The 56,378-nt window shown below is 61.7% G+C and carries 55 protein-coding genes; 24 read left to right on the top strand and 31 right to left on the bottom strand.

The annotated features are described in order from the left end of the window. Positions 1-150: 150 nt before the first annotated feature. Entirely contained in the window at positions 151-1,038 is an 888-nt protein-coding gene (gene galU, locus B5E41_RS21905) for a UTP--glucose-1-phosphate uridylyltransferase GalU (RefSeq protein ID WP_088396021.1), read from the top strand. Positions 1,039-1,095: 57 nt separating this feature from the next. Here the strand turns inward: galU and B5E41_RS21900 are convergent, their stop codons facing one another. Further along, positions 1,096-2,634, bottom strand: coding sequence for an outer membrane beta-barrel protein (locus tag B5E41_RS21900; RefSeq protein ID WP_088396020.1), 1,539 nt, complete (start codon positions 2,632-2,634; stop codon positions 1,096-1,098). Between the two features lie 140 nt (positions 2,635-2,774). Here B5E41_RS21900 and B5E41_RS21895 point away from each other — a divergent pair, with 140 nt between their 5' ends. Beyond that, on the top strand, positions 2,775-3,770 hold the full coding sequence (locus tag B5E41_RS21895) for a KpsF/GutQ family sugar-phosphate isomerase (protein ID WP_088396019.1): 996 nt from the start codon (positions 2,775-2,777) through the stop codon (positions 3,768-3,770). On the opposite strand, the gene B5E41_RS21890 is transcribed toward B5E41_RS21895, so the two are convergent. The 10 genes from B5E41_RS21890 to B5E41_RS21845 form a co-directional block, all read right to left on the bottom strand. Beyond that, positions 3,771-4,226 (bottom strand): NfeD family protein, encoded by a 456-nt coding sequence (locus tag B5E41_RS21890; protein ID WP_064804913.1) that lies wholly within the window; start codon positions 4,224-4,226, stop codon positions 3,771-3,773. Between the two features lie 3 nt (positions 4,227-4,229). Further along, a complete protein-coding gene (locus B5E41_RS21885; protein ID WP_011426775.1) occupies positions 4,230-5,261 on the bottom strand; it encodes an SPFH domain-containing protein in 1,032 nt (343 codons plus the stop codon). 143 nt (positions 5,262-5,404) lie between these two features. Then, a complete protein-coding gene (gene hemH, locus B5E41_RS21880; RefSeq protein WP_088396018.1) occupies positions 5,405-6,439 on the bottom strand; it encodes a ferrochelatase in 1,035 nt (344 codons plus the stop codon). A 122-nt stretch (positions 6,440-6,561) separates the two neighbouring features. After that, entirely contained in the window at positions 6,562-8,568 is a 2,007-nt protein-coding gene (locus tag B5E41_RS21875) for a bifunctional metallophosphatase/5'-nucleotidase (protein ID WP_088396017.1), read from the bottom strand. Positions 8,569-8,769: 201 nt separating this feature from the next. After that, a complete protein-coding gene (omp10, locus tag B5E41_RS32335; protein ID WP_088396016.1) occupies positions 8,770-9,144 on the bottom strand; it encodes an outer membrane lipoprotein Omp10 in 375 nt (124 codons plus the stop codon). 174 nt (positions 9,145-9,318) lie between these two features. Beyond that, complete coding sequence (locus B5E41_RS21865; RefSeq protein WP_088396015.1) at positions 9,319-10,770, bottom strand: homospermidine synthase; 1,452 nt, start codon at positions 10,768-10,770, stop codon at positions 9,319-9,321. A gap of 188 nt (positions 10,771-10,958) precedes the next feature. Next, positions 10,959-11,243 carry a YciI family protein gene (locus B5E41_RS21860; protein ID WP_020922247.1) on the bottom strand — a complete coding sequence of 95 codons (285 nt, stop codon included), beginning with the start codon at positions 11,241-11,243 and terminating at the stop codon, positions 10,959-10,961. Positions 11,244-11,245: 2 nt separating this feature from the next. Next, positions 11,246-11,875, bottom strand: a complete 630-nt coding sequence (locus B5E41_RS21855) for an aminotransferase class IV family protein (protein WP_088396033.1) — start codon at positions 11,873-11,875, stop codon at positions 11,246-11,248. Continuing rightward, positions 11,872-13,059: an aminodeoxychorismate synthase component I gene (locus B5E41_RS21850; protein WP_088396014.1), complete on the bottom strand. Its 1,188-nt coding sequence runs from the start codon at positions 13,057-13,059 to the stop codon at positions 11,872-11,874. Before B5E41_RS21850 ends, B5E41_RS21855 begins: the two co-directional genes overlap by 4 nt. 215 nt (positions 13,060-13,274) lie before the next feature. Beyond that, entirely contained in the window at positions 13,275-15,131 is a 1,857-nt protein-coding gene (locus B5E41_RS21845; RefSeq protein ID WP_088396013.1) for a M3 family oligoendopeptidase, read from the bottom strand. A 208-nt stretch (positions 15,132-15,339) separates the two neighbouring features. Between B5E41_RS21845 and B5E41_RS21840 the strand changes: the two genes are divergently transcribed. Then, positions 15,340-16,887, top strand: a complete 1,548-nt coding sequence (locus B5E41_RS21840) for a sigma-54-dependent transcriptional regulator (RefSeq protein ID WP_088396012.1) — start codon at positions 15,340-15,342, stop codon at positions 16,885-16,887. Positions 16,888-17,065: 178 nt separating this feature from the next. Next, the gene (locus B5E41_RS21835; protein WP_088396011.1) at positions 17,066-18,907 is read left to right on the top strand and encodes a peptidoglycan L,D-endopeptidase MepK; all 1,842 of its coding nucleotides are present in this window, start codon (positions 17,066-17,068) and stop codon (positions 18,905-18,907) included. 160 nt (positions 18,908-19,067) lie between these two features. Here B5E41_RS21835 and B5E41_RS21830 read toward each other — a convergent pair whose 3' ends face one another. From B5E41_RS21830 to B5E41_RS21820, 3 genes are all read right to left on the bottom strand, one after another. Further along, positions 19,068-19,331, bottom strand: a complete 264-nt coding sequence (locus tag B5E41_RS21830; protein WP_008533181.1) for a DUF2312 domain-containing protein — start codon at positions 19,329-19,331, stop codon at positions 19,068-19,070. Between the two features lie 91 nt (positions 19,332-19,422). Beyond that, entirely contained in the window at positions 19,423-19,728 is a 306-nt protein-coding gene (locus B5E41_RS21825; RefSeq protein ID WP_088396010.1) for a DUF1244 domain-containing protein, read from the bottom strand. A gap of 27 nt (positions 19,729-19,755) precedes the next feature. Then, complete coding sequence (locus B5E41_RS21820) at positions 19,756-20,544, bottom strand: N-formylglutamate amidohydrolase (protein ID WP_088396009.1); 789 nt, start codon at positions 20,542-20,544, stop codon at positions 19,756-19,758. A 200-nt stretch (positions 20,545-20,744) separates the two neighbouring features. On the opposite strand from B5E41_RS21820, the gene B5E41_RS21815 reads away from it, so the two are divergent. The 3 genes from B5E41_RS21815 to B5E41_RS21805 all read left to right on the top strand — a co-directional run bounded on the left by B5E41_RS21815 (position 20,745) and on the right by B5E41_RS21805 (position 23,429). Then, positions 20,745-21,230: a DUF1036 domain-containing protein gene (locus B5E41_RS21815; RefSeq protein ID WP_011426762.1), complete on the top strand. Its 486-nt coding sequence runs from the start codon at positions 20,745-20,747 to the stop codon at positions 21,228-21,230. After that, a complete protein-coding gene (gene pyk, locus B5E41_RS21810) occupies positions 21,230-22,669 on the top strand; it encodes a pyruvate kinase (protein ID WP_088396008.1) in 1,440 nt (479 codons plus the stop codon). The genes B5E41_RS21815 and pyk overlap by 1 nt, the downstream gene beginning before the upstream one ends. Positions 22,670-22,796: 127 nt before the next feature. Beyond that, the gene (locus B5E41_RS21805) at positions 22,797-23,429 is read left to right on the top strand and encodes a LysE family translocator (RefSeq protein WP_088396007.1); all 633 of its coding nucleotides are present in this window, start codon (positions 22,797-22,799) and stop codon (positions 23,427-23,429) included. 1 nt (position 23,430) lies between these two features. On the opposite strand, the gene B5E41_RS21800 is transcribed toward B5E41_RS21805, so the two are convergent. After that, positions 23,431-23,985 carry a DUF4865 family protein gene (locus B5E41_RS21800; RefSeq protein ID WP_088396006.1) on the bottom strand — a complete coding sequence of 185 codons (555 nt, stop codon included), beginning with the start codon at positions 23,983-23,985 and terminating at the stop codon, positions 23,431-23,433. Next, positions 23,982-24,401, bottom strand: coding sequence for a tautomerase family protein (locus B5E41_RS21795; RefSeq protein ID WP_088396005.1), 420 nt, complete (start codon positions 24,399-24,401; stop codon positions 23,982-23,984). Before B5E41_RS21795 ends, B5E41_RS21800 begins: the two co-directional genes overlap by 4 nt. A 117-nt stretch (positions 24,402-24,518) precedes the next feature. On the opposite strand from B5E41_RS21795, the gene B5E41_RS21790 reads away from it, so the two are divergent. Further along, on the top strand, positions 24,519-25,415 hold the full coding sequence (locus B5E41_RS21790; protein ID WP_088396032.1) for a LysR substrate-binding domain-containing protein: 897 nt from the start codon (positions 24,519-24,521) through the stop codon (positions 25,413-25,415). Positions 25,416-25,470: 55 nt separating this feature from the next. Here the strand turns inward: B5E41_RS21790 and B5E41_RS21785 are convergent, their stop codons facing one another. The 8 genes from B5E41_RS21785 to B5E41_RS21750 form a co-directional block, all read right to left on the bottom strand. Continuing rightward, positions 25,471-26,445 carry a threonine ammonia-lyase gene (locus B5E41_RS21785; RefSeq protein ID WP_085860433.1) on the bottom strand — a complete coding sequence of 325 codons (975 nt, stop codon included), beginning with the start codon at positions 26,443-26,445 and terminating at the stop codon, positions 25,471-25,473. A gap of 122 nt (positions 26,446-26,567) precedes the next feature. Beyond that, complete coding sequence (gene ggt, locus B5E41_RS21780) at positions 26,568-28,304, bottom strand: gamma-glutamyltransferase (RefSeq protein WP_088396004.1); 1,737 nt, start codon at positions 28,302-28,304, stop codon at positions 26,568-26,570. A 124-nt stretch (positions 28,305-28,428) separates the two neighbouring features. Continuing rightward, positions 28,429-29,484: an alpha/beta fold hydrolase gene (locus B5E41_RS21775; RefSeq protein WP_088396003.1), complete on the bottom strand. Its 1,056-nt coding sequence runs from the start codon at positions 29,482-29,484 to the stop codon at positions 28,429-28,431. 111 nt (positions 29,485-29,595) lie between these two features. Further along, the gene (locus tag B5E41_RS21770; protein WP_088396002.1) at positions 29,596-30,210 is read right to left on the bottom strand and encodes a tetratricopeptide repeat protein; all 615 of its coding nucleotides are present in this window, start codon (positions 30,208-30,210) and stop codon (positions 29,596-29,598) included. A gap of 105 nt (positions 30,211-30,315) precedes the next feature. Then, the gene (gene ykgO / locus B5E41_RS21765; protein WP_003582204.1) at positions 30,316-30,441 is read right to left on the bottom strand and encodes a type B 50S ribosomal protein L36; all 126 of its coding nucleotides are present in this window, start codon (positions 30,439-30,441) and stop codon (positions 30,316-30,318) included. Positions 30,442-30,606: 165 nt separating this feature from the next. Continuing rightward, entirely contained in the window at positions 30,607-31,683 is a 1,077-nt protein-coding gene (locus B5E41_RS21760) for a 5-(carboxyamino)imidazole ribonucleotide synthase (protein WP_088396001.1), read from the bottom strand. Next, positions 31,680-32,174, bottom strand: a complete 495-nt coding sequence (purE, locus tag B5E41_RS21755) for a 5-(carboxyamino)imidazole ribonucleotide mutase (protein ID WP_064811306.1) — start codon at positions 32,172-32,174, stop codon at positions 31,680-31,682. Before purE ends, B5E41_RS21760 begins: the two co-directional genes overlap by 4 nt. Before the next feature lie 16 nt (positions 32,175-32,190). After that, positions 32,191-32,394 carry a YdcH family protein gene (locus B5E41_RS21750; RefSeq protein ID WP_010028538.1) on the bottom strand — a complete coding sequence of 68 codons (204 nt, stop codon included), beginning with the start codon at positions 32,392-32,394 and terminating at the stop codon, positions 32,191-32,193. Between the two features lie 228 nt (positions 32,395-32,622). Here B5E41_RS21750 and B5E41_RS21745 point away from each other — a divergent pair, with 228 nt between their 5' ends. After that, complete coding sequence (locus B5E41_RS21745; protein WP_064804872.1) at positions 32,623-32,796, top strand: YdcH family protein; 174 nt, start codon at positions 32,623-32,625, stop codon at positions 32,794-32,796. 196 nt (positions 32,797-32,992) lie between these two features. On the opposite strand, the gene B5E41_RS21740 is transcribed toward B5E41_RS21745, so the two are convergent. Both B5E41_RS21740 and B5E41_RS21735 read right to left on the bottom strand, forming a co-directional pair. Then, positions 32,993-33,253 (bottom strand): ArsR/SmtB family transcription factor, encoded by a 261-nt coding sequence (locus B5E41_RS21740; protein WP_003552646.1) that lies wholly within the window; start codon positions 33,251-33,253, stop codon positions 32,993-32,995. Between the two features lie 67 nt (positions 33,254-33,320). After that, positions 33,321-34,085, bottom strand: a complete 765-nt coding sequence (locus tag B5E41_RS21735) for a sulfite exporter TauE/SafE family protein (protein WP_088396000.1) — start codon at positions 34,083-34,085, stop codon at positions 33,321-33,323. A 107-nt stretch (positions 34,086-34,192) separates the two neighbouring features. On the opposite strand from B5E41_RS21735, the gene B5E41_RS21730 reads away from it, so the two are divergent. Together B5E41_RS21730 and B5E41_RS21725 are read left to right on the top strand one after the other, a co-directional pair. After that, positions 34,193-34,846 (top strand): thiamine phosphate synthase, encoded by a 654-nt coding sequence (locus tag B5E41_RS21730; protein WP_088395999.1) that lies wholly within the window; start codon positions 34,193-34,195, stop codon positions 34,844-34,846. A 10-nt stretch (positions 34,847-34,856) separates the two neighbouring features. Next, the gene (locus B5E41_RS21725; protein ID WP_085860427.1) at positions 34,857-35,939 is read left to right on the top strand and encodes a tetratricopeptide repeat protein; all 1,083 of its coding nucleotides are present in this window, start codon (positions 34,857-34,859) and stop codon (positions 35,937-35,939) included. A 126-nt stretch (positions 35,940-36,065) separates the two neighbouring features. Here the strand turns inward: B5E41_RS21725 and B5E41_RS21720 are convergent, their stop codons facing one another. After that, entirely contained in the window at positions 36,066-37,808 is a 1,743-nt protein-coding gene (locus B5E41_RS21720) for a chemotaxis protein (protein ID WP_088395998.1), read from the bottom strand. Between the two features lie 338 nt (positions 37,809-38,146). Here B5E41_RS21720 and B5E41_RS21715 point away from each other — a divergent pair, with 338 nt between their 5' ends. The 13 genes from B5E41_RS21715 (at position 38,147) to B5E41_RS21655 (ending at position 53,061) form a co-directional block, all read left to right on the top strand. Continuing rightward, the gene (locus B5E41_RS21715; RefSeq protein WP_088395997.1) at positions 38,147-38,476 is read left to right on the top strand and encodes an STAS domain-containing protein; all 330 of its coding nucleotides are present in this window, start codon (positions 38,147-38,149) and stop codon (positions 38,474-38,476) included. After that, positions 38,473-38,841 (top strand): response regulator, encoded by a 369-nt coding sequence (locus tag B5E41_RS21710; protein WP_011426744.1) that lies wholly within the window; start codon positions 38,473-38,475, stop codon positions 38,839-38,841. The genes B5E41_RS21715 and B5E41_RS21710 overlap by 4 nt, the downstream gene beginning before the upstream one ends. Beyond that, positions 38,838-40,889 (top strand): chemotaxis protein CheA, encoded by a 2,052-nt coding sequence (locus tag B5E41_RS21705; protein ID WP_088395996.1) that lies wholly within the window; start codon positions 38,838-38,840, stop codon positions 40,887-40,889. The genes B5E41_RS21710 and B5E41_RS21705 overlap by 4 nt, the downstream gene beginning before the upstream one ends. After that, positions 40,886-41,395, top strand: a complete 510-nt coding sequence (locus B5E41_RS21700; RefSeq protein ID WP_020922227.1) for a chemotaxis protein CheW — start codon at positions 40,886-40,888, stop codon at positions 41,393-41,395. The genes B5E41_RS21705 and B5E41_RS21700 overlap by 4 nt, the downstream gene beginning before the upstream one ends. Positions 41,396-41,426: 31 nt before the next feature. Further along, on the top strand, positions 41,427-43,130 hold the full coding sequence (locus B5E41_RS21695) for a methyl-accepting chemotaxis protein (RefSeq protein ID WP_088396031.1): 1,704 nt from the start codon (positions 41,427-41,429) through the stop codon (positions 43,128-43,130). 266 nt (positions 43,131-43,396) lie between these two features. Beyond that, a complete protein-coding gene (locus B5E41_RS21690; protein WP_088395995.1) occupies positions 43,397-45,319 on the top strand; it encodes a methyl-accepting chemotaxis protein in 1,923 nt (640 codons plus the stop codon). A 214-nt stretch (positions 45,320-45,533) separates the two neighbouring features. Then, entirely contained in the window at positions 45,534-47,339 is a 1,806-nt protein-coding gene (locus tag B5E41_RS21685; protein WP_088395994.1) for a methyl-accepting chemotaxis protein, read from the top strand. Continuing rightward, a complete protein-coding gene (locus B5E41_RS21680) occupies positions 47,336-47,818 on the top strand; it encodes a chemotaxis protein CheW (RefSeq protein WP_176439457.1) in 483 nt (160 codons plus the stop codon). The genes B5E41_RS21685 and B5E41_RS21680 overlap by 4 nt, the downstream gene beginning before the upstream one ends. Positions 47,819-47,847: 29 nt before the next feature. Continuing rightward, on the top strand, positions 47,848-48,705 hold the full coding sequence (locus B5E41_RS21675; RefSeq protein WP_088395993.1) for a CheR family methyltransferase: 858 nt from the start codon (positions 47,848-47,850) through the stop codon (positions 48,703-48,705). Between the two features lie 8 nt (positions 48,706-48,713). After that, the gene (locus B5E41_RS21670) at positions 48,714-49,811 is read left to right on the top strand and encodes a protein-glutamate methylesterase/protein-glutamine glutaminase (RefSeq protein WP_088395992.1); all 1,098 of its coding nucleotides are present in this window, start codon (positions 48,714-48,716) and stop codon (positions 49,809-49,811) included. A gap of 198 nt (positions 49,812-50,009) precedes the next feature. Next, positions 50,010-50,810 carry an inositol monophosphatase family protein gene (locus B5E41_RS21665; RefSeq protein WP_088395991.1) on the top strand — a complete coding sequence of 267 codons (801 nt, stop codon included), beginning with the start codon at positions 50,010-50,012 and terminating at the stop codon, positions 50,808-50,810. Positions 50,811-50,922: 112 nt separating this feature from the next. Beyond that, the gene (locus tag B5E41_RS21660; RefSeq protein ID WP_088395990.1) at positions 50,923-52,026 is read left to right on the top strand and encodes a flagellar motor protein MotA; all 1,104 of its coding nucleotides are present in this window, start codon (positions 50,923-50,925) and stop codon (positions 52,024-52,026) included. 3 nt (positions 52,027-52,029) lie between these two features. Beyond that, entirely contained in the window at positions 52,030-53,061 is a 1,032-nt protein-coding gene (locus B5E41_RS21655) for a peptidoglycan -binding protein (protein ID WP_088395989.1), read from the top strand. Between the two features lie 95 nt (positions 53,062-53,156). Here the strand turns inward: B5E41_RS21655 and B5E41_RS21650 are convergent, their stop codons facing one another. From B5E41_RS21650 to B5E41_RS21635, 4 genes are all read right to left on the bottom strand, one after another. After that, entirely contained in the window at positions 53,157-54,419 is a 1,263-nt protein-coding gene (locus B5E41_RS21650; RefSeq protein ID WP_088395988.1) for an RNA polymerase sigma factor, read from the bottom strand. Between the two features lie 7 nt (positions 54,420-54,426). Continuing rightward, on the bottom strand, positions 54,427-54,765 hold the full coding sequence (locus B5E41_RS21645; RefSeq protein WP_088395987.1) for a YciI family protein: 339 nt from the start codon (positions 54,763-54,765) through the stop codon (positions 54,427-54,429). A 268-nt stretch (positions 54,766-55,033) separates the two neighbouring features. Then, a complete protein-coding gene (locus B5E41_RS21640; RefSeq protein ID WP_088395986.1) occupies positions 55,034-55,222 on the bottom strand; it encodes a YegP family protein in 189 nt (62 codons plus the stop codon). A gap of 158 nt (positions 55,223-55,380) precedes the next feature. Then, positions 55,381-56,373, bottom strand: a complete 993-nt coding sequence (locus B5E41_RS21635; RefSeq protein WP_088395985.1) for a Bug family tripartite tricarboxylate transporter substrate binding protein — start codon at positions 56,371-56,373, stop codon at positions 55,381-55,383. Between the last annotated feature and the right edge of the window lie 5 nt (positions 56,374-56,378).

Genomic DNA, 56,378 nt, shown 5'->3' with positions numbered 1-56,378 from the left:
GCCCAGACCCGAGACTACAGGAACGGAGTCAACAAATTCTTTACCATGGCGGCCCGCGGCGGTCACCATTGCAAAACAGTCGCAATTCTATACTAGTCAGACGTGAACGGCTTTATTTAAAAGGCGATTTAGTCAAAGCAGGAGGCCTGTGTGGCGCATCACAATAAAGTTCGTAAGGCAGTTTTTCCGGTGGCAGGGTTGGGAACGCGTTTCCTGCCGGCAACGAAGGCTGTTCCGAAGGAAATGTTGACCGTTGTCGACAAGCCTATCATTCAATATGTCGTCGATGAGGCGCTGGAAGCCGGAATCGAGCATCTGGTCTTCGTCACCGGACGCAACAAGCACATTATCGAAGACTATTTCGACATTCATTTCGAGCTGGAACAGACGCTGCGCGAGCGCGCCAAGGAGGCGGAAATCACGCTTCTTGCCGAGCAACTGCCGAAGGCGGGCACGGTAAGCTTCACCCGCCAGCAGGAACCGCTCGGCCTCGGTCACGCCGTCTGGTGCGCCCGCGAAATCGTCGGCGACGAACCTTTTGCGCTGCTGCTGCCGGATATGATCATGAAGGGCGACAAGGGCTGCATGAAGGGGATGATCGACCTCTACGGCCAGAGCGGCGGCAATATCATCGCCGTCGAGGAATGTGCCCCCGATCAGGCTCATAAATACGGCATCGTCGGCGTCGGCGAAGCGATCGGGGAAGGCTTCCGCATCACCGGCATGGTGGAAAAGCCTGCCAAGGGAACAGCACCCTCGAATTTCTTCATCAACGGCCGCTACATCCTGCAGCCTGAGATCTTCAGGATCCTCGAAACCCAGGAGCGCGGCGCCGGCAACGAAATCCAGCTTACCGACGGCATGCTGAAGCTGCTGAAGGAACAGGATTTCGCCGGCTACCACTTCCGTGGCACGACCTACGACTGCGGCGCCAAGGATGGCTTCATCCTGGCCAATGTCGCCTACGCCCTCGAACGCGCCGATATCCGTCCGTCGGTCGAAGGCGGCTTCAAGGAACTGCTTGCCGGCCTGAATTAAGGTTTGCGAGCAGCTATGAACGATCGAGCGCCGCGCCTCCCACCGGAGGCGCGGCGTTTATCTTTTCAGCTTCAGGCCGACGCCGGCGCGCCATTGCTGCGAGTCGTCGCCGCCCTTGCGCGTCGTCAGCTCGTAGCCGAGCGTGCTGGTGAGATCGAGATAGCGGTTGATGTTCCAGGTCAGGCCGGTCGCCGCAGTATAGACGAGCTCGTCGTTGATGGTGCTGTCGGTCGGATAATCGCGCCATATGACGCCGCCGATCATGGTTCCGACCAGATTGTCGCGCAGCTGGTGGGTGACCGTCGTCGTCAGCGCATGCGAGACGTAGCCGCTCTCGCCGGCGGTGGTCGAGGGCTGGATGCTCGTCTGCAGGTCGAGATTGACGTCGGTGCCGCGGATCGGCGACCAAAGCAGGCTCGCATCGAGCGTGGCCGTATCGATCGAGGCGAGCCGGCTGTCCTCGAAATCCGCCCTTTCGTAGCCGACGCCGACTTCACCCTTCAGCTTTTCGCCGAGGTCGACCTCGACGCCGGCCTTGGCGCCATAGCTATGGCCTGAGCGCTCGTAACCGGCGGAATCGCGCGTCTCGTCATAGATCGTACGGCCGATCGTGGCCTCAATGAAGGGGATGAGCGCGGGCGACAGTTCGTAGCCGACGCGACCGCGCAACGTACCGGTCGTCTGATTGCGATCGCTCAACGCCACGGTCGTGCCGTTCGCAAGCGTGGCGTCGGAATAGATCGAACGGTTCAGTGCCAGCGCCGTCGTGCCGCGCAGGATGCCGAAATCGCGCTGGACGGAGGCGCCGGCGGTGAACTCCTGCACATCGGACTGCTGTGCAGCATCGGCGATGGCGTCGGGATCGTCCGTATCCTCGCGGTAGAAATTGTAGCCGGCCGTGAGGTGCGCCACCGTGTCGTCGGCAAGGTCCAGCCGGAGATCGCCGTTCACCTTGAAAGACGGCTGCTCCTCGCCTTCGCCGCTGATATTCCTCTGCCAGGCGCCTTCCGACGTGACGGTCAGCTGGTGTCGTCCCCAGTCGGAGGTGAGCGTCGCGGCTGCGTCCGTTTCGAGGAAAGCGCGCCGCTGCCTGGTATTGCCGTCCTTGGTGGTCTCGGTGTTGATGCTTTGGGTCACGCTCGGACGGAGCACGAAGGTGCCGATCGGAATGCCGGGTGTTTCTGCCGTCGAGGCACTTTCGCCAGCCCTGCGGACCGGCGGCGTCTCGTCGATCCGCGCTTCACGAGTGTTCAGTCGGCGCATGTCCTCATCAAGGATGGAGCCGGTAATGTCGTCGCCGGATTGCGCGTCCGGTATGGCGGGCCTCTGGGCATCGTCCGCGTTTGCGGCCGCACTGTTTGCCGCCGGCGTGGCCGAACCGTCGCTCTCGTCATCGAGGCCGGCTTCGGATGCCGCGCCGGTCGTCGCGCGATTGTTCTCGGAGGACACCGCGCGGCTGGTCGCCGACTGCAACGTGGCGGACTGTGCGGGTGCCGCAGTCTGGCCGAACAGCAGTGTGCCGAACGCAGTAAAGCAGACGACACGCCTCATCGCGCGGAGCGGCGTCACACTGCTCGTCTGTTTTGGCTGGCCCATTCACTCGCCTGACATGCTTTCGGTTCTTACTCAAAGGTAAAGCCTTGTGGTTAATCATTCGTTGCTCTCGGCGGGCGCTGTTCACAATTCGGAAATGGTGCGGGGTGGACTTGGAAAGTGAAAAGGTCTAACGCATCTCCATGAACAGAAGAGCGATCAAACTCGTTGAAAACAGCGTGCTCGAATCGGCAAAACGCACGATAGAGACCGAGAAACGCGGTCTTGAAGCGCTCGAACAGGCCTTTGACAACGGACTGGCCGGTCCTTTCACCCGCGCCGTCGAGATCATCGGCGACATCTCCGGGCGGGTCATCGTTACCGGCGTCGGCAAGAGCGGCCATATCGGTACCAAGCTCGCAGCGACATTCGCCTCGACCGGCACCCCCGCCTTTTTCGTACATGCGGCCGAAGCCAATCATGGCGATCTCGGCATGATCGCGCGCGATGACGTCGTCTTGGCGATTTCCAAGGGCGGCGAGAGCGCCGAGCTCAAGAGCATCATCTCCTACACGCGGCGCTTCTCCATTCCGCTGATCGCAATCACCTGCAGCGAACGTTCTTCGCTTGCTACGGCCTCCGATATCGTCCTTCTGGTGCCGAACGAGCAGGAGGCCTGCCCCAACGGCTTGGCGCCGACGACCTCGACGCTGATGCAGCTTGCGCTCGGCGATGCCCTGGCGGTGGCGCTTCTGGAGGCGCGGGGCTTTACCGCCACCGATTTCCACGTCTTCCATCCCGGCGGCAAGTTGGGTGCGAGCCTGATGCATGTCGCCGATATCATGCATATCGGCGAGAAGCTGCCGCTCGTTGCCAAGGGCACGCCGATGCCGGAGGCGATCACGGTGCTGTCGCGCAAGCATTTTGGCTGCGTCGGTGTGCTCGACGAGGACGGACGGCTCTGCGGCATCGTCACCGAAGGCGACATGGCTCGGAACCTGAGCCGCAATCTTGCCGAGCTTGCCGTCGACGACATCATGACGAAGACGCCGAAGACGGTGAAACCGACGATGCTGGCGACGGCGGCCCTGGCGCTGCTCAACCAGCACCACATTGGCGCCCTGATCGTCATCGACGAGGACAGCCGGCCTATCGGGCTGGTGCACTTCCATGACCTGCTGCGGATCGGCGTCGCCTGATCAGACCGGTTCGACCCGCAGGTCGCGGCCGTGACACGAGATTACCTTCACCTGTGTTCCAACGGGCAAATCAGGCCCCATTACCTGCCATAGCGTATCGTCGAGGCGGATGCGGCCGCGGCCCTCGCGGATCGGCTCCTGCAGCGTGGCGGTGCGTCCGACAAGACTTGCGCCGCGCTGATTGAGGAAGGGCTCGTCGGTCTCGGCGTTGCGCAGCGTCAGTCGGCGGCCGGCAAAGGTCGTGGCCACGGCCAGAAGCGCAAAAAGGATCGCCTGGATTTCCCAGATCCAGAAGGCGCTGTCCCAGAAGAGCAGCGACAATGCGCCGACTATCAAGGCCGCGAGGCCGATCCAGACCAGGAAGAAACCGGGCACGATCATTTCGGCGGCGAGCAGCACGAGGCCTGCAACCCACCAGTTCCATGGGCCGAGTTCCGCGATGATCTTCGCCAGCATGGCTTATCGCTCCTGATCCGGATTGAAAGGATTGGGGGCCGGCGGATTGATCGGCGGCGTAGAGCGGATCGGCGCGGGACGCGGACGCGGCGGGGAAGGCGGCGGCGGATTGCCGGCGTCACCGAACACTTCGCGGGCGATGGCGCCGATGCCGCCCAGCGAGCCCAGGATGGAAGAGGCTTCCATCGGCATCAGCACGATCTTGGAATTGGGCGCCGAGCCGACCGCGGCGAGCGCTTCGGTGTATTTCTGGGCGACGAAATAGTTGATCGCCTGAACGTCACCGGCAGCAATCGCTTCGGAGACCATCTTCGTCGCCTTGGCTTCGGCCTCGGCCAGTCGCTCGCGGGCTTCGGCGTTGCGGAAGGCGGCCTCGCGCTGGCCTTCTGCCTGCAAAATGGCGGATTGCTTGGCGCCCTCGGCCCTGAGGATCTGCGCGTTGCGCGCGCCTTCGGCTTCCAGCACCTGGGCGCGCTTCTCGCGCTCGGCCTTCATCTGGCGGGCCATCGCATCGACGAGGTCGCGCGGCGGCTGGATGTCCTTGATTTCGACGCGGGTGACCTTGATGCCCCAAGGCTGCACCGCCTCGTCGACGACGCGCAGCAGCCGGTCATTGATCGCGTCGCGATTGGAAAGCAGTTCGTCGAGATCCATGGAACCCATAACCGAGCGGATGTTGGTCATGGTGAGATTGAGAATGGCATTTTCGAGGTGAGAAACCTGGTAGGCGGCCTGGGCGGCATTCAGAACCTGAAAGAATGCGACGGCATCGGCTGAAACCGAGGCATTGTCTTTGGTAATCACTTCCTGGGTCGGCACATTCAGCACCTGCTCCATCACGTTCATCCGCGCCCCGACGCGCTCGATGAAGGGAGTGATGAGGTTAAGGCCCGGCTCCAGCGTGCGGGTATAGCGGCCAAAGCGCTCAATGGTGTAGCGATAGCCCTGCGGCACCGTCTTGATCCCGGCAAAGAGCACCAGAATGACGAAGATGACCAGCACGATCACGACGATGTCGAAGCCGCCGAACAGCATGAAAAATTCCTCCCATCGGCGCATGCGCACGCGCCTCACAACTGATGTGGTGAATTAGCATGTTCTTTGCGAGGAAGAAATGACACGCGCATGCACCACCTCCAGGTGAAAAGGAGGTTCTCGGCAAGGTCTTTGGCTTCTTCTCAGACCCAACCCTGCAATTCGCGGCGGACCACCTTTTCCAGCACCTTCATGCCGTCATCGCTGTCGTTGAGGCAGGGGATATGGGTGAACTTGTCGCCGCCGTTCTCGTGGAAGGAATGCGCGGCTTGTTCGGCGATTTCTTCCAGCGTTTCTAGGCAGTCGGAGACGAAGCCGGGATTGATGACGGCGATACGCTTGACGCCGTCCTGAGCGAGCTTTTCCACTGTCTTGTCGGTATAGGGTTGCAGCCATTCTTCCGGCCCGAAGCGGGACTGGAAGGTGACCATGAAGTTTTCCTGGGTCAGTCCGAGCCGTTCGCGCAGGAGCCGGCCGGTCTTTTGGCATTGACAGTAATAGGGGTCGCCCTGCTTGAAATAGGACATCGGGATGCCGTGGAAGGAGGCGAGCAGCATGTCCGGCTTCCAGTCGAGCGACGAAAGATGCCTTTCGACGGACTGGGCGAGCGCCTCGATATAGGTCTCGTCGTCATGATAGTCCGGCACGGTGCGCAGCGCCGGCTGCCAGCGCATCGAGAGCAGCTTCTGGAAGGCCTTGTCGTTCACGGTCGCGGTCGTCGCTGCCGCATATTGCGGATAGAGCGGAAAGAGCACGATACGGTCACAGCCCTCCTGCTTCAGCGTCTCGATGCGTGAAGCGATCGACGGCGTGCCATAACGCATCGCCCAGTCGACCTTGACGTTGGCAAGATCGTGCAGGCGCTTGGCCATCAGTTCAGCCTGGTTGCGCGTGTAGGTGCGGAGATAACTTTCGTTCTTCTCCTTGTTCCAGATCAGTTCGTAGGCCTTGCCGACCTTCTGCGGACGGGTGTTGAGCACGATGCCAAAGAGGATCGGATACCATTTCCAGGGCGACCATTCGATGACGCGGCGATCGGTCAGGAACTCCTTGAGATAGCGGCGCATCGAGGTGTAGTCGGTGCCGTCGGGCGTGCCGAGATTGACCAGCAGTACGCCGATCTTGCCTGATTTGATGGCTGGATGATCCGCCCGGCGGAGTGAAATATCTGCTGTCATTCTGGCCCCAACGGTCGTTGTCTCGTCGGCTTATACGCAGCCTCGAGAACATAGTTCACCCTATAGAAAGAAAAGCCGGCCCGGGAAACCCGAGCCGGCCGATGGTGTCGAGACAAATCGTCTTACTTTGCAGGAACCTGGATCTCCTTGCCAACCGTCAGGTGGCGCGGGTTCGGCTTGCCGTTGGCCTCAGAAAGCTTCCGCCACAGTGTGCCGTCACCATAGAAGGTCACAGCCAGATCCCAGAAAGTGTCGCCGGCCGCGATGACATGGGTGGAAGGTGTTGTTGCGGCGGGTGCGGAGGCCGCGGGCGCCGGTTCTGTCGCGGGCGCGGGAGCTGCCGGTGTTGCCGGAGCTGGCGCGGCAGGGGCAGGCTCGGTGGCTGGTGCGGGTGCGGCCGGGGCAGGCTCGGCAGCCGGAGCGGGTGCAGCCGGGGCCGCCGGGGCAGGAGCTGGCTCAGTGGCCGGTGCAGGTGCCGCCGGCGCGGGAGCCGCCGGTTCGGCAGCGGGCGCCTGTGCCACGGTCGCGCCGATTTCGGTGACGCGGCCATCGGTATAGGGCTTATAAGGCGAATGCGCGGCGACGTAGTCGGCGGTCACGTCGGCAAGGTCCGGGCCGTAATCGTAAGCGTTCTTGCCTTCCTTGAAGATCGAATAGCCATCGCCGCCTGATCGCATGAAGTTGTTGGTGGCGATCTTGTAGGTCTTGGCCGGATCGACAGGCGCGAAATTGTCGCCCTCCTTCACCTGAACATCGCTGACGCGGCTGCCGGCAGGCTTCGACTGGTCGAACGAGAACTTCAGGCCGGCGACCTGCGGGAAGCGGCCGGCGCCCTGATCGATCTGGCTGACGCCGTTTTCGAGCGCCTTGACGACGTCCGCGCCGGTTGCTTCAAAAGTGGCGAGGGTGTTCTGGAAAGGCAGGACGGTGATGACTTCGCCCTGGGTGATATCGCCGCCGTCGATAGACGCGCGCAGGCCGCCGCCGTTCTGAATGGCGATGCTGACACCCTGGTTCCTCGTGCGGTCAAGCATGGCGTCGGCCACCAGATTGCCCATCGAGCACTCCTTGACGCGGCAGACCTTGCGGTCGCCCTCGATAGGACTTTCGGAGGAGCCGATCACCTTCTTGCGCAGTTCCTCGATCGGTTTTGCCAGTTCGGCGACGCGAGCGACGACGGCCGGATCGGGCGTGAAGGACGAGTCGATCAGGATCGGGTCGCCCTTGGCATCCTTGACGACGCCATTATCGTCGAAATTGACGACGATGTCGCCGAGGTACTTGCTGTAAGAGGCGGCCTGGACGACCGGCACCTTATAGCCGCCGGGGTTGTCGACCATCGTCGGATACGGGCCTTCAGCCTTCGGATCGGTATTGGAGAGCAGACTATGGGAGTGGCCGCCGACGACGACGTCGACATCCGGAATCTTGGCGATGAAAGCGAGATCACGGGGATAGCCGACATGAGTCAGCGCAATGATCTTGTTGACGCCCTGGCCCTTCAGTCCCTGGACGGCTGATGTGATCGTCTGAACGTCATCTTCGATTGTGACATTCGGGCCGGGGGAGGAGAGCTCTGGCGTATCGTTGGTGACGGCGCCGACGATGCCGATCTTCTGGCCGCCGACATCGAGCACCAGCGAAGGCTTGATGCGGTCGCCGAGCTTGGAGACGGTGCTCGCCTTGACGTTCGCCGTCACGACGGGGAATTGCACCTTGTCGAGGAAAGTCGCAAGCCCATCCTCGCTGTCGTCGAATTCATGGTTGCCGACGGTCATGGCGTCGAACTTCATCAGGTTCAAAAATTCTGCTTCAGCCGCGCCCTTATAGGTAGTGTAGAACAGCGAGCCCTGGAAATTGTCGCCGGCATTCAGGAGCAGGACATTCTTGCCCGATAGCGCCTGGCGGCGCTGGTCGATCGCGGTCTTCAGGCGGGCGGCGCCGCCGAAGCATTCCTTCTTGCCTTCCTCCTCGGCCGAGCAGGTGGAATCGAATTTGTTGATCGATTCGATGCGTGAATGGAAATCGTTGATATGAAGAATATTGAGTTCGTAATCGGCAAAGGCGGCGCCCGCGCTCAGCGCCAGCATGGACGCGGTCAAAAGACCGAAGCTGAAAGACTTCGTCATCCCTGTTCTCCTGATTGAGGCGAGAGATCCCCCTGATCCTCGCCGATCCCTATAGTGGTGTCAGGCGGTTTCCCGCGTGCCGATGTTTCAACAAACGACGCATAGCCGCAAGAGGGAAGCTGGGTTTGCAGCGGCGCTTTCCAAGAGGCCCAAAACAAAAAAGCTCCCGAGTGGGAGCTTTCGCAGGGCCATATTGAAGCATTACAAACGACGTGTAAGCGTGAACTGCGAATTCGTTGCAGTCGTACAATTCAGCTGACTCGTGCCGCTCAAGGCGCAATTAACAAGGGAAGTCGTCCGCTTAACATTCGAGTAAAGGTTTATCTGGATGATTCCGTCGGGGGTGGTTGTATATGTTCCCGACGCCATTTGCGTGTTCGTTCCGTCGCTGGTGCGGGTTACGAATTGTCCATTCGTGAAGGCGGAGGTCAAGCCATTGGCGTCCGTCCATTCGCCTTCAACAGAATTTGTTGCAGGCGGCGCGACTGCGATCGGTCGCTGTTGCGGTCCTGATGAAACGCAGGCGGCAAGAGTGGCCGCTGCACCGACAAGAACGAGACCAGATCTGATTTTCATAAGGCTTCTCCCGGCGAATCGGCGTGGCGGTCACCCGCCAAGTTCGCGCAAAACATGGCGTGCGTCCGCCATGATGGCAAGGCTTGGAGCAGCGGCGGGCGGCATTTATACAGCCAGCGTTACAAAAATGCCCGCCTTGCGGCGGGCATTGTCAAAATCCTGTGAGGACGATTTTCAGCGAACGAGGACGTTCCTGAACTGCCAGGGATCCTTGGTGTCGATATCCTCGGGGAAGAGGCCAGGACGTCCGTCGAGCGGCGTCCAGTCGGTGTAGTGGCCTTCGACCGGGCCGAGATAGGGCATCTGCACTTCGAGGCAGCGCTTGTAATCGATCTCGTCGGCCTCGACGATGCCGGCCTTCGGATTTTCCAGCGCCCAGACCATGCCGGCGAGAACGGCGGAGGTCACCTGCAAGCCGGTGGCGTTCTGGTAGGGCGCGATGCGGCGGGTTTCTTCCAGCGACAGGCGCGAACCATACCAGTAGGCATTCTTCTCATGACCGTAGAGCAGGACGCCGAGTTCGTCGATGCCGTCCTCGAGCTCGTCCTCGTCAAGTACGTGGTGGACCGGCTGCGGGGTGCCGCCGTTGCCGAACATCTCATGCAGCGAGAGCACGGCGTCGTTGGCCGGATGGTAGGCATAGTGGCAGGTCGGACGGAAGGTGACTTCGCCGTCCTTGTCGCGGACCGTGAAATAATCGGCGATCGAGATCGACTCGTTGTGGGTGACGAGGAAGCCGTATTGCGGGCCGGGGGTCGGGCACCAGGTGCGCACGCGGGTGTTGGCGCCCGGCTGCTCCAGGTAGATCGCCGCCTTGTTGCCCTTCTTGTGCTTCTTGGCGTTCTTCGGCATCCACTGCTCGTGCGTGCCCCAGCCGAGTTCGGCTGGCTGCATGCCTTCGGAGATGAAGCCTTCGACGGACCAGGTGTTCCAGAAGACGTTGAGCGGCTTCGGATGCTTGGTGCGCTGGGTGTCGCGCTCGGCGATGTGGACGCCCTTGACGCCGACCTTCTTCATCAGCTTGGCCCAGCCTTCGCGATCGTGCTGGTCCGGTTCGTCGAATTTAACGCCGGTATCATGGGCGAGGTTGACGAGCGCCTGCTTGACGAACCAGGAGACCATGCCCGGGTTGGCGCCGCAGGTGGAGACGGCGGTGGCGCCGCCGGGGTTTTTCGCCTTTTCCTTGCGCACCGTCTCGCGCAGCGCATAGTTGGTGCGGTCGGCATTGCTCATGCCCTTGTCGAAATAGAAGCCGAGCCAGGGCTCGACGACCGTATCGATATAGAGAACGTCGAGCTTGCGGCAGAGCTTGATGATGTCGAGCGAGGAGGTGTCGACCGAGAGGTTGACGCAGAAACCCTGGCCTTCGCCTTTCGTCAGCAGGGGCTTCAGCAGCTCCTTGTAATTGTCCTTGGTGACATATTCCTGAATGTGGCGAACGCCGTGTTTCTTCAGGATCTCCATGTCGGAGGGTTCTTCACGCGGGTCGATGACGACCATCCGGCTCTTGTCGAATTTGAAGTGGCGCTCGATCAGCGGCAGGGTGCCGCGGCCGATGGAGCCAAAGCCGATCATCACGATCGGACCGGTAATTTCGGCATATACCGGGTGGTTCTTGTCCGTCATTCTTTTCTCCTGTGGAAGGGGACGAAGGCGATCAGCCTGAAGAATTCTTTTGAAATTGCCGCAGAAATTGCGAGGTGACCGGCTCTAACCACAAAACGGCGTCACAATAAAGAGTGTTGACCGGGAAAGGTCAAATATCGGGCGGGTGAGGCCGGCAGGCGACGGATCATCCCCCGCCTCTGCCAAAATCAGCGTTTCAGGATTTCCAGCCCTTCGACCGTCGTCGTCACCGCAAGCTCGGTGATGTCGTATTCGGCGACGCCATGGATGGTGAAGGGATCGGCGGCGACATAGGCCTCGATTTCGGCGCGGTCGCCGATGGCGATGATCGCGCCGCCGGTGCGCGGCACCTTGCGGCCGGAGGCGAGGAACCAGCCCTTGGCATAGCCCTCCTTCACCCAGGCCATATGCGGCTCCATGTGCCTGTCGGCTTCGTCATTGGATTTGCGATAGGTGAGGGAGAGAATGAACATGATCAATTCCTGAGGAGGTTTGCACGGATCAGTCCGCGCAGCGAGTTGCCGACATAAAGCGTGCCGGCATCGAGATCGGCAAGGGTCATATGGCCGACGCGAGCCTTGCGCCCACAGATGAGTTCGGTGCGCAGCACGCCGGCGAGCAGGCCACATGAAATCGGAGGGGTGCGCAGAATGCCGCTTCCGTCGTCGAGAAAGATGGAGGTGATGGTGCCCTCGCAAACTTCGTCGCGCTCGTTCAAGAGGATGACCTCGTCGGCTTCCGCCTGAGCATATTCGGCGCGGGCGGTCTCGTAGACGGTGCGCCGTGTGGTCTTGACGCGCAGCAGCCTGTCGGCGGAGTGGAGGCGGGTCTTGGCGATACGGACGTTCCAAACGGTCTCTGGCGCCAGTCGGATCAAGGGCGCTTTTGTCACCTCGATCTCGCCTTGCGGGTCGAAGGTCAGGCGGACGCGCAGCGCGCCGCCGGCGCCGGCTACGGTTGCTTCGAGCTTTGTTTGCGCATCGGTCGGTTGCGGAAAACCGAGCCGACGGGCGGAGCGGGAAAGCCGGGCCAGATGCAGGCGCAGACGGATGAAGCCTTCGCCGGGCTGCCAGCGCAACGTCTCGATCAGCGAGAAATCGGTCATCGCGCGATCCATTGGTCGCCCACGGCAAAGCGGGCCTTGAGCAGGCATTCCTCATATTCGGCTTCGGCGGTGGAATCGAAGACGATGCCGCCGCCGACATTGAAGACCGCTTTGCCGCCGTCGAAAAGCGTGACGGTGCGGATGGCGACGGAAAAACGCATGGCGCCGGTGGGCGAGACCATTCCGATCGCGCCGCAATAGGCGTCACGCGGGGTATCTTCGAGCACGTGGAGAATCTCCATCGCTCGGATCTTCGGCGCGCCGGTGATCGACCCACAGGGGAAGAGGGCGGCAAAGATGTCGCGGATCGATAGGCCGGATCGAAGTCTGGCCTGCACATGGCTCACCATCTGGTGGACGGTCGGATAGGTCTCGACGTCGAAGAGCTTCGGGACATCGAGCGTGCCGACCTCGGCGATGCGGGAGATGTCGTTGCGCAGGAGGTCGACGATCATGCGGTTTTCCGCCTGCGTCTTGATATCTGCCCGCATGGCCGCAATGATTTCGGCATCCTCGGCGGCGGTAGCGCCGCGCTTCGCCGTGCCCTTCATTGGATGGGTTTCGATCCAGCCTTGCTCATCTGTGCGGAAGAAGAGTTCGGGTGAACGCGACAGGATGACCGGACCGCCGAGATCGACCAGTGCGCCGTATTTGACCGGCTGGCGTTCGATCAGCGACCAGAAGGCGGCACGGGGATCGCCGCTCCAGCGGGCTTCGACCGGCATGGTAAGGTTCGCCTGATAGGCGTCGCCGAGCCGCAGGTGCTGGTGAAGGCGGTCGAAACGCTCTTTATATATAGGGAAATCCCAGGCCGCCTTCGGGGTGGTGAGGAATTCCTCGTTTTCGAGACGCTGTTTCGGCTGGGCAAGTGGATGCGTGTCCGGCTGCGGTGCGTCGAAGACGCCGAAACAGAGGAGCGGCGTTTCCCGACCTTCTGCGGCAAAGGACGCGATTTTTTCCTCGAAGAGATATCCGGCCTCGTAGGCCATGTAACCGGCAAGCCATTTTCCGTCGGCCCTGGCCTCTTCCATGCGGGCGAGGCCGGCGAAGAATTCGCTGCGCGTCCGGGCAATGACGATCTCAGCCGGCTCGGCGAAAAGCATCACCTGGCCGGTCGCGTCGTCGCGGAAGAGGATATAGGGTTGATCGGCCACGCAACGCTTTCGGTTTGTTCTGCTCCTCATCACACAAGATGCGATTGGGACGGCGAGGTATTTTCTCTTCTCCCCCCGGGGGAGAAGATGCCCGAAGGGCAGATGAGGGGGAGGAGCGAAGCGACGTCCTGAGCATATGCGAAGGACAGGTTCTGCTATGTCGCCGCCTCATCCGCCTGCCGGCACCTTCTCCCCTGTGGGGAGAAGGGACTCGTTGCCGCCTCTCCGCTCCTGGAGACGAGAATTCACGCTTTATCTAACGCTTCCAGCTCATCGATCAGGCCCTCGATCATCGACAGGCCTTGGCTCCAGAACGACGGATTGGTGGCGTCGAGGCCGAAAGGCTTCAAGAGTTCGGAGTGATGCTTGGTGCCGCCGGCCTTCAGCAGTTCGAAATACTTCTCCTGGAAGCCCTTCCCGGCCTTCTGATAGACGGCATAGAGCGAGTTGACCAGGCAATCGCCGAAGGCATAGGCGTAGACATAGAATGGCGAATGGATGAAGTGGGGGATATAGGCCCAATAGGTCTCGTAGCCCTCTGAAATATTGATCGCCGGCCCGAGGCTTTCCGACTGGACGGAGAGCCAGAGCTCGCCAATATCATCGGCGGTGAGTTCGCCTGCCTTGCGGGCTGTGTGCAACTGGCGCTCGAATTCGTAGAAGGCGATCTGGCGCACGACCGTGTTGATCATGTCCTCGACCTTCTGGGCAAGCATCGCCTTGCGCTCGCGCCTTTCGGTGGTCTTTTCCAGGAGCGCGCGGAAGGTCAGCATCTCGCCGAAGACGGAAGCGGTCTCGGCAAGTGTCAGCGGTGTCTGGCACATCAGCGCGCCCTGCGCGCCTGCAAGAACCTGGTGCACGCCGTGGCCGAGTTCGTGGGCAAGCGTCATGACGTCGCGCGGCTTGCCCATATAATTGACGAGCACGTAGGGGTGAGCCGAGGGAACCGTCGGATGAGCGAAGGCGCCGGGCGCCTTGCCTGGGCGAACCGGGGCATCGATCCATTGCTCGTCGAAAAAGCGCCTGGCGATATCGGCCATCTCGGCGGCGAAATTGCCGTAAGCCGAGAGCACAGTGTCCTTCGCGTCTGACCAGGAGATCACGGCGCTCGACGTTTCCGGAAGGGGCGCGTTGCGGTCCCAAAAATTCATCTGCTCCATGCCGAGCCATTTCGCCTTCATTTTATAATAGCGGTGCGAAAGGCGGGGATAGGCTTCCCGGACGGCGGCAGCCAAGGCGTCGACGACTTCTCGCTCGACGCGGTTTGCCAGATGCCTGGAGTCGGCGATATCCTCGAAGCCGCGCCAGCGGTCGGAGATATCCTTGTCCTTGGCAAGCGTATTGGTGATCAGCGTGAAGATGCGGATGTTCGCCTTGAAGGTTTCGGCGAGCGCCATGGCCGCCTTGCGGCGCACTTCCGGATCCTTCTCCTGCAGCATGTTCAGCGCCACTTCGAGCGGCACTTTCTCGCCATCGATCTCATAGCGAAGCTCAGCCATGGTTTCGTCGAACAGGCGATTGAAGGCGGAGGCCGATGTCATCGACTTTTCAAGGAAGAGCTGCTCCAGCCTGTCATCGAGCTGATAGGGCTTATCTTTGCGCAGGTCGATCAGCCAGGGGCGATAATGGGCGGCATCGGGGTCCTTGGCCATGCAAGCGTCGATGACGGCGTCATCGATCCGGTTCAGCTCGAGCGCGAAGAACAGGAGATGGCCGGAGAATTCGGTGATCTTGGCCTGGACGTCGCCGTAGAGCTTGCCGTTTGCCGGATTGGTGGTGTCGGAGAAATAAGTGAGGCCGGCAAAGGAGCCGAGGCGGCCCATGATATCGTCAAGCGCCTCATATTCCTTCAGCGCCGCGCCGATGCCTTCAGTGCCGGTCTTCACTGCTGCTTCGGCGAGTTTGCCCTTCCACTTTTCTTCGAAAGCGATCGCGGCCTTGCCTGCCTTTTCCATGTCGGCGACGAAGGCGGTCGACGTGGCGGAGGGATAAAGATCCTGCAGCTTCCAGACCGGCAGGTCGCCGAGCGCCGGATCGGCCGCCGCCCCGGCTGGCGCTGCTGGCGAGAAAAAAAAGCCGGCGTGCAGGGGCTCGATTTTCATGGGCGCAATTCCTCTCCACTTTTATATCAGGTCTGTTTGAATAAGCGCGAGAAGGCCCCGCATCAAGGGGCTTTCGGCGCATAAAAGGCCCCGCTTCGGCACGAAATCGGCCCATCGTAATCGTTAAAATGCAATTATTTCTCAAAACTGGATGTTCAAGCCTTTCTGCCAGAGTGCGCTTCATGGTTTCGCATGAAGTGGAGCGACAATGACCGGTTACAATGAGCTCAAAGGAGCAGGGCAAATCCTCGTGGTCGAAGACGACCCGGTGCAGCGCCGTCTGCTCAAGAACGCAATCGAGCGTCACGGCCATGTCGTGCACCAGGCGGAAAACGGCCGGATCGGCCTGGAAATGGTCAAGCGCGACAGCGGCCTTTTCAACGTCATCGTGCTCGACCTGATGATGCCGGAGATGACCGGCCTCGAATTCCTCGATGCACTGCACGAATTCGGCACGCAGATCCCGGTCATCGTTCAGACGGGTCAAGGCGGCATCGAGACCGTCGTGCAGGCAATGCGCGCCGGCGCCTTCGATTTCGTCGTCAAGCCGGTTTCGCCCGAACGTATCGCTACCTCGATCTCCAACGCCATGAAGCTAGATCAGCGCGAGGTGAAGGCGCGGGCCGGACGTCGGTCGCGCTCGGGCTCCGTCGGTTTCGACGACATCGTTTCGGCCAGCCCGGCGATGATCCGCGTCATCGACCTCGCCCAGCGGGCGGCGCAATCCAACATCCCTGTCGTGCTCGAAGGCGAATCCGGCGTCGGCAAGGAGTTGGTGGCGCGCGCCATCCAATCCGGCGGCGAGCGCTCCAACAAGCCGTTCGTCACCGTCAATTGTGGGGCGATCCCGCATAACCTGGTCGAAAGCATTCTCTTCGGCCATGAGAAGGGCGCCTTCACCGGCGCGACCGAACGTCACATTGGCAAATTCATGGAAGCCGACGGCGGCACCATCTTCCTCGACGAGATCGGCGACCTGCCGCTCGAGGTGCAGGTGAAACTCCTCCGCGCCGTGCAGCAGGGCGAGATCGAGACGGTCGGCGCGCGCACGGCGCACAAGGTCAATGTCCGGCTGATCTCGGCGACCAACAAGGATTTGATAGAAGAGGTCAAGAACGGCCATTTCCGCGAGGACCTCTATTATCGCCTTAACGTCTTCCCGATTACCATTCCGGCGCTGCGCAAGCGCAAGGAAGACATCCCGCATCTGGTGCGCGTCTTTACCGACCGCTTCTCCAGCGAGCAGAAGAACGGCCGCCGCATGACCGTGAATTCAGGTACGCTGGCGCTGCTGACCGCCTATGACTGGCCGGGCAACATCCGCCAACTCGAAAACGCGATCTTCCGTGCGGTCGTTCTCGCCGAAGGGCCGGAGCTGACGGAGGCGGATTTCCCGCAGATCGCCGCCCAGCTTCCGGAATATGAAGTGGTGGATCACCTCGCGCTCGTTGCCGACAATACCGGCCTCGACCCGGACGAGGCATATAGCGAAGAATATCGGGTTCCGACGCACGGGGAGGTTCACCACCACCGCCTGTCGGAGACTTCCGAAAATGCCATTGCCAGCGTCAATCCCTCCGGAGACGTGCGCAAACTTGCCGACGTTGAGGAGGAGCTCATCCGATTCGCACTCAAATTCTATCGCGGGCAGATGAGTCAAGTGGCGCGCAAGCTTGGCATTGGCCGGTCCACACTTTATCGCAAGCTCAAAGATTACGGCATAGATCCCGATAATCCCCAGAAAGATGCGGCTTAGGCCCTATTTATTAAGACTCGGGCAACCACGATTTGTTACTGATCATAAACCACTTGTTAGTGGCTCGTTCACTATGTAAAGAAAAGGTTGATCATGTGTGGCATTTTTGCCATCGTGTGACCGCATTTGACAGTCATCTGAGACAGTACGGGACATTGTCTGTCTGACGGGGATCGAGTTGCCGAATCAGAATGGGATTTCCAAGCCTTCGCGCTTGAGCTGGCGTTCTTTGTGCGCCGACATCTGCGGAAAGGCAATAAGGACGGCGGCGGCCGCCCTTCTTGCGCTTGCGGTTTCCTCGCCGGTATTCGTCAGTACGCCTTCTCAAGCAGCGGGCGAAACCCGCAGTCTCAAGCTCTATTTCATCCATACTGGCGAAAAAGCCGTCATCACCTACAAGCGTAACGGCAAGTTCGACCCGAAGGGTCTGGAGCAGCTGAACCGCTTTCTGCGCGACTGGCGCAAGAACCAGCCGACCAAGATGGATCCGCGCCTGTTCGACCTGATCTGGGAAGTCTATCGCCAGAGCGGTTCGCGGGATTACATCAACGTTGTCTGTGGTTTCCGTTCGCCGGCGACCAACGAGATGCTGCGCGGCCGCTCGCGTAATTCCGGCGTCGCCGAAAAGAGCCAGCACATGCTCGGCAAGGCGATGGACTTCTTCATTCCCGACGTCAAGCTTGCGACGCTCAGGGCCATCGGCATGAAGATGCAGATCGGCGGCGTCGGCTTCTATCCGAAATCCGGTTCGCCCTTCGTGCACATGGATGTCGGCGGCGTTCGCGCCTGGCCGCGCATGAGCCGCGACGAGCTCGTCCGGCTGTTCCCGAACGGCAACACCATTCACATTCCGGCCGACGGCAAGCCGCTGCCCGGCTACCAGCAGGCGATGGCCGATTACAAGCGCCGCGTCAGCGGCACGCAGATCGAGATCGCCAGCGCGTCCGAATCGGCGCCGAAGCACAAGACGCTGTTTGCAGCGCTGTTTGGCGGCGGGGCGGACGAACAGGAGGACGATTCCGACGATTCGGCTCCCGTTGCTGTCGCCAAGGCCACGACGCCGAAGGCGGAGCCTGCTCCTGCCGAGCCGCAGCAGACCGACGTCGCAGCCCTGAATGCGCCGGTGCCGCAGGTTCGCCCGGCCTTCAGCAACCAGCCGGCCGGCAGCGAAATGGCCAGCGCGCTGGTGGCGCCGTCTTCGGGTAATGCCGCGCAGCAGGCTCTTGCCGCGGCGCTTCCGGCCGATCAGGCCCAGCCGCAGCAATTCGCCGATCTCAGCGCCTACAGCATTCCAGTTCCCTCGCTTCTCGGCCAGCGCCGCGCACCTGGCGACGCCGAGGTCGCGTCGGTCGATCCGAATATGCAGAACGGTATGCCGGTTCCTACTCCGGTCGAGCGCCCTGCCGTTGCCGAAAATCTGCTTGCTGCGGCAGATGCCGATCCGGAAGCGGAGGCGGACGAGGCCGATCAGGATGGCGGCCTGTCTCCTGCCATCGCCGACGCGCTCGAGCAGCAGAACAAGGATACGGAAAACCAAGTCGCCTCGCATGAGTCTCAAATGAGCGTAGAGCAGGCAATCGCCGCCGCGATGCCGCAAAAGGCGGCCGCCGAAAAGCCGTCATTGCAGCTCGCTGCCTTGGCGCCAGCGTCGAAGTCGGCAAGCTTCGGTGACGCCTTCGACGCCCCGGCTGCCGAGAGCCCCGCGCCGCAGCCCCTTCCGGTCAAGGGCGGGCGCCCGACGCAGAAGGAAGCCGCCGCGGCCGATGCCAGCCGCACGACGGTGCGTACCGAGCCGAAGCTGACGCAGAAGATGATCTCGCAGTGGGCGCTGACAAATGCCCGTCTCGAAATGGCGTCCAAGCAGGTCAAGGCGCCGCGCTTCGTCAGCCAGACGATGCGCGCCCAACCGACCGCTGTCTATGCCGAGGGCTTCAACGTCAAGACCGCCTCGGTCGATCCGGCCCGCTTCAGCGGCACGGCCGTCAACTTCATGGAAGTGCGCAAGTTCAACACGAATTGAGCCTGCCGATCTCGTCGGACCGAAAAACCGCCGGAGTGATCCGGCGGTTTTTCTTCTGACTGTTTGAGCGGTTGGACAGTTGGTTAGCCAGCAGGATCCGGCGTAAAAGAAAAGCCGCCGGAAGATCCGACGGCTTTTCCAAAGCAGCGATGTTGCCGAATCAGCCTTCCGGCGGCGCCTCGATCATGCCGAGTGCGTGCAGATAGGTGTCGAGGATTGCTTCCTCCTCCATGCGCTCCTGCTCGTCCTTCTTGCGCAGCGCCACGACCTTCTTCAGGATCTTGGTATCGAAGCCCATTCCCTTGGCTTCACCATAGACGTCCTTGATGTCGTCGGCGATGGTCTTCTTTTCTTCTTCCAGCCGTTCAATGCGCTCGATGAAAGCGCGAAGCTGATCGCGGGCGACGCCATGAGCATCAGACATCGTGTTCTCCTGATTTTTCGGTGATCAATTCGGGATGCACGTGACTGCCGCGAAGCGGCGTCACGGTCAAGCCTGTTAAAGGCCAAGCGGACTATTTGTGTGGCTTGTTCAGCTCAAATGCCGCCTTTTGCACAGGCGAGGCCTCCTTCTGGTGGAGGTTCTTCCAGTCCTCATAGGGCATGCCGTAGATCATCTCGCGCGATTCGTCCCGGCCGACCGGAACGCCCTCCGCCTCGGCGGCCTCGCGGTACCAGTTCGACAGGCAGTTGCGGCAGAAGCCGGCCAGGTTCATCAGATCGATGTTCTGGACGTCACTGCGGTCACGAAGATGCGCGACCAGACGCCGGAAGGCGGCGGCTTCGAATTCGGTCTGTTGTTTCTTGCTGAGCGCCGTCATCTCGCTCTCCTTTTCATTCGGTGTGCCTCAATAGGGGCCGGTGCGCGACGGATGGACGTCGTATTCGTGCAGGGCAGGGTCGGCATTCATCGCTGTGAAAATCGGCGCCAGGCGCTCGGCCCATGCCGATATGCCGGCTTCATCCGCGATCAAATCCTGACGCACTTCGAGCAGGGCATGCGGAATGCCTGTCACCATGCAATGGCGGTACATGGTATCGCCCTTCAAAGCGCCGTCATAGGGCTCGTTGTCGCCGACGACAAGATCGGGATCGGCGCGCAGCATGTCGAGCAGCGGCCCGACGGCACGCCGGTCGCTGTCCCAGAGGACCGCGGCGTGCCAGGGACGGGGAATGCTCTTCCACGCCGGCGTGAAGGAGTGCAGCGACAGCACCAGCGGTGCCTTGCCGGTGCTATTTGCCACCGTGTCGATCGTGCCTGCGACGGCATCATGGTAGGGACGATGAAAGGCTTCGATCCGGTAATTCCATTCCTGCGGCGTGATCGGGTGATTGCCTGATATCACGGCGCCGTCCGAGATCTTCATGATCAGCGTCGGGTCATCCTCCCCGCGGTTCGGGTCGATCAGCAGGCGCGAGAAACCGCCGAGCACTGCCGGTATGCCGAGCCTCGCCGAAAGCTGTCGCGTCAGGCCCTCGATGCCGATATCGTAGGCGATGTGGCGGGCAAAGGCAGACTCGGGCAGGCCGAGCCTTTCATACCGGGCGGGAAGGCGGTTCATCGCGTGATCGGCGAGGATCACCATGCCTTTGTCATGTTTTCCAGGTAGGATTTCGAAGGATTGAAAGTCGTCCATGAAGGAATTTGCCGTTGGCCGTTGCGCAGTCGCGCCCAGTGATTGCATGCGCCCGCGACCGGTTCAAGCGGGACAGACGACGAGAGCGGATATGAGCCTCCGCGGGCAGTTATGAAAGGGAATATAATCGATTAGCATTGCGTTGACTTTCGGATGAGGGCGGCGCAAGAAGACACGGACATGAATAACCGTGGAGCTATTTGGGAGCCGTGTTGATTCAAGCCGCGCCAAGTTTCCTCACGCGGTCCGGACCGCTGGTCCGACTCGCCCTGTTTGCTCTTGCAGCCGCCATGCCGTTCTTCATCGCAGATGCCGCACGCGCCGATTTTCGCGTCTGCAACGGAACGCAAAATCTGGTTGGGGTAGCGATCGGATACAGAGCCAAGGACGGCTGGATCACGGAGGGCTGGTGGCAGGTGCCGGCAACGACTTGCGCCACGCTGATCGAGGGCGAATTGCAGTCGCGTTATTATTACCTCTACGCAGAGGACGCCGCCCGGGGAGGACGGTGGACGGGGGACGTGCAGATGTGCGTGGCGGAAAACGAATTCAAGATCTCGGGCGTGCAGGATTGTTATGCCCGGGGTTACCAGAAGATGGGATTCAAGGAATATGACACGGGCCGCCAGGGCAGCTGGATGGTTCAACTCTCCGACACCCCAGGGACGCAAGAAAGTCAGAATTGATGAAGCGTAATCGCAAAGTTAAAATCCTCGCCACCCTCGGGCCCGCCTCCGCCGAGGAATCGATGATCGAGAAGCTGCACCAAGCCGGTGCCGACGTCTTCCGCATCAATATGAGCCACGCGAGCCACGACCTGATGCGAACGCTCATCCAGCGCATCCGCTCGGTCGAAGCGCGCTCCGGCCGGCCGATCGGCATCCTCGCCGACCTGCAGGGACCGAAACTGCGCGTCGGCAAGTTCGTCGACAGCAAGGTTGACCTGAAACCGGGCCAGACTTTCACGCTCGACAACAATGAAGCGCTCGGCGACCAGAACCGCGTCTATCTGCCGCATCCGGAGATCCTGGAGTCGGTGCAGCCCGGCCACCGCCTGTTGATCGACGACGGCAAGCTCGCCCTTCGCGCAGAAAAATGCGACGGCAAGAGCATCGTCACGACGGTTATATCGGGCACCCGCATCTCCGACCGCAAGGGCGTCAGCCTTCCCGACACGCTGCTCGGCGTCGGTGCGCTGACGGATAAGGACCGCGCCGACCTCGACGCGGTGCTCGCCACCGACGATGTCGACTGGGTGGCGCTGTCCTTCGTCCAGCGTCCCGACGACCTTGCCGAAGTGCGCAAGATCGCCCGCGGCCGCGTCGGCCTGATGTCGAAGATCGAGAAACCGCAGGCTCTCGAGCGCATCGAGGAAATCATCGAGCTTTCCGATGCCTTGATGGTTGCCCGCGGCGATCTCGGCGTCGAAATGCCGCTCGAATCGGTTCCCGGCATCCAGAAGCAGCTGATCCGCGCCTGCCGCCGTTCGGGCAAGCCGGTTGTCGTCGCCACACAGATGCTGGAATCGATGATCTCCGCGCCGGTTCCGACACGCGCCGAAGTTTCCGACGTCGCGACCGCCGTCTTCGAAGGTGCCGATGCCGTCATGCTCTCGGCCGAATCGGCCTCGGGCGACTATCCGGTCGAAGCCGTCTCGACCATGGCGTCGATTGCCACCGCCATCGAGCGCGAGCCGCATTATCCCGGCATCATCTATGCCCAGCGCGCCCAGCCGGAAGCGACCGGCGCCGATGCGATCTCGCTTGCCGCCCGTCAGATCGCCGAGACGCTGAAGCTGTCGGCGATCGTCTGCTACACCTCCTCCGGCACGACGGGTCTTCGCGCCTCGCGCGAGCGCCCGCAGGTGCCGATCCTGGCGTTGTCGCCGATCATCAAGACGGCGCGCCGGCTTGCCGTCGTCTGGGGCCTGCATTGCGTCGTCACCCATGATGCGACCGATCTCGACGACATGGTCAACCGCGCTTGCCGCATCGTTGCCGACGAAGGGTTCGGCAAGCCGGGCGATCGCATCATCATCTCGGCCGGCGTGCCGCTCGGCACGCCCGGCGCCACCAACATGCTCCGCATCGCCTATATCGGTTCGGACGGCCAGAGCGGCATCTGATCCGATCGCATCCGTGATGAAGCCCGCTGCCTGAGAAAGGCGGCGGGCTTTTTTCGTTCATGTGACGAGGCATTGCCAAGGGATGCGGCGCATGCAAGTCTCGAGCCCCGGGTTTGGAGGGATCACCATGGATGTCGTCACTCTTTTGGCCTTTGCGGCCGTTTCCTTCGTCGGTATCGCGACGCCGGGGCCGACGGTGCTGCTGGCGTTGGCAAACGGTTCTCGGCATGGGCTGCGCCGCGCGACCGCCGGCATGGTCGGCGCGGTTCTTTCGGATTTTCTCCTGATCGGCGCTGTGGCTGTCGGACTCGGCGCGCTGCTTGCGGCATCGGAATTCTGGTTCTCGATGCTGAAATGGGCGGGTGCTGCCTATCTCACCTTTCTCGGCATCATGCTCTTGCGGTCGAAGGGCACGATCGATGCGGCACTGAAATCCGATGAGGCGGCCATGAGATCGCCCTTTTCGATCGGGCTGAAGAGTTTCATGGTCGCGGCGACGAACCCGAAGGGCTATCTCTTCTTCTCCGCCTTTCTGCCGCAGTTCATTGATCCCGCCCAGCCGCAGACGGCGCAGTATATGCTGCTCGCGCTTGTCTTCGCTGTGATCGATTTCATCATCATGTTCGGCTATGCTTTCTTCGGCTCGCAGGCGGTCCGTTTCCTTAAAACGTCGGGCGCCTTATGGCTGGAACGGGCTTGCGGCGGTGCGTTGCTCGCCCTTGCCGGGTCGCTTGCCTTCTACCGCCGGGCAACGGCCTGATTCAAGGCCGAGGCAGGGATAGATGGCCGACTCGATAGGCCTGCGTGTGCCTGCCGATCTCGGGCAAATCTTTCCATAGCCTGAAGCGGACGCGCGTCCATGTCGTCGGTTCGAAGCCGGAGACGGAGGCGAGCGCACCCCTTGCCAGATCGGCTTCGGTTTCAGCGCTTTCGGCCCGGCGGAGGTCGGCAAGCGACGCATAGGCTTGCGTCTGAAGGATGTCGCGAGTGGCAAACCGGGACGCCGCAATGTCGGGCGAGACTTCCGCCTGCCACACAATCCAGGTACTCACCTTAGGCCAGCCGAAGGCGCCGGTCAGCGCCTCGAAGCCCGGGCCGCAGAGGAAGTCGCTCGCGCCTTCCGGTCTCTGCCAGAGATAAAAGGGCGCATAAAGATTGTCGCGGCTGCCGACCTCGTTCCTGCGGGCGCTGAGATAGGCCTTGAAGCCGAGATTGGGAAGGCCGTCGAGCAGTGGCCCTTTTTCGCAGATGCGGCGCTCGATGATCGACATGTCGTAATCGGCTGGCAGGGTGAAGCCGTATTGCATAGCGATCATGGCCGTTTCTCCACCGCACGCAGTCGCCAGTCAGGATCAGTCATCTGGGCAATGCCGGCGCCGAAGGACCAGTCCTCAGGCGCGCTGGTGCTGATGACGATCATCACGTCTTCTGGCCGCAGGCCCGGCGACTGGGCCAGCAGCTCGGCAAGCCGCCGATACAGCGCTGCCTTCATCTCCGCCGTTCGCGGCCGGCCTATGGTGATCGAGATATAGACGAAACCGTCCGAGCGCGGGCCGGCGAGATAGCTGCGGTCGAAGATCAGCTCATTCTCGTCATGCTGATGGATAGCCTGGAAGCGGTCGTTCTCGGGCACATCGAAGGTCTCGACCAGTGCGCGCTGGACGTTGTCGGCAAGGACAGCGAGATATTCCTGTGACTTGCCTTTGCGAAGAGAGATGCGGACGAAGGGCATTGGGATCTCCATGGTTCGGGCCGTCCGGCGGCCTTGACAACAGCATCATCGCAGCACAGGATGATCCTGAAAATCAGAATTTTATGGATTAATTGTCCTAAAAATCGGAACTGTATGATGCGGCGGACGATCTTCGATCTCGATGTGCTTCGGACCTTTTCGACCGGCATGGAGCTCGGCAATTTCGCCAAGGCGGCGGAAAAGCTCGGGCGTTCGACGTCAGCGGTCAGCGCGCAGCTGAAGAAACTGGAGGAACAGGCGGGCACGGCAATCTTCCGCAAGGCTGGCCGCGGGCTGGCGCTGACCGATGCCGGCGAAACGATGCTCGGTTATGCCAGACGGTTGCTGGAGCTCAATGACGAGGCGGCGGCGGCTGTGCACAGCGTGGAGCTGGAAGGCTGGGTGCGGCTCGGTCTGCAGGAGGATTTCGGCGAGACCTTGTTGCCCGAGGTGCTCGGCCGTTTCGCGCGCGCCCACCCGAAAGTCCGCATCGAGGCGCGGGTGGTGCGCAATGCCGAACTGCTCGAGCGGGTCACCTCAGGCAAGCTCGATCTGGCGCTTGCCTGGAGCGACGGGACGCTGTCGGCGCATTGCGAGCGCATCGGCGAGGTGCCGATGTGCTGGATCGGGCCTGCCGAGGGACAGCCCGGCTGGCATGTGGCAAGCGGCGAGCCGATGCCGCTTGCCTCGCTGGAGGCGCCGTGCCTGTTGCGCAGTGCGGCGACCAGGGCGCTCGACGCGGCGGGAATCTCCTGGCGGCTCGCCTTCGTCAGTCCCAGTCTCGGCGGCCTCTGGGCAGCGACGGCGGCCGGCCTCGGTTTGACCATCCGCACGCCGCTCGGCCTGCCGGCGAAGGTCCGGGCGCTCGCGCCAGAGGCAATCGGCCTGCCTGAGCTGCCGAAGCTCGGTCTGGTGCTGCACAGAGCCGAAGGCGAGCTGGAACCGGCTGCGGCGCGGCTTGGCGCGCTGGTTCTACAGTCCGTGCATGGCGTGCTGCACGGGACGGCAGGCTGATATCTCGATTATCCCGCGAGCGCAGGGCCCGATCACCATGAAGCCGCTCTGATACTCAGCCGAAGCGTTCCAACGCCATGGCGAAGATGTCGGTATCGACATTGCCGCCGGAGGTGACGGCGACGACGGTATCGCTTTCCAGCGCCTCGCCATGGAAAAGAGCGGCGGCCAGCGCCACGGCGCCGCCCGGCTCGACGACGATCTTCAGCCTGACGAAGGCGAGCGCCATAGCGCGTAGCGCCTCGTCGTCGGTGACGACGATGCCGGCGCCGGCGAGGCGCTTCAAGATCGGAAAGGTGATGTTGCCGGGCTGCGGCGTGATGATCGCATCGCAGATCGAACCCGACATCGAGGCGTTGCGCTCGATCCTGCCGGAGGCGAGCGAGCGGGTGGTATCGTCGAAGTCCCTGGGCTCGCAGGGACGGACGCGAAAGCCGGGGGCGCTGGCTTCGAGCGCGAGCGCGATGCCGGACGTCAGTCCGCCGCCGCCGCAGGGAACGAGCACCTCGGCTTCCGTTACACCTTCTTCTTCCGCCTGTTCGGAGATTTCGAGGCCAGTCGTGCCTTGGCCGGCAATGACGAGCGGTTCGTCGAAAGGCTTGATCAGCGTCAGGCCGCGCTCGGCGGAGAGCCGGGCGCCGATTTCGTCGCGATCCTCATTGGCGCGGTCATAGAGCACGACTTCGGCGCCGAAGGCGCGGGTGTTGGCGATCTTCAGCTTCGGCGCATCGCTCGGCATGATGATGACGGCGGGCACGCCGTGCAGCTTGGCGGCAAGGGCGACGCCCTGCGCATGATTGCCCGAGGAGAAGGCGATGACGCCGCGCGTGCGTACGGCCGGGTCGAGGCCGGAGACGGCAGACCAGCCGCCGCGAAACTTGAAGGAACCCGAATGCTGCAGGCATTCCGCCTTCACGAACAGGCGCCGGCCGGCGATCTCGTTCAGGAATGGGGAGGAGAGAAGCGGCGTTCGGCGCGCGCGACCGCGCAGTCGAGCGCGGGCGGCAACAATCATTTCAATGCTGACCATTCGAGAATCGTCCTGCTTGCGGCGTCGCTCCTGCATAGGACGGGGCAAACGGTTTGTGAACGGTGACTTTGTCACCGTGACATGAATGACCATTGCGCCTATGCCCGGCGGCCCGCCGACCGTCAATAGCCGCCCGCCGAGCCTTCCGTCGCGCGGGCGTCCATGGCGCCGTTGTAGCGAGCGCCGCCGCCCTTTTCGATGGTGGCAAGGCTTTTGCCGCCGACGAGGATGCCGGCGGCCTGACCCCAGAGCGGCGCATCATTGCCGCCGTCGAAGCTATAGCCCATCGCCGCAAGCATCTTTTCCGTATCCGGCGAAAGCGCATAGGGCTCGAGATAGACCTTGTCTGGCTGCCATTGGTGATGAAACCGCGGCGCGTTGACGGCCTGGCTGATATCCATGCCGAAGTCGACGACATTCAAAATCGTCTCCAGCGTGATGGTGATGATGCGCGAGCCGCCGGGGCTGCCGATCACCATGAAGGGCTTGCCGTCGCGGGTGATGATCGTCGGGCTCATCGAGGAGAGCGGCGTCTTCTTCGGAGCGATGGCGTTGGCTTCGCCCTGAACGAGGCCATAAAGGTTCGGCACACCCGGTTTGGAAGTGAAATCGTCCATCTCGTTGTTGAGCAGAATGCCGGTGCCGGGTGCCACGACCGCCGCGCCGAAGGAGCCGTTCAACGTATAAGTGACGGCAACCGCATTGCCCTCGTCGTCAATGATCGAATAATGGGTCGTCTCGTTGCTTTCCTTGCCGCCGAGCGGTTTCAGGTTGGCCGAAGTCCCTGCCTTGTAGGGATCGATCTTTGCTGCGATTTCCTTGGCGTAGCTCTTGTCGAGCATTTTTTCGACCGGGTTCTCGACGAAATCGGGATCGCCGAGCGCGGCGTTGCGGTCGACATAGGCGTAGCGCATCGCCTCGACCATCACGTGCACGGTTTCAGCCGAGGCGTAGCCGAGATAGGAGAGGGGATAACCTTCGAGGACGTTGAGGATCTCGCAGATGATCACGCCGCCGGAGGAGGGTGGTGGCGAGGAGATGATGTCGTAGCCGCGGTAGTTGCACTCGATCGGCTTCAGCTCGCGCACTGCATATTGCTCGAAATCCTCCTTGGCGAGGATGCCGCCCTTGGCCTGGCTCGCGTTTACGATCGCTTCGGCGGGGGCGGCCTTATAAAATGCGTCGGGTCCTTTTTCCGAGATGGCCGCAAGGACCGCAGCGAGATCCGGCTGCGCAAGCTTTTCGCCAGAGCCATAGGGCTTGCCGTCCGGTTTCAGGAAAATCTTCGCCGCCGTCTCGTCCTTGGCCAGGCGCTTGGCGTTGCCGGCAAGGATCGCCGCGTCACCCTGTTCCAGCGTGAAGCCCTCCTTGGCGAAACGCAGCGCAGGCCCGATCAGGTCCTGGCGTGACCGGGTGCCGTATTTCTCGCGCGCCGTCTCGAAACCCATGACGGAGCCGGGGACGCCGACGGCGAGATAGCCGTCAAGGCTGGCCCGCGGCACGATATCGCCCTTTGCATCGAGATACATGGTCTTCGTCGCAGCGATCGGCGCGCGCTCGCGGAAATCGAGGAAGGTCTTGGTGCCGTCTTTCAGGCGGATGGTCATGAAGCCGCCGCCGCCGAGATTGCCGGCCGAGGGATAGACGACCGCCAGTGCATAACCGACGGCGACCGCCGCATCGACGGCGTTGCCGCCGCTCTTCAGCACCTCGACGCCGACATCGGTCGCCAAATGCTGGGCGGTGACGACCATCCCGTGTTCGGCTTCGACTGGCGCGGGCGATGCCGCGAAAGTCGCAGTCAGGCTCAGCGACAATGCCGATATGATGGAGATCGTCCCGATATGCAGGCGGCCCATGATTTCCCCTCCTATGGACAACGACGGAAAGACATATGGGGCTGCTGCGGCCCACGGCAATGCGAGGAACAGGCTTTGTGCGAGGAAGCCGGCCGAATGTCCAACAGGGGCACCGCCGCAGAGATCAACCGCCGTGGAGAGCGCCAGGCACGAGCGACGGCTGGATTTGGATCGCCTGATCGCGGAGAGAGGCGGCGAGCCGCTCTTCGGCGCGGCGGGCGGCCCCTTGGAGGTCGCGCGGCTCGCCCGCGATCTTTTCCATGGCGGCGATAGCAACGTCAGTGGCGAGATAATCCGGCTTATGGCCGACGCCGCGGACAGTCACGAGTTCGGAGCCTGCTATATCGCGGGCGAGGCCGCGCGAATGCAGGTGTTCCCAGACGATTTCGTCGCGGTCGCCTGTGATGATGACGGTCGGCGCGGTGATCTGCGAGTAGAGCGGCGACTGCTCCTTCACATAGGCGAGCAGTCTTTTGAAATCGGCGGCATTGTTGTGAAAGGTGCGCGGCCGCAGCACCAGCGATGGGCCGGTTTTTTCGATGTAGTCGGCAGGGCGTGGATTGGGACGGAAGACATTCAGCGTCCCGCGCTCCAGCCGGCTCAATCCAAGCGGAACGACGATGGCGTGGTTGAAGAGCCAACCGATGACCGGCACGGTTGCCACATGATAATACCAGTCGATGCCGCCGGGCCACGGATGGGTGGCGGGTGCGAGGAAGAGCAGACCGGCGGTCTTATCCGGATGGCGCAGTCCGAAGGCGGCCGTGATCGCACCGCCGAAGGAATGGCCGACGATGATCGCCTTCTTGATGCCGCGCTTTTCCATCAGTCGAGCGATTGCGTCGGCCTGACCGGAGGGGACGGCGTTCTCAGGGCCGCCGCGTTCGGAATAACCGTGACCGGGACGATCGACGAACAGCATTTCCGCCCGGCCTTCGAGCGGCGCGCGAAAGGCGACGAGCTGATCGAGCAGATTGCCGCTGGCGCCGTGAATGAAGACGAGCGCCGGCAGATCCGCATGCTCGGGACGCTCGACATGGACGGCATTCATGCGGTAACCGCCGACATCCGTCAATTCGCCGATATTCGGATAGATCTGTTCTAATTGCCGCGCCTTGTAAGAGGAATAACCGATGGCGGCGGCGAGCGGGGCAAGAAGAGCGGAAACTTCGGCAAGCATGATCTTAACGGCGACAATCGACGGATTTTGCGGGGGACGGTCGCGTCAAATTCCCTCGACAGTTCTAAAAATTGCGCGCTCTGGCCGCAGGCCAAGCTCGATGAGCCGGCTTCAGGTTCGATTGCCGGCCAGTTTTTCCGCAAGCATGTTGACCTGCTCCTGCGCGGTGCGATCGGCGGGATAGATATCAAGGAACCGTTCCCAGGCCTTCAGCGTCAATTGGTCATTGCCGGAATTGCTGAGGATCGCGGCCATGCCGGAGAGCGCGCCGAAATGGCGCGGCTCGATATCCAGCACATGCTCGATGTCGGACATCGACTTGCGGTAATTGCCCATGACGAAATTAAGCGTGGCGCGGCGATTCCAGCTCTCGGCATAATCGGGTTTGAGGGCAATCGCCTCGTCGAGGAAATCGAGAGCGGCGGGATTGCGCTTTTCCTCGATCGCCTTGTCGGCCCATTGCATCAGCAGGTTCACGGTCGCACTGCCGGAATCATTCCATTCCAGACGAATTTCATTGGCGATGCTGCTGGCCTTGTCAGGATCACGCTCGCGCTTCAGCTGACTGAAGAGTTGATCGAGACGCTGCTTCGGCGAACTACTGGCATCCCTCCGCTCGACAATGACGTTCTTTTCGGCCGCGGCGGCCGGAAACGGGGGGGTGGAAAGGATGAAGGCGAGCGGCAGCACCGCTGACGTCAAAGCAAAAAAGCGCATGGCGGACATATTAGTCCGCCAGCGCCGAAGATCAAACAAATTAGACGTGATCACCGCAGCGACCACCGGATGTCCGTCGGCGCAATCTGCGCGGCGCACGATCCGGATGCGCAATCAGCCCTGACGAGCCTTGTAGCGCGGGTTCAGCTTGTTGATGATGTAGATGCGGCCCTTGCGACGAACCAGACGGTTGTCACGGTGACGAGCCTTGAGCGACTTGAGCGAATTCTTGATCTTCATTTTTCTGATCCGCGATCTCTATGGGGGAATTCACATTCGCCCGTAACTTTAACAATCAAAAGCGCGCCGTCGGGGCGCGCTCTTTAGGTGGGGGTGCAGATACCCCGTCACCTCCAGCGTGTCAACCACGTGACGGTGTTTTTCCCAAGCCGCACGGCCGTTTTCTCACCGCGAAACCGGCAATTTCGGCGCCAATGTCGTGACGTGACCCATTTTGCGGCCGGGGCGCCACTCGTTCTTGCCATAGAGGTGAACCAGCGTGTCGGGACGCTGCAGCCAGTCGCGAACGGCAAGGATATCGTCACCGACCAGATTCTGCATGACGCAGTCGGAGTGCCGCTCGCCATTGCCGAGCGGCAGGCCGGCGACAGCGCGGATATGCTGCTCGAACTGGCTGACGACGCAGGCGGCTTCCGTCCAGTGACCGGAATTGTGGACGCGCGGCGCCATCTCGTTGGCGATCAAGCCGCCGTCGGCGAGCACGAAGAATTCGATGCCGATCACGCCGACATAGTTCAATGCGGCGAGAATCTTTTCGGCCGATCGACGCGCGGCCTCCGCTGTCGTCGCCGAGATTGCGGCCGGAACGGTCGAGGTGTGGAGGATGCCGTTGCGGTGGACATTCTCGGCGGGATCGAAGCAGACGACCGTTCCATCCGCGGCACGCGCGGCGATGATCGAGACCTCGCGCTCGAAGGCGACGAAGCTTTCGAGAATGAGCGGCACGGCTCCGAGCGCGGCATAGGCGCCGTCAGGATTGTCGGCGGGCGAGCGGAAAACCTTCTGCCCCTTGCCGTCGTAACCGAGACGGCGGGTCTTCAGCACGCCCTGGCCGCCGAAATCTTTCAACGCGGTTTCGAGATCGGCCTGGCTGTCGACCGCATGAAAGCGAGCGGTTGATATGCCGCAGCTGTTGAGGAAGCGTTTTTCGACGAGCCGATCCTGGGCGGCCTCGAGCGCCTTGGCAGGCGGATAGACGGCGATGCTTGCCGAGAGCGCTTCGGCGGCCGCGACGGGCACGTTTTCGAATTCGTAGGTGACGACATCGCAGGCGTCTGCCAGTTCGGCCAGCGCCGCCGGTTCGTCATAGGCGGCGACGATCTGCCGGTTCGCCAGTTGGGCGGCGGGGCAGTCGAGCTGCGGCTCGAGGATGACAGTGCGGAAATTCAATCTGGCGGCGGCGATGGCCAGCATGCGGCCGAGCTGGCCGCCGCCGACAATACCGATCGTTCCTATGGTCATTGGTCGTCCATTGGATATTCGGCGACGGCAGCACTCTGGCGCTCGCGCCATTCGTCGAGCCTGTCGGCAATCTCTTCGTCGGAAAGGGCCAGCACGGCGGCGGCGAGAAGAGCGGCGTTGACCGCACCCGCCTTGCCTATGGCGAGGGTCCCAACCGGAATGCCGGCCGGCATCTGCACGATGGAAAGAAGGCTGTCCTGGCCGGACATGGTCTTCGACTGGACCGGCACGCCGAAGACCGGCAGCGGCGTCATCGATGCGGTCATGCCCGGCAGGTGTGCTGCGCCGCCGGCGCCGGCGATGATGACCTTGAAGCCTTCCGCACGCGCGCCCTTGGCGAAATTCATCATGCGCTCGGGCGTACGGTGCGCTGAGATGATGCGCGCATCATAAGCGATTTCCAGCGCTTCCAGCGTGTCAGCCGCGTTCTTCATGGTCTCCCAATCGGATTGGCTGCCCATGATGATGGCGACGAGTGGTCTATCTGTCATCCTGCGACCGTTCCTTTCAGGCAATGATATCGGGAACGATCTGGTCTTCCAGCTTGGAGAGCTTGTCCTTGATGACGAGCTTCTTCTTCTTCATGCGCTGGATTCGCAGAGCGTCGCATCCGGTCTCGATCATGGCGTTGATCGCAGCGTCGAAATCCTCGTGCTCCTGGCGCAGACGCGCCACCATGAGCCTGATTTCCGCCTGTTCCTGATCGGCCATATGCATTCCCCGTTATCGTCCTCGGACCTTGTCCGATCTGCCGATGATTTCCGCAAGCTCCTATCACCAAATACGGGTAACGGCTAGTTAGTCTTGATCATGAATTTGCCATCTCTTCTTCATCTTTTCGCCTTCGACAAGCCGTCAAAAATATGTCACAGTCCGCCCCGTTGACACCTTGATCCCCGACGACGATGGTCGGGGAGGGTAAGAGGAAGGAAGGGTCAAATGACAGTTGAAGCTCATCTTGAATCACTCCACAAAAAGCATGTCGCTCTTGAGGAGGAGTTGCATGCACTCAGAACAGCTCCCTCTATCTCCGATACAGAAATTGCCGAATGCAAGCGCCGCAAGCTGCGCATCAAGGACGAGATTCAGCGTCTCAAGTCATCCGTCCATTAATCTTCCCAAGGGTCGCCGGTCGATCATCTTGCGCAAGAGGTAAATCCATCCATTCCGCCTAAAATTTGCAAGAACCGGTGATTACACCAGAATTGCGCCAGCCCGATGCTTTGTGACGTCGCGGCTGGCGCGTTTGCGTCTGCTTGCAGCAAATGACGTTATAATGATTGCGTCCGGGGCGTTATGGGAGGTGCGGTCAGGCCCAGAACTGATCTAGCCACAGATTGAGCTTGTCGAAGCCGCGGTTGTTGACCGCATAGATGCGTTTCGTACCTTCCGAGGTCACGGAGACAAGATTGCTGTCGAGCAGTGCCTTCAGGTGCTGGGAGACAGCGGGACGACTGATCGGCAGGCCCTCGGCAAGCTCGTTGACGGTGCGCGGCGCGCGCCGCAATTCCTCCAGCAGAAAGCGCCGGTTCGGGTCGGCAATCGCAGAGAAAGGGTCCGTGTTCGACATGGCGGGAACGCTACGTCAAACCGGCCGTTGCAGCAAGGAAATTGTGCATTGCAGCGTGCCGCCGCGCTTACCAGCCGAGGCCCTCGCGCATGATCAGAAGGGCCGCGATCAGCGCCATCGTATACATGAAGGGATAAAAGATCTGCGGCTTCATGCGGCGCACGCACCAGGCGCCGGCAAGAATGGCGAGCGGAGCGAAAGGCAAGAGCGTGGCGGAGGTTGCAAGGTTCTGTGTGTCGAGCTGGCCGAGGGCAAAGTAGGGAATGAGCTTGATGGCGTTGAGGATTGCGAAGAAGCGCACGCTGGTGCCGGTATATTCGCGCGGCTCCAGTTTGAGCGGTAGGGCATAGATCTGAAACGGCGCGCCGCCGGCATGGGCAACGAAGCTGCCATACCCGGAAAACGTCCCCCAGAGACCGGCGGCGACCGGCCGCTGCCCGCGCGGCGGGATCGTCTTGCCGGCGCCGGGGCCGAAATTGTTCCAGAAATAGCGCAGGCAGAAGAGGATCGTCACCGCGCCGATGACGACGCGCAGGACGTTGCCGGGAACGAGCGCCGAGGTCGCCCAGCCGAGGACAATACCGAGAATTGCGCCCGGCAGCATGATCTTCAGTGTCGCCCAATCGCCATGCCTGCGCCAGATGGCGAGCGAGATCATGTCCATGAAGACCAGGATCGGCAGCAGGATCGCCGCCGCTTCGAGCGGCGAGACGACCAGGGCAAGAAAGGGCAGGCCGATCAGCGACAAAGCGTCGCCCATGCCGCCTTTTGCGAGGCCGACGAGCAGAACCGCGGGCACGGCGGCGTAGTAGAATGACAAGTCCTGCGGCATGCTTTCGACGTCCTCCTCTTGCAAGCCTCCTCTAACGGAACTACTCACACAAAACGAGTGCGGATCCGTCCTTTCGAGAAGGAATTCGCAGGAAACGGAAAGACCTCATGACCGAAGCCGAAAACCGCTGCCGCCTGGTGCTCATCGTCCCTGATATCGCCGACGCCGATGAACAGGCAAGGATCGTCGCCGATGCGCTGAAGGGCGGCGATGTCGCCTCCGTCATCGTGCCGCAATACGGGCTCGATGATGGCGCCTTCCAGAAACATGCCGAAAAGCTGGTGCCGGTGATCCAGGATGCGGGGGCCGCCGCGCTGATTGCAGGCGACAGCCGCGTGGCGGGACGGGCGAAGGCCGATGGCCTGCATCTTACCGGCAACGCGCAGGCACTGTCGGAGGCGATCGACAAACACGCTCCGAAGCTGATCGTCGGCGGCGGCAATGCCAGCGACCGGCACAATGCGCTGGAGATCGGCGAAGCCAGGCCGGATTATATCTTCTTCGGCAAGCTCGATGGGGATATCAAGCCGGAGGCGCATCCCAAGAACCTTGCGCTCGGCGAATGGTGGGCCTCGATGATCGAAATCCCCTGCATCGTCATGGGCGGCACCGATCCGGCGTCGGCTCTTGCCGTCGCCGAGACCGGAGCAGAGTTCGTGGCGCTGCGGCTGGCGGTCTTCGGGGAGCGCGGCCGAGCGCCGTCCATCGTTGCCGAGATCAATGCTCTGCTTGACGAAAAAGCGCCACGGTTTGAGGATTGAAATCCCGCTCATGCCGATCCTGCCCGCCCGCCCTTTGAAATATCTGCTTGCCAGCATAGTCGCCCTCACTGCGGGCGGGTCTGATATCGCCGTGGCGCAGGCACCGGACAGCGTCATCAGCCAGCCGGGTACTGCGCCGGCGTCAAGCTTTCGCACCGACCGGCTCACCAACGGGGATGTGAAACCCTCGGACGGTGTCGGCGTTTTCGATCGCATGGGCGCGAAGCTGCCCGACCTCCCGCCCGAGAAGGATTACAAAGGGCCGATCGACGAGGCGTATGGCGCCTATCAGCGCGGATATTATCTGACGGCGATGGACAAGGCGCTGCCGCGCGCCCAGCTCGGCGATCCGGCGGCGCAGACGCTGATCGGCGAGATCCTCTCGCAAGGCCTCGGCGTCAAGAAGGATGTGAAAGGCGCTGCCTTCTGGTACGGCAAGGCGGCCGAAGGCGGCGATCCTGCGGCGATGTTCAAATATGCGCTGATGCTGATGGAAGGCCAGGGTGTGCCGCGCGACAAGGTCAAAGCCGACGACTATATGCGCAAGGCGGCCGAGGCCGGCAATCCTTCGGCCGAATTCAACTGGGCGCAGATTGTGGTCGCCGACAATCCCGGCGAAAAGGGGCTGAAGCTCGCGCTGCCGTTCTACGAGAAATCGGCCGAGCAGGGCATTGCGGATTCGCAATATGCCGTGGCGCAGATCTATGCGACGCTGAAGGACCTGCCGGAGGAAAAGAAGCAACTCGCCCGCGAGTGGATGGCGCGCGCCGCGCGCGCCGGCTTCGACACGGCCGAGCTCGATCTCGGCATCTGGCTCGTCAACGGCGTCGGTGGCCCCAAGGATTACGTCAAGGGTTTCGAATGGCTGAAACTTGCCGCCAATGGCGGCAATGTCGTTGCGCAGAACAAACTCGCCCATCTCTACATCAACGCCATCGGCACGCCGCCGAATCCGATCGAGGCGGCGAAGTGGTATGTGCTGTCGCGCCGTGCCGGGCTTGCCGATCCGGCGCTCGAGGATTTCTATCTCGGCATCGAGGACGATCAGCAGAAGGCGGCGATCGATGCCGCCAACAAATTCCGGCGGCGATAGCCGCCGCGCGTTTCATTTTCTAAAGCATGTCGCGATCTTTCAGATTCGCGTATCGTGCTTTCGGGCCTTGTTTTTCTGCATGTCTTTATCGCAAAACAACCGCTGCACAGCTTTGCGAGACATGCTCTAGAACAGCGCGTCGGCGAAAAGATCCTCGTCGTTTTCGGCTTTGGTGGTCTCGGCGGGCGCTGGAATGCTTTCCTCGCCCGCCGGGATGATGTCGCGATGAATGTTACGCTCCTGGACCATCGTGTAGAGCTTGAAGATCTTACGGTCGAGCGGTGCGATGGCCTCCGCGAAATCGGAGATATCGGCGACATCGGTGCCGGCGACGTCTTCGAGCACATTGGCGCAGCGGGCAAGGACATCGCCGAGTTCGTGCTGAAAGTCGAGCTTGCCGATCAGCAGGCCGATCTTGGCGGCGACTTCGCGGCCGTTCTCGGCGAGCACCTTCAGCTCCTTTTCCATGACATTGGCCGCGGAGCGGATGTTGTCGACGGCCGAGGTCAGGCTCTCGCCCAGTCCGCCGGCCGCGGCGTCTGTGGCGGGAGCCACGCGTCCGGCGGCGGCTTCGAGCGCCGGCAGGCCGTTGACGATGGCGTCGGCGGATTCATCGAGCTTGCCGGCGAAGATGCGGAGCTCGGCGGTGACGACGTTGATCGACTTGCCTGCCTCGCCAAGCCGGCTGCAGCGCAGGTTGGTATTCAAAGCCATGTAATGAATGTCGGTCTTGACCGCTCGGATGTTGGCGATGGCTTCGGAAAGCTTGGCGGCCGTGCGGATCGTCGAATGGCTCACCTGATCGGCCTGCCGACTTGCTGCGTCGACCTGTTTGACGATCTCGTGAGCGGCGGAAACGCTGGATTCCAGCGCGCGCATGAAATTGCCGCCGGCTTCGCCGCTTTCCATACCCATTTGATCGCGCAGCTTGAGGATTTCCTGCATGTCGTAGTCGAAACTCGCGATCGTCTTGACGACGTTCTCAGACTCCCGCTGGAAATTGACGCACATGTCGCTCATCTGCGCCGCGGTCAGATGGTGAACGACATTCTGAAGACGCTGGCGCGCACCGGCGTCGAGCCTGGCGCCATCTTCGCCAGCGAGGAAGTCTTCAAGCAGCGAAAAGGTTGCTTGTACATGTTCGATGCGCTGACGGGTGATATCGCCGATCTGCAGGGCCGATAGAGTCGAGCTGACCTTGCTCTGGACGCCGCGTGCGATCGCGCCGACCTCACGGGCGATGACCCCGAGGTTCTTGCGATGTTCGGCGATTTTGGCAGCATCGTCGCGCAGGGCTCGGGCGACGGCGGGAACGGTATCGGCGTAGCCTTTGGAAACGCTGACCCCGAAGGATGCGGCGAGTTTGACCTCTTTCTCGAGGCTGTCGAGATGGGCGGCGAAGCGATTGACCTCGTCAGTGCCCGAATAGATTCGTTCCAAAATCTCCTGCGCAAAGCCCGCGAATTCGGCAAGGCCGGCGCCGGTGATCTTTACGGTCACGGCAAAGGTTCTGAGATAACGCATGGTCTCCTGCATGTCGGCGACGTGCTTGCGCAGTTCCCTGCCGGTTTGCGCCAGCAAGATGAGCGCCTGCTGGCGGTTTTCTTCGCTGACCGGCAATGCAGTCAGGCTTTCCACCGTGGCACGGAGATCGGCGCTGGTGTCGCTCGCCTCCTTGTCGTCGAGTGCCTTGGCGACACTTTCGAGCGAATTCAGCAGGCGGTTCAGGACATCCATCACCGACAGCAGCACCGAGCCGCCCTCGAGGAAGCGCTCCTCGACTTGGCTGCGGGCAGATTCCAGGGTCTGGGTGATCCCCCGCCCCGATCTGTCGGCTGCTGCGTCGGATGATACCAGAGCGTGTGCCACATCTATACCTTTTCTTAAAACGCAGGCCATTTGACTCTATTTTTACGGGCAGAATGGAAATGTCAGGTAAACGCGCGAGACTCGCCTGCGTTGTGATTAATGAAAGGTGTGAAGGAGCGGCTCCATAAAGTTCCCAGCCAAAAGAGATTATTTAAGGCCATGTTTTCACTTTGTTATTTTTCTAAATTTCTAGACAAATACAACTTATCCTGGATGAGAACTAGGAGTCGCGGTCCGCGTTATACGACAGTTTTCTACAACCTCTGTTTACGCTGCATTAACGCTGTCGTGAGAGTCCTCTTAGGGTAGCAAGTATTTCTCAGGCCCAGGAGGCTGCATTGGATACTCAGAAACAATATTGTGAATCTATAAATTTGCCGGACGCGCTAAGCATTCGCAGTATGGCTGAAATACATTCCAAGCTTAGTGAAGAATTTTCTAGTAAGTATGAAATTTTTCTCAGCGTCCCCTCTGGTGCTGAAGCTGACCTGAGTTTCATTCAACTTATTGAAGCAGCGCGTCGCCAAGCATCAATTGATGGAAAGAGGTTCAATCTTTCTTCTCCCGTGACCGGCAATGTTCTGAAGGTACTTGAGCGCGCCGGTTTCATTGAATCCTTCGATCAAGAAGACTTAAAGTTCTGGTTGCACAAAGAGGTGACGTTATGAGTGCCAACATCCTGACGGTAGACGATTCCGCCAGCATCCGCCTGACCACAAAGGTTACGCTGACCAATGCCGGCTACAGCGTCACCGAAGCAGTCAACGGAGCGGAAGGCCTCGCGGCGGCAAAGAGCAACAGTTTCGATCTGATCGTGACCGATCTCAACATGCCTGTCATGGACGGGCTGACGATGATCGAGGAACTGCGCAAGCTGCCGGCGCAGGCAGGCGTCCCCATTATCTTTCTCACGACGGAATCGGACGCCGATCTCAAGGCCCGCGCCAAGGCCGCCGGTGCCACCGGCTGGCTGACAAAGCCATTCGACCCGGAAAATCTCGTAAAGATCGTCAAGAAGGTCTTAGGAAGATGAGCACGCTCGATCCCGTTGCCGTATTCCGCATGGAGGCTGCCGAATGCCTCGAAGCAATCGAGGCCGGTCTTCTCGACCTCACTCACCAACTCGACAATAAGGATCTCGTCGACGCGGTATTCCGCGGGCTTCACACGCTCAAGGGATCGGGCGCGATGTTCGGTTTCGAGGCGCTTGCGGCCTTTACTCATCATTGCGAAACCGCCTTCGACCGCGTCCGAAAGGGCGAGGTCGGGGCGACCAGCGAACTCGTCGCCGCCGTTCTCGCCGCCCAGGACCATATGCGTGCCCTCGTCGACCAGCCCGACGCCGATCACGGCGACACCGGGCATAAGCTTCTGGCACAGCTGCAGGCTGCGGTCGGCGCCAAGGCTGCGGCGCCCGCCACAGCGACAGCCGCCGTCGCAGCGCCCGTGCAAGAGGCGTCGGCGAAGAAGGCGAAGAACGGCTGGCGCATCCGCTTCAGCCTGCCGGCCAATTCGATGGCCAACGGCACTAATCCGCTCGGTCTGCTGGACGAACTGCGCGATCTCGGAGAATGCACCGTGCGCGCTGACACTTCGGCCATTCCGCCCCTCGACGAGCTTACTCCGACGGAACTCTACATTTCCTGGGATGTGACGCTGATGAGCGAGCAGGACCGTTCGGCGATCGACGACGTCTTCATCTTCGTGCTCGACGACATGGAACTCAGCATCGAGGAGATCGACGGCGCGGCAGCGGCAATGGCTGCTCCGGTCGAGGCAAAGCCGGCGCCTGCCGCTGCCGCCTCAGTATCATCACCGCCTGTCCCGGTGGTCCCCGTGCAGGAATTTCGTCCCGTCGAAGCGGTCCCCGTCAAGCGTGAGGCACCCGCCGCCAGCCAGGCGAAGGCTGCCGAAAACGTGCGCGTCCCGGCAGAGCGCTTGGACGAACTGATGGACCGCGTCGGTGAACTCGTCATCGCGCAATCGCGTCTCAGCCAGCTCGCCAGCGCCAGCACCGATATTGCATTACGATCCGTCTCGGAAGAAATCGAGCGTCTGTCCGGCGAATTGCGCGATACGATGATGGTGCTGCGCATGGTGCCCGTTGCGACCCTCTTTTCCCGCTTCCGCCGTCTCGTCCACGATCTTGCCCGCGAGACCGGCAAGGCGATCGAGCTGGTGATGGAGGGCGAGAGCACGGAGGTCGACAAAACGGTGATAGAGCGCCTGGCCGATCCGCTGGTGCACCTGGTGCGCAACTCGATCGATCACGGCCTCGAAGTGCCCGCCGACCGCCTTGCCGCCGGCAAGGCCAAAGCCGGCACGATAACACTTTCGGCCCGTCAGGCCGGTGGCGAGGTGATTATCTCGATCAAGGACGACGGCCGCGGCATCAATCGTGATCGGGTCCGCGCCAAGGCGGAATCCTCCGGCCTCATCCATCCGGGTCAACCGCTTTCGGACCCCGAGCTCTTGCAACTGATCTTTGCTCCCGGCTTTTCGACGGCCGCCGCGATCACCAATCTCTCCGGCCGCGGTGTCGGCATGGACGTGGTCAAGAAGACGGTTGAAGAACTTCGCGGTGCAATCGATATCGTCAGCATGCCCGGACAGGGTTCGGAAGTGTCGCTGCGCATTCCGCTGACGCTTGCCATTATCGACGGACTGCTGGTGCGTGTCGGCTCGGGCCGTTACGTCATCCCGCTTTCCGCTGTTGAGGAATGCCTCGAACTGTCGCTCGAGGAGGATCTGCGCTCGCGCGGCCGCAGCTTCATCTCGCTGCGCGACAGCCTGGTGCCGTTCCTGCGCCTGCGCGACCTTTTCCGCACCGGCACGAAACCCGACGTGCACCAGAAGGTTGTGGTAATTTCGACCGGCACGGAGCGCGTCGGCCTCGTCGTCGATCAGATCATCGGCGACCATCAGACGGTCATCAAGTCGATGTCGAAATTGCACAACGACGTGGCAACCTTTTCCGGCGCCACCATTCTCGGCGACGGCAGCGTCGCTCTCATTCTCGACGTCGGGCACCTGGTTGCCGCGGGTCAGCAACAGGAGGCGCAATTGCGGGCAGCAGGATGAATGCAACAGCAGCACTCGAACGCTTCGACAATCATTGGAGCTATGCCGAGGAAGTCGAGGTCCTGACTTTCGATCTCAATGGCGAGACCTTTGCGCTGGAGGCGGCCATCGTCCAGGAAATCCTGGACCTGCTTCCGGAGACGGCGGTGCCCGGAAGCCAACCCTTCGTCGCCAGCGTCATCAATTTTCGAGGCAAGGTCATTCCGCTCGCCGACCTGCGTCTCGCCTTCGGGATGGAGGCGGCTGAAGCGACGATCGACAGCCGCTTCATCGTCATCGAGATCGATCTGCAGGGCGAGCCGACGCTCGTCGGCCTCAGAACCGACAAGGTGAACGAGGTGACGACGCTCGCAAAAACCTCGAGCGAGGCACCACCGAGCGTCGGCATGCGCTGGCGCGCCGACTACATCAACTGCCTGGTGAAGAGGGGTGGCGAATTCATCATTCTCCCGAATCTGCAGGCGATTTTTTCATCCAGGCATGATGCGGCGGGAGCCGGCAACTGACGCAGATGGATTCAACTTGGGGTTAATGCCGATGCGACTGACAATCAAGACGAAGCTAGTGACCGCGTTCACCTTCATCATTCTTATGCTCCTGGGCACCGCCGCTTACGGTATCTTCAGCCTTGGATCGCTGAACGATACGATTGGCAATCTCCTTGCCGGCCCGGCAGCCCGCCTCGATCTTGCGCAGCAGATCAACATCGCGCAGCTCGAAGCCATCCGCCAGCAGAAGAACCTGCTCAACGCCCGTAGCGCCGATGAAGCGGCCGCGGCGATCGACAAGGGCAACCAGGCCCGCAAGGACTTCAGTGACGCCTTCAATCAAGTGCTGACGCTTGCCACGGAAGAAGGCAAGGCGCGCTGGGCTCGTATTGCCGAATTTTCGAAGTCATTCAACGCAGCTGACGATCAGATCCGTGACTATGTGAAGACCGGCAACACGGAAGGCGCGAACACCATCTCCATCACGACGGCGCGCGCTTCCGCCAACGGGATCGACTCGGCACTCGCCGAAATTCTGGCGCTTGAGAAGCAGCGCATGAAGGCCGCCGACGCCGGTGCCGACGCACAGTATGAGACGACACGCACGACGATGATCGCTGTCGCTGCCGTAGCACTACTGATTGCCGCGATGACCGCCTTCTGGATCGCCAGCACGATCAGCAAAGGCCTCGGCCGCGCCAACACCGTGGTTCGCGAAGTGTCTGAAGGCGACTTGACAAAAATGGCCGAAATCACCAGCCATGATGAAATCGGCGAGCTTCTCGGCAATGTCAACATCATGATCGAACGCCTGCGGGGCGTCGTCGCCGACGCGATCTCGGCCGCCGAAAATGTTTCATCCGGCAGCCAGGAGCTTTCGGCAAGTTCGGAACAGGTGTCGCAGGGCGCCACGGAGCAGGCCGCGTCCGCCGAGGAGGCCTCCGCTTCGATGGAGCAGATGGCCGCCAACATCAAGCAGAATGCCGACAACGCCGCCCAGACGGAGAAGATCGCTCGTCAATCCGCCAAGGATGCGGAAGCCAGCGGCGAAGCGGTAACGCGGGCTGTCGACGCCATGCGCACGATCGCCCAGAAGATCGGTATCGTGCAGGAGATCGCCCGTCAGACCGATCTGCTGGCCCTCAATGCCGCAGTCGAAGCAGCACGCGCCGGCGAACACGGCAAGGGTTTTGCGGTGGTCGCCTCGGAAGTGCGCAAGCTTGCTGAACGCAGCCAGTCGGCCGCAGCTGAAATCAGCTCAATGTCGAGCGATACCGTCAAGGCCGCCGCCGATGCCGGCGAGATGCTCGGCCGCCTAGTGCCTGATATCCGCAAGACGGCTGAACTCGTCTCCGAGATCAGCGCCGCCTGCCGTGAGCAGGATATCGGTGCAGCCCAGATCAATGAGGCGATCCAGCAGCTCGACAAGGTGACGCAGCAGAATGCCGGCGCCTCCGAACAGATGTCGGCAACTTCCGAGGAGCTCGCTTCCCAGGCGGAAGAACTGCAGACGTCGATCGCCTTCTTCAAGGTCGATACGACGGGCAGCACGCGGTCCGGCGCCCAGAAGAAGCCGGCGAACGGCTCAGCCAAGGTGGTCAAGGCCCCGGCCCACAAGTCTGCACCGCAGGCCCAAAGCCAGGGCCGCGGTCAGACGGTTTCGGCTCAGCAGCAGCGTCTCAAGGGCTTTGCTCTCGATATGTCGATGGGCGGTCCGGACGCCAGTGACGACGATTTTCGGGAAAGCGCGTAGGCGCTTCCTGGGGACGCGCATAGCGTTTCCCCGGCGAGGCACCTGGGCGCCTTCGCCCTCATCGGATATCTCGGGCCGCGCCGGTGGCCCGAGGCGGAATATCCCCAACGCGTGTAGGCGTTGGCGCTGTGACCGATAGATGTCCGGCTGCCGGGAAGTGAATGTAGTCGCTTTCCCTCTTTCAGACACATCACTCTGAAGTTCGGCGTTCCCTGGACTGGAACGTCTCTCTATCCAATCGTTTTGCGCATAGAACGGGGTATCACATGCGTTTCACCATCAAACTGAAATTGGGTCTCGCTTTCGGGATCATGACGCTGCTGCTGATCGGCATTGCAGTTTATGGAAGCCTCAGCCTCGGCACTTTGAACGAGGCGAGCGGCAACATGATCGACGGCCCCATGCGCCGGCTGGAACTGGCGCTGAACGCCAACATCGCCGAAGTTAACGCCATTCGGGCTCAGAAGAACGCGCTGCTTTCCACTGATCCCGACACCGCCGCCGATTTCTACAAAGAGGCCGATCAGAATCTACAGGCCATGTTCGACGCTGTCGACGCCGGCTTGGCCATCGCCTCTCCGGAAGGCAAGCCACATTGGGAGAGGCTGCGGAGTGTTGGCGGGAAATTCCGCGAGAAATCCGCCGAGCTGCAGCAACTCGATGTCAGGGGGGACAAGGCAGGCGCGCTGGCGCTTTCACTTGGCGATCTCCGGGCGATGACCGGCGACATGGGCGACGCGATTGCCGCCCTTACCGAGATTCAGCGCAAAGGTATGCAAGCGACCAATCAATCGAACACCGATCTTTACAACTCGACCAAGCTCATCCTCACCACGGCATCCGGGCTCGCCGTGCTCGTGGCGCTCGGCGCCGCATTGTGGATCACGCTCGGCATCAACAACGGTCTGAGGAAGATCATGAGCGTCGCAAACGCCGTCGCAATCGGCGATCTCAATCAGAAGGTCGACGTCAGGACCAATGACGAAATCAAGGATCTCATCGATACGGTCAACACCATGACCGCCAATCTGCGCGCGACCGCCGCCCTTGCCGACCAGATCGCCATGGGCGACCTGACCACCGATGCCAAGCCTCTCTCGGACAAGGACACGCTCGGGATTGCGATGCAGAGCATGATCGCCAATCTGAGGACCACGGCGGGGATTGCCAACCAGATCGCCAATGGCGATCTCACCGTGTCTCCGAAGCCGCTTTCCGACAAGGATGCACTGGGCCTTGCGCTGGAGCAGATGGTCGAGCGATTGCGCGGTGTGGTTGCGGACGCGATTTCGGCCGCCGAGAACGTCTCCTCCGGCAGCCAGCAGCTCTCGGCAAGTTCCGAGCAGGTGTCGCAGGGCGCGACCGAGCAGGCGGCTTCGGCCGAAGAAGCTTCCGCCTCGATGGAGGAGATGGCCTCCAACATCAAGCAGAATGCCGACAACGCCGCCCAGACGGAGAAGATCGCTCGTCAATCCGCCAAGGATGCGGAAGCCAGCGGCGAAGCGGTAACGCGGGCTGTCGACGCCATGCGCACGATCGCCCAGAAGATCGGCATCGTGCAGGAGATCGCCCGTCAGACCGACCTCTTGGCTCTCAACGCTGCCGTCGAAGCCGCACGCGCCGGCGAGCATGGTAAAGGTTTTGCCGTGGTGGCCTCGGAAGTGCGCAAGCTTGCCGAACGCAGCCAGTCGGCCGCTGCCGAAATCAGCGCCATGTCAGGCGACACCGTGACAGCCGCCCAGGAAGCCGGCGAAATGCTGGGGCGCCTGGTGCCTGATATCCGCAAGACGGCGGAACTCGTTTCCGAGATCAGTGCCGCCTGCCGTGAGCAGGATATCGGTGCAGCCCAGATCAATGAGGCGATCCAGCAGCTCGACAAGGTGACGCAGCAGAATGCCGGCGCCTCCGAACAGATGTCGGCAACCTCCGAGGAGCTCGCCGCTCAGGCGGAAGAATTACAAACGTCTATCGCCTTCTTCAAAGTCGACAATGCGGGTGCACGCCGTGATCGGGTGCCGGCTGCAAAACCCGCTGCCCGTAGTCGGGCTCAGGCCGCTCCCCGCAAAACGGCCGGCACTGCGCAGGTGAATACGGTTGCCAGCCAGCAGGCCCGCGTGAAGGGTTTTGCCCTCGATATGTCGATGGGCGGCCCGGACGCCGGTGACGATGAATTCAGGGAGAGCGCCTAGGCGCCTCTCGGGGAAAGCCCATGAGCTCTATCTCCCTTCACAACTGTCATGGGCCGGTCGGTACGGCCCGTGACAAAGACTTTCGACGCCGGGGGAGCACACGGAAGTCCATTGATGGCCGGCGTGGGGTTGTCGCCGGACGGAATTTTCCTTGCTGCATGACGCCGCGCCACCTGGGCCATATTTTGCTTCGCTCTCCGAGAGGAATATTGAGATGCGTATCACGATCAAACTTAAACTCGCAGCCGCCTTCGGCTTTGTCATCCTCTTGCTGGTGGGCAGCGCGGTCTATGGAATCCTGAGCCTCAGTTCACTGAACGACGCCATCGGCAACCTTATTTCCGGTCCCGCAAAAAGGCTGGAACTGGCTCTGGAAGCACAAACTGCCGAGCTCAATGCCGTCCGCTGGCAGAAGAACGCGCTTCTGGAAACAGATTCTGAAATCGTCAAAAAGAACTACCAGAATGCGGCGAAAAGCGTGGATGAAATGCTCAGCTTCGCGACAAGCGGCCTACAGATCGCAACTGTCGAAGGTAAGCCGCTCTGGGATAGGCTGATCGAACTGGCCAAGCGCTTCGATGAGGGCTCCAACAAAGTCGCCTCCATCCAGCAAAGCGGCGACAGAGCAGGGGCCGCGGCACTTTCCTCGGGCGAGGTTCGTGCCCTCGTCGGGGAAATGGAAGATGTTTTCGGGAGACTCGTTGCACTTCAGCAAAAGTCGATGGCGCAAGCCGATAGCGATACCGATGCTCTTTATAACTCAACGAAGAACATGTTGATCGGTATCGCAATCGGGGCTTCCTTCATCGCTTTCTGCGCTGCGCTTTGGATCGCGCTCGGTGTCAACAGCGGCCTGCGCAAGATCATGAACGTTGCGAGCGCCGTCGCCATCGGCGACCTGAACCAGAAGGTCGAAATCAAGAGCAATGACGAGATCAGGGATCTGGTGAACACCATCAACGTGATGACGGAGAATCTCCGCAAGACGGCGGAGATCGCCACGCAGATTGCAAGCGGCGATCTCACAGTGTCTCCGAAGCCGCTCTCCGACAAGGATGCGCTGGGCCTCGCCCTGGAACAGATGGTCGAGCGGTTGCGCGGCGTCGTCGCGGACGCGATTTCGGCCGCCGAGAACGTCTCGTCCGGCAGCCAAGAGCTTTCGGCAAGCTCCGAACAGGTGTCGCAGGGTGCCAGCGAACAGGCAGCCTCCGCCGAAGAGGCTTCCGCCTCGATGGAGGAGATGGCCGCCAATATCAAGCAGAACGCCGACAATGCCGACCAGACAGAAAAGATCGCTCGCCAGTCGGCCAAGGATGCGGAGATGAGCGGCGAAGCCGTTTCGCGCGCCGTGCAGGCGATGCGGACCATCGCCGACAAGATCAGCATCGTCCAGGAAATCGCCCGGCAGACCGACCTGCTGGCGCTGAACGCCGCCGTCGAAGCCGCACGCGCCGGCGAACACGGCAAGGGCTTTGCCGTTGTCGCCTCCGAGGTGCGCAAGCTTGCTGAGCGCAGCCAGTCGGCGGCGGCCGAAATCAGCTCTATGTCGGGCGATACGGTCAAGGCCGCCCAGGAAGCCGGCGACATGCTCGGCCGCCTGGTGCCCGACATACGTAAGACTGCGGAGCTGGTTTCCGAAATCAGCGCCGCCTGCCGCGAACAGGACGTCGGTGCGGCCCAGATCAATGAAGCGATCCAACAGCTCGACAAGGTGACGCAGCAGAACGCCGGTGCCTCCGAGCAGATGTCTGCGACCTCCGAGGAACTTGCCTCCCAGGCCGAGGAACTGCAGGCCTCGATCGCCTTCTTCAAGGTCGATGCGGCCGGCAACCGCCAGTCCCGCACGCCGGCCGCCAGAATGACGGTCCGCAGTCCGGCTCAGGGCTCCGTCCGCAAGCCTGCCGCAAAGAAACCGGCCAACAGCGTTGCCGGTCAACAGGCGCGGGTGAAAGGTTTCGCTCTCGATCTCTCCATGGGCGGCCCCGATGATGGGGACGCTGAATTCAAGGAAAGCGCATGATCATGGCCACCACATCTCTGGAAGCGCAATTCGTGACCTTCAGCCTCGGCGACGAGATTTTCGCCGTGCCGGTTGAGGTCGTACGGGAAATCCTCGACTATGCGGAAGCCTTCAAAATTCCGAACGGTCCCGACTATCTGCTCGGCCTGCGCGACGTGCGCGGGCAAGGTGTGCCGACCATCGATCTTCGATTGAAGCTCGGCATGACCAAGACCGTGCCGACGCCGCACACACGGGTGCTGGTCCTCGACGTACCGATGGAGAGTCGGCTCCTGACGCTGGGCCTCGTCGCCGACCGCGTCTTCGAGGTCACGCCGTTCCGGCGCGACCAGATCGAGGCGGCGCCCGACATCGGCGTGCGCTGGCGCTCGGACTATATTGCCGGCATCGTTCGCCGTGAAAACGGCTTCGTCGTCATCATCGATCTTGCACGGCTCTTGTCGCGCGAGGATGCTTCTGCACTGCAATCGGCGGCCTGACCGCGCGTCAACCCGGAGAAACGCGTTCCATGAGTATGCCAGCAGCGGTCGAAACCCAATTGCCCGGCGACCGGATCAGCAAGCGCAATTTCGACAAGCTTGCCCGGTTCATTTACGATTATAGCGGCATCAAGATGCCGCCGACAAAGCTGACGATGCTTGAAGGGCGGCTGAGACGCCGCCTTCGCGCGACCAACCACTCGACCTTCGACGATTACTGCGACTTCCTGTTCAATAACGATGGCCTCGCCCAAGAAACCGTATACCTGATCGATGTGGTGACGACGAACAAGACCGACTTCTTCCGCGAAGCAAAGCATTTCGACTATCTGCAGAGCGTCGCGCTGCCGGCGATCGTCAATAGCGGCGTGCGGACCATCCGCGCCTGGAGCTCGGCTTGCTCGACGGGAGCAGAACCCTACACGATGGCGATGGTGCTGGCCGAGTTCACCGAAGGCCGCAACGATGTCTCCTACAGCGTGCTGGCGACCGACCTTTCCACAGACGTGTTGCAGACCGCGCGCCGGGGCATCTATCCGGAAGATCTGATTGCGCCCGTGCCGCGCGACCTACAGCGCAAATATGTGCTGACAGCCAAGCAGCCCAATCAGCGGGAAGTGCGCATCACGCCGAAGCTGCGCAGCAAGATTGGCTTTGCCCGCATGAATCTCATGGATGAAAAATATCCGATCGGCGACTCGATGAACGTCATCTTCTGCCGCAACGTGCTCATCTATTTCGACAAGCAGACTCAAGCGGGCGTGCTCAGCCGTCTCTGTGATTGCCTGGCGAAGGGCGGTTATATGTTCATCGGTCATTCCGAATCGATCACCGGCTTCGACCTGCCGCTGAAGCAGGTCTCGAATACGGTGTTTCAGCGTATCTAGAGGCATTCATGCGCAAGAAAATCCGGGTTCTCATCATCGACGATTCCGCCAGCGTCCGGCAGACGCTGGCTCATGTGCTGGAGCAGGATCCTGATATCGAGATCATGGCAGTGGCGTCCGATCCTTTCGTGGCGGCGCGGAGGCTGCAAGAGGAGATTCCCGACGTTATCACGCTCGACGTGGAGATGCCGCGCATGGACGGCATCACCTTCCTGCGCAAACTGATGTCGCAGCGGCCGATCCCTGTGGTGATGTGTTCGTCGCTGACGGAAGCGGGCTCGGAAACGCTGATCCAGGCGCTGGAGGCCGGCGCCGTCGACGTCATTCTGAAATCGAAGATCGGCGCCGCCGACGGTCTTGCCGATGATGCGATGCGCATTCGCGAAGTCGTCAAGAGCGCCTCGCACGCGCGACTTTCCAACGTGCGTCGCGCCGCCGGAGCCATTCGTTCCGCTTCCGCCGAGGGACCGGCCAAGAAGCTGACGGCCGATGCCATGCTGCCGCCGCCGACGGGCCGCGCCATGGCGAAGACGACGGAGATGGTCGTCTGCGTCGGCGCCTCCACTGGCGGCACCGAGGCACTGCGCGAATTCCTGGAGGAACTGCCGGCCAATGCGCCCGGCATGGTCATCGTCCAGCATATGCCGGAAAAATTCACTGCCGCCTTCGCCAAACGCCTGAACGGGCTCTGCGAGGTCGAGGTCAAGGAAGCCGTTGACGGCGATCCGGTGCTGCGCGGTCATGTGCTGATCGCGCCCGGCGACAGGCACATGCTGCTCGAGCGCCAGGGTGCGCGCTATCATGTGAGCGTGAAGACCGGGCCGCTGGTGTCGCGCCACCGGCCTTCCGTCGATGTGCTCTTCCGTTCGGCGGCGCGTTCGGCCGGCTCCAACGCCATGGGGATCATCATGACGGGTATGGGCGACGACGGTGCGCGCGGCATGCTGGAGATGCATGACGCCGGCGCCTATACGGTGGCTCAGGACGAGGCGAGTTCGGTTGTCTTCGGCATGCCGAAGGAGGCGATTGCCAGGGGCGGAGTCGATCGCATTCTGCCGCTCGATCAGATCGCCCGCGAAGTCCTGATAACCCAACAGAAGTTCTGAGGCCGGTCCAGTTCCAATGGCAAATAAGGCCGACGCTTTTCAGACCTGCGGGCAGCCATGCGTGCCTCCCCTTGAAATTTCCGCGATTTTGTGGTCTTGAGGCCGCCAATCTTTGCAGCGCTGCCTGTCATGCATGTTCAGGGACATTTCCCGCCCCTGGCAGCGCGCGTCCCGTATCAGTCCCAAGGAAATGCGCCGATGGCCCGTTCAGCTCTTCTCAATGTCATGGTTCAGGCTGCTCTCAAGGCAGGAAAATCGCTGGGGCGTGATTTCGGCGAAGTGCAGAACCTGCAGGTTTCGGTGAAGGGACCGGGCGATTTCGTTTCCGCCGCTGACCGCAAGGCCGAGAAGATCGTCAGGGAAGAGCTGATGAAGGCGCGTCCGACCTATGGCTTCCTCGGCGAGGAAAGCGAAGAGATCAAGGGCACCGACGGCGCGCATCGGTGGATCGTCGACCCGCTCGACGGCACGACGAACTTCCTGCACGGCATCCCGGCCTTCGCTGTCTCAATCGCGCTCGAGCGCAATGGCGAGATCGTTGCCGCCGTCGTCTTCAATCCGGCGACTGACGAACTTTATACTGCCGAGCGCGGCGGCGGCGCCTTCCTCAATGACCGGCGGCTGCGCGTCGCTGCGCGCCGCGTGTTGTCGGATTGCGTCATCGGCTGCGGTGTGCCCGCGCTCGGCAAGCGCAATCATGGCAAGTTCCTGGTCGAGCTGCGCCACGTGATGGGCGAAGTGGCGGGCATCCGCCGCCTGGGCGCGCCGACCCTCGACCTCGCCCATGTCGCCGCCGGACGTTTCGATGGCTTCTGGGAGGCGGAGCTTGCGCCCTGGGACATGGCAGCCGGTATCCTGCTCATCCGCGAAGCCGGCGGCTTCGCCACCGATTGGGATGGCGGAACGGCCATTCTGGAGGGCGGTGCGATCGTCGCCGGCAACGAACATATCCATAAGGCGCTGATCGAGGTCATCAAGCGGCCGATTCCCGCCAAGTGAGCGCATGAAAAACCGGCTGTTGTAAAGTCACGGTTTTCGCCCCGGCATACTTCAATTCGGCACAATGTTGCTCTAGTCTCCGCCAGCAATGAGTTCGGAGGCTGCTGAACCTATGGAAAATGTGAATGTGGCGGAGATCGGCTCCACCGAAAAGACGGCCGGCGGTTATACCTACAGGCTCTCGAGCCCCATGCCCTTCCTCTGGACGATGCTGCTTTTCCTCGTCATCGTCGGGTTCATTGCCGCGATCCTCTTTCGGCAGACGCAGACCGCCTTCATGCACAATCCGGGCCTCAACGGCCTGATCCTCGGCGTTCTCGCAGTCGGAATCGTTCTTGTTTTTAATCACGTTCTGGCGCTTCGCCCCGAAGTGCGCTGGTTCAATTCCTTCCGCGCTGCCGGCAGCGCGGATAAGGTCAACCGTAACCCGCGGCTGCTTGCGCCGATGCGGGCGCTGATCGGCAGCCGCAAGAGCTCGGTGGCGCTGTCGACGACCGCGCTGCGTTCGATTCTTGATTCGATCGCCACCCGCCTCGACGAATCGCGTGACGTTTCGCGCTACCTGATCGGCCTCTTGGTCTTCCTCGGCCTGCTCGGCACGTTCTGGGGTCTCATCGGCACGATCGGTTCGATCAGCGTCGTCATCCAGTCGCTCGATCCCGGCTCGAACGGCACGGGAGACGTGCTCTCGGCGTTGAAGGAGGGACTTTCCATGCCGCTTTCCGGCATGGGGCAGGCCTTCTCGTCGTCGCTGCTGGGCCTCTCCGGTTCGCTCATTCTCGGCTTCCTCGACCTTCAGGCCGGTCGCGCGCAGAATCGCTTCTATACGGAGCTGGAAAACTGGCTCTCCTCGGTCACCGATGTCGGCTCCGATCTTGCGCCGGCGCTCGACGCCGTTGCCGGGTCTTCCTCGGACGACATGCGCGCACTCTCCGAGTATCTGCGCAAAGTCTCCGAAGAAGGCGGCGTCGGCAACCAGCGCTCTGTCGCTGCCATGGCAAGCCTTGCCGAAGGCATTCAGGGTCTGGTCAAGAATATGCGCAACGAGCAGCAGATGCTGCGTGACTGGATCGAGGCACAGCAGGACGAGGCGAAAGCCATGCGCCGCACGCTCGACCGGCTGGCCGAGCGCATCGGCCTGCAGGAGCGGGGCGGCGAGCGGGCCGAGCGCCTGCGCGAGCGCACGAGCCATGCAGAAAAGAGCGAGGGCAAGTAAGCCATGGCACTTGCCCGCAGCCGCCGCCGCGAACGCACGGTGGATTACTGGCCGGGCTTCGTCGATGCGTTGTCGACGCTGCTCATTTCGATCATGTTCCTGCTGACGGTCTTCGTCGTTGGGCAGTTCATCCTAAGCCGCGAAATCACCGGGCGTGACGAGGTGCTCAATCGCCTCAATAGCCAGATCAACGAGCTGACGCAGCTTCTGGCGCTCGAAAAGGGCAGCAACCAGGATCTCCAGGATGCGGTCGCCAATTTGCAGGCTTCGCTCGCGACGGCCGAAGGCGACCGCTCGCGGCTTCAGGCGCTGCTGAACGCCGGTACGGGCGGCCAGGATGCGGCGCAGAAACGAATTGGCGCGATGACGCAGGAGCTCGACGAGCAGAAGCAGGTGAGCGAACGGGCGCTGAGCCAGGTCGAACTCTTGAATCAGCAGATCGCCGCGCTCCGCAGCCAGATCGCCGCGGTCGAAGCGGCGCTGCAGGCATCCGAGGAGAAGGACCGGGTCTCGCAGACCAAGATCGCCGATCTTGGCAGCCGCCTCAACGTGGCGCTGGCGGCGCGCGTGCAGGAACTGAACCGTTATCGGTCCGACTTCTTCGGCCGGTTGCGTGAAATCCTGTCAGATCGCGAGAATATCCGCATCGTCGGCGACCGGTTCGTCTTCCAGTCGGAAGTGCTGTTTCCCTCGGGCGGCGCCGATCTCAATCCGGACGGGCAGACGGAGATGGCGAAGCTCGCCGCCGCTCTTCTCGATCTCGCCAAGGAAATTCCCCCGGAGATCAACTGGGTGCTGCGTGTCGACGGCCATACCGACAATGTGCCGCTCGCCGGGACCGGCCGCTATCGCGACAACTGGGAACTCTCCTCAGAGCGCGCGATTTCAGTCGTCAAGTTCCTGATCGGCCAGGGCGTGCCGGCCGACCGGCTGGTTGCCGCCGGCTTCGGAGAGTTCCAGCCGATCGCGCCGGGCGATACGCCGGATGCGCGCGCCACCAACCGGCGCATCGAGCTGAAGCTGACCGAGAAATGACCAACCTGGCGAGGCTTGGCGCACCTGCTCTAGATGTGAGCGGTTCAGGTTTTCACGGAAGCGCTGAACCGCTCTAAACTTTTGTTTTACGCAATTCAGGACGGAAAACCGCTTCGCACTTTTCCTGGAATTGCTTCCAGCCGGCTGGCGAGGAAGTCGCGCACGGCGGGACTGTCGCTGAGACCAATCGCCGTCATATAGGCATCGGCCGCCGCGATATTGTCGCCGGCGTGCGCCAGAAGAAAGGCGCGAACGGCCCAGTAGGGCTGATAGGCCACGACGTCACGCGGATCGAGTGTGTCGAGCCGCTCCAGGCCGGCGGCCGCGCTCACCGCCCTGCCGATCACCGCTGCCTGGCCGACACGTGCGCCGAGCGTCGGCTTCATTGTCACGAGTGCGGCGTAGAGCGTCGTCAGCGCCTGCCAGTCGGTCGCTCCCGAAAACCGCCGCGCCGCATGCACGGACTGGATCGCTGCCTGGCACTGAAACGGACCGAAACAGTCGAAACCTCCGGCCCTGTGCAGCAGCACATCCGCTTCCGCAATCATGATCGCATTCCAGGCCGCCGTATCCTGCTCGTCCAGCGGTACATATCGGCCGTTGCCGTCGCGCCGGGCACTGCGGCGGGCTTCGCAATGAAGCATGAGGGAAAGGAGGCCGATCGCTTCCGGTTCGTCGGGCAATACCGTGAGAAGCGCGCGGCCGAGCCAGATGGCCTCGCCGGCGAGTGAATGGCGCTCCTCCTCACCGTCGAGGCCGTCCCAGCCGAGGCCGTAGGCGGCGTAGATCGCTGAGAGAACGGCGGCGAGGCGCCCCGATAGAGCGGGGCCGGGGGGAATGGCGAAGGGAATGCCGGCTTCGCGGATCTTCACCTTGGCCCGCACCAGCCGCTGGCTCATCGCTTCCGGTGACACGACGAAGCTCCGGGCGATGGTTTTCGCCTCGATGCCGAGAACCGTCTGCAGCATCAGCGCCGTATGCACCGACCTATCGATGGCGGGATGGGTGCAGGCGAAAAGCAGTTTCAGCCGCTCATCGGGAAAGACGGATTTTCCGGCCTCGTTCATGCGTTCCTCCGCTTCCTCGAAGGCAAGCGATATCGTCGCCCGTGCGTTGGCTTGGACGGAGCGGTGGCGGGCCGCCTGCATGAGGTTGCGGCGTGCGGCGACCATCAGCCAGGCTTCAGGATTATCGGGGACGCCGCGTTCCGGCCAGACGCGCAGGGCCGCAGCCAGCGCTTCCGACAACGCGTCTTCCGCTGCCGGCACGTCGCGCGAGCGGGCGGCGAGAAAGGCGACCAGCTTGCCGTAGGATTGACGCGCCACCTGTTCGGCGGCGCGTCCGGCATCGGGCGGCATCGCGGCCTCACATCTGCAGGCGCGGGCGCACTTCGACCGAGCCCTTGTCGGAGATCGGGACGCGCGTCGCCCATTCGAGGGCGGTGTCGATATCGGGGACCTCAATCAGGTAAAAACCGCCGAGCTGTTCCTTGACCTCCGGATAGGGGCCGTCTTGAACGTCGTGATTCTCGCCCTTGCGCCGCACGATCGTGCCGGTCTCAGGGCTCGTCAACCCGGCGCCGGCGATCACGATTCCTGCCTGGCCGATCGCCTTGATGTAGGCCATCCAGCCGTCGCGATAGACGGGATCACCGCGCCGGGCGAAATCTTCTGGGGCTTCGCGAATGATAAGGACATATTGCATGGAAAACTCCTGATCTCATTGTTGGCGTTAATCCAGGCGTCCGGATGTCGGAGAAGGATATCCCGAAAGCCGTGACGCCGGCGGAGCGGCTCAGCCGTTCCGAGACAATGAGGCGCAGCCAAAGGTCATTTCGACACGGGTTTCAAATAATATGCGAAAAAGTGAATGGCGCCTAAGCTCACAAGCAAACAGGCCGGGCTCGAAGGCGCCGGTTTGCTCGCGGATGCGGAAAGACAGAGCGGCGTTCAAGCCGCTGCTGCCGCCTTGATCAGGCTTCGGCCTTGGTCTGGTCTACGACGTCGGCGCCAGGCGAGTTCTTCTTGATGGATTCGATGGCGTTCAGAGCAGACGCCTTCGCTTTGTAGCCTTCGGAACTGAACATGGTTTCGCCGTTCGATGCTTTGAATCGGAAACGGAATTCGCCTGATTTATCCTTGTAGACTTCGAATTTATACATTGATGTCTCCCGAAACGCTGAATTCCAACCCTCAGCATGGCGAAGGCTAGACCAAAATGGTGAGCTTTTCCACCACCTTAATTAGAAATCAATTGCGCAGCGTCCAGCCGCCGCTTCCGTCGAACGCAAGCGAGTTGAGCGGCGGCACAGACTCGGCGTCACTCCATCTGGATGTTCGCGCCCTGGACGACAGGTCCCCATTTGGCGATCTCGGCTTTCACATGGGCGGCGAGTTCCTCCGGTGTCGAGCCGACGATGGTGGCGCTGAATTCCTTCATGCGTTCGGTAACGGCCGGATCGGCGAGCGCCTTCTTGGCCGAGGCGTTGAGGCGCGTTACGACCTCGCTCGGTGTGTTGGCCGGGGCAAAAAGCGCGTTCCAGGTATAGGTCTCGTAGCCCGGTATACCCGACTCGGCGATCGTGGGCACGTCGGGGAAGGAAGGCGCACGCTCGGCAGTCGTCACCGCCAGCGCCCGCAGCGTGCCCGCCTTGATGTGGCTGGAGGACGAGGGCAGGTTGTCGAACATGATCGGTACCTGGTTGCCGATGACGTCGTTCAATGCCGGACCGGCGCCCTTATAGGGGATATGCTGCATGCTGACGCCGGCCATGGACTTGAAGAGTTCGCCGGAGAGATGCAGCGGCGTGCCGTTGCCCGACGAGGCGTAACTATATTTATCGGGCTCGGCTTTCAGCAGCGCGACCAGTTCCTGCACGGTTTTTGCCGGCAATTCCGGATTGACGACCAGCACGTTCGGCACGACGACGAGCAGCGAGACCGGCGCGAAATCCTTCTCCGGGTCGTAGGGAGTCGATTTCAGGATCAGCGGATTGAGGGCATGGGTCGCGACGGTGCCCATCAGAATGGTGTAGCCGTCAGGCTCGGCTCGGGCGACGTTGCCGGCGCCGAGATTGCCGCCGGCGCCGGCGACGTTCTGGACGATCACTTGCTGCCCGAGATCCTCCGACATCTTCTGCGCGACGATGCGGGCGACGACGTCGGTCGAGCCGCCGGCCGCGAAGGGCACGACCATGGTGATCGCGCGGTTTGGAAAATCCGCAGCAACAGCAGAGCTGCCGAGCCCCAGCATTGCAGTCAGGCCAAAAGCGAGCGCGAGGCCCGTGCGTCGCGTCATGTTGGAAAGCGCCATTCCCA

It is taken from the genome of Rhizobium esperanzae (assembly GCF_002204185.1).
GTDB classification, from domain to species: Bacteria; Pseudomonadota; Alphaproteobacteria; order Rhizobiales; family Rhizobiaceae; genus Rhizobium; species Rhizobium esperanzae.
The sequence above is the reverse complement of the archived record's forward strand: the minus strand, read 5'-3'. Positions and strand labels throughout refer to the sequence as shown.

Coding starts and splice junctions, on each gene's coding strand:
- B5E41_RS21645 (WP_088395987.1), bottom strand. CDS start 54,765: ATGCAATATGTCCTTATCATTCGCGAAGCCCCAGAAGATTTCGCCCGG.
- B5E41_RS21675 (WP_088395993.1), top strand. CDS start 47,848: ATGAGTATGCCAGCAGCGGTCGAAACCCAATTGCCCGGCGACCGGATC.
- B5E41_RS21740 (WP_003552646.1), bottom strand. CDS start 33,253: ATGTCGAACACGGACCCTTTCTCTGCGATTGCCGACCCGAACCGGCGC.
- B5E41_RS21700 (WP_020922227.1), top strand. CDS start 40,886: ATGAATGCAACAGCAGCACTCGAACGCTTCGACAATCATTGGAGCTAT.
- B5E41_RS21885 (WP_011426775.1), bottom strand. CDS start 5,261: ATGCTGTTCGGCGGCTTCGACATCGTCGTGATCGTGCTGGTCATCTTC.
- B5E41_RS21795 (WP_088396005.1), bottom strand. CDS start 24,401: ATGCCCTTCGTCCGCATCTCTCTTCGCAAAGGCAAGTCACAGGAATAT.
- B5E41_RS21895 (WP_088396019.1), top strand. CDS start 2,775: ATGAACAGAAGAGCGATCAAACTCGTTGAAAACAGCGTGCTCGAATCG.
- B5E41_RS21865 (WP_088396015.1), bottom strand. CDS start 10,770: ATGACGGACAAGAACCACCCGGTATATGCCGAAATTACCGGTCCGATC.
- B5E41_RS21705 (WP_088395996.1), top strand. CDS start 38,838: ATGAGCACGCTCGATCCCGTTGCCGTATTCCGCATGGAGGCTGCCGAA.
- B5E41_RS21660 (WP_088395990.1), top strand. CDS start 50,923: ATGGAAAATGTGAATGTGGCGGAGATCGGCTCCACCGAAAAGACGGCC.
- B5E41_RS21710 (WP_011426744.1), top strand. CDS start 38,473: ATGAGTGCCAACATCCTGACGGTAGACGATTCCGCCAGCATCCGCCTG.
- B5E41_RS21760 (WP_088396001.1), bottom strand. CDS start 31,683: ATGACCATAGGAACGATCGGTATTGTCGGCGGCGGCCAGCTCGGCCGC.
- B5E41_RS21840 (WP_088396012.1), top strand. CDS start 15,340: ATGACCGGTTACAATGAGCTCAAAGGAGCAGGGCAAATCCTCGTGGTC.
- B5E41_RS21750 (WP_010028538.1), bottom strand. CDS start 32,394: ATGGCCGATCAGGAACAGGCGGAAATCAGGCTCATGGTGGCGCGTCTG.
- pyk (WP_088396008.1), top strand. CDS start 21,230: ATGAAGCGTAATCGCAAAGTTAAAATCCTCGCCACCCTCGGGCCCGCC.
- B5E41_RS21820 (WP_088396009.1), bottom strand. CDS start 20,544: ATGGACGACTTTCAATCCTTCGAAATCCTACCTGGAAAACATGACAAA.
- B5E41_RS21805 (WP_088396007.1), top strand. CDS start 22,797: ATGGATGTCGTCACTCTTTTGGCCTTTGCGGCCGTTTCCTTCGTCGGT.
- B5E41_RS21655 (WP_088395989.1), top strand. CDS start 52,030: ATGGCACTTGCCCGCAGCCGCCGCCGCGAACGCACGGTGGATTACTGG.
- B5E41_RS21845 (WP_088396013.1), bottom strand. CDS start 15,131: ATGAAAATCGAGCCCCTGCACGCCGGCTTTTTTTTCTCGCCAGCAGCG.
- B5E41_RS21735 (WP_088396000.1), bottom strand. CDS start 34,085: ATGCCGCAGGACTTGTCATTCTACTACGCCGCCGTGCCCGCGGTTCTG.
- B5E41_RS21690 (WP_088395995.1), top strand. CDS start 43,397: ATGCGTTTCACCATCAAACTGAAATTGGGTCTCGCTTTCGGGATCATG.
- B5E41_RS21860 (WP_020922247.1), bottom strand. CDS start 11,243: ATGTTCATTCTCTCCCTCACCTATCGCAAATCCAATGACGAAGCCGAC.
- omp10 (WP_088396016.1), bottom strand. CDS start 9,144: ATGAAAATCAGATCTGGTCTCGTTCTTGTCGGTGCAGCGGCCACTCTT.
- B5E41_RS21695 (WP_088396031.1), top strand. CDS start 41,427: ATGCGACTGACAATCAAGACGAAGCTAGTGACCGCGTTCACCTTCATC.
- B5E41_RS21775 (WP_088396003.1), bottom strand. CDS start 29,484: ATGCTTGCCGAAGTTTCCGCTCTTCTTGCCCCGCTCGCCGCCGCCATC.
- B5E41_RS21825 (WP_088396010.1), bottom strand. CDS start 19,728: ATGACGGCGCTCAGCAAGAAACAACAGACCGAATTCGAAGCCGCCGCC.
- ggt (WP_088396004.1), bottom strand. CDS start 28,304: ATGGGCCGCCTGCATATCGGGACGATCTCCATCATATCGGCATTGTCG.
- B5E41_RS21850 (WP_088396014.1), bottom strand. CDS start 13,059: ATGAGGAGCAGAACAAACCGAAAGCGTTGCGTGGCCGATCAACCCTAT.
- B5E41_RS21725 (WP_085860427.1), top strand. CDS start 34,857: ATGCCGATCCTGCCCGCCCGCCCTTTGAAATATCTGCTTGCCAGCATA.
- B5E41_RS21855 (WP_088396033.1), bottom strand. CDS start 11,875: ATGACCGATTTCTCGCTGATCGAGACGTTGCGCTGGCAGCCCGGCGAA.
- B5E41_RS21670 (WP_088395992.1), top strand. CDS start 48,714: ATGCGCAAGAAAATCCGGGTTCTCATCATCGACGATTCCGCCAGCGTC.
- B5E41_RS21640 (WP_088395986.1), bottom strand. CDS start 55,222: ATGTATAAATTCGAAGTCTACAAGGATAAATCAGGCGAATTCCGTTTC.
- B5E41_RS21665 (WP_088395991.1), top strand. CDS start 50,010: ATGGCCCGTTCAGCTCTTCTCAATGTCATGGTTCAGGCTGCTCTCAAG.
- B5E41_RS21890 (WP_064804913.1), bottom strand. CDS start 4,226: ATGCTGGCGAAGATCATCGCGGAACTCGGCCCATGGAACTGGTGGGTT.
- B5E41_RS21790 (WP_088396032.1), top strand. CDS start 24,519: ATGCGGCGGACGATCTTCGATCTCGATGTGCTTCGGACCTTTTCGACC.
- B5E41_RS21830 (WP_008533181.1), bottom strand. CDS start 19,331: ATGTCTGATGCTCATGGCGTCGCCCGCGATCAGCTTCGCGCTTTCATC.
- B5E41_RS21680 (WP_176439457.1), top strand. CDS start 47,336: ATGATCATGGCCACCACATCTCTGGAAGCGCAATTCGTGACCTTCAGC.
- purE (WP_064811306.1), bottom strand. CDS start 32,174: ATGACAGATAGACCACTCGTCGCCATCATCATGGGCAGCCAATCCGAT.
- B5E41_RS21650 (WP_088395988.1), bottom strand. CDS start 54,419: ATGCCGCCCGATGCCGGACGCGCCGCCGAACAGGTGGCGCGTCAATCC.
- ykgO (WP_003582204.1), bottom strand. CDS start 30,441: ATGAAGATCAAGAATTCGCTCAAGTCGCTCAAGGCTCGTCACCGTGAC.
- B5E41_RS21730 (WP_088395999.1), top strand. CDS start 34,193: ATGACCGAAGCCGAAAACCGCTGCCGCCTGGTGCTCATCGTCCCTGAT.
- B5E41_RS21685 (WP_088395994.1), top strand. CDS start 45,534: ATGCGTATCACGATCAAACTTAAACTCGCAGCCGCCTTCGGCTTTGTC.
- hemH (WP_088396018.1), bottom strand. CDS start 6,439: ATGACAGCAGATATTTCACTCCGCCGGGCGGATCATCCAGCCATCAAA.
- B5E41_RS21785 (WP_085860433.1), bottom strand. CDS start 26,445: ATGGTCAGCATTGAAATGATTGTTGCCGCCCGCGCTCGACTGCGCGGT.
- B5E41_RS21635 (WP_088395985.1), bottom strand. CDS start 56,373: ATGGCGCTTTCCAACATGACGCGACGCACGGGCCTCGCGCTCGCTTTT.
- B5E41_RS21875 (WP_088396017.1), bottom strand. CDS start 8,568: ATGACGAAGTCTTTCAGCTTCGGTCTTTTGACCGCGTCCATGCTGGCG.
- B5E41_RS21800 (WP_088396006.1), bottom strand. CDS start 23,985: ATGATCGCTATGCAATACGGCTTCACCCTGCCAGCCGATTACGACATG.
- B5E41_RS21745 (WP_064804872.1), top strand. CDS start 32,623: ATGACAGTTGAAGCTCATCTTGAATCACTCCACAAAAAGCATGTCGCT.
- B5E41_RS21900 (WP_088396020.1), bottom strand. CDS start 2,634: ATGGGCCAGCCAAAACAGACGAGCAGTGTGACGCCGCTCCGCGCGATG.
- B5E41_RS21770 (WP_088396002.1), bottom strand. CDS start 30,210: ATGTCCGCCATGCGCTTTTTTGCTTTGACGTCAGCGGTGCTGCCGCTC.